Source organism: Kitasatospora sp. NPDC101235, from assembly GCF_044767505.1.
Taxonomy (GTDB): domain Bacteria; phylum Actinomycetota; class Actinomycetes; order Streptomycetales; family Streptomycetaceae; genus Kitasatospora.
On the sequence record NZ_JBIWNZ010000019.1, the window covers coordinates 115,344 to 172,536 of the forward strand.

43 protein-coding genes and 1 pseudogene (2 of these 44 only partly in view) are annotated in these 57,193 nt (G+C 74.8%); 19 read left to right on the forward strand and 25 right to left on the reverse strand.

Annotated elements, in window-relative coordinates:
• From ACIRRH_RS28185 to ACIRRH_RS28205, 5 genes are all read left to right on the forward strand, one after another.
• On the forward strand, positions 1-451 hold the 3' end of the coding sequence (locus tag ACIRRH_RS28185; protein WP_403072990.1) for a MupA/Atu3671 family FMN-dependent luciferase-like monooxygenase. It extends 12,650 nt beyond the left edge of the window; 451 of the gene's 13,101 nt are visible here — the last part of the coding sequence; the start codon falls outside the window, past its left edge; it ends in the stop codon at positions 449-451.
• Entirely contained in the window at positions 448-1,917 is a 1,470-nt protein-coding gene (locus ACIRRH_RS28190; RefSeq protein WP_403072993.1) for a condensation domain-containing protein, read from the forward strand. Before ACIRRH_RS28185 ends, ACIRRH_RS28190 begins: the two co-directional genes overlap by 4 nt.
• 572 nt (positions 1,918-2,489) lie before the next feature.
• Complete coding sequence (locus ACIRRH_RS28195; RefSeq protein ID WP_403072996.1) at positions 2,490-3,020, forward strand: GNAT family N-acetyltransferase; 531 nt, start codon at positions 2,490-2,492, stop codon at positions 3,018-3,020.
• Positions 3,017-3,760: a phosphotransferase family protein gene (locus ACIRRH_RS28200; protein WP_403072999.1), complete on the forward strand. Its 744-nt coding sequence runs from the start codon at positions 3,017-3,019 to the stop codon at positions 3,758-3,760. The genes ACIRRH_RS28195 and ACIRRH_RS28200 overlap by 4 nt, the downstream gene beginning before the upstream one ends.
• A 252-nt stretch (positions 3,761-4,012) precedes the next feature.
• A complete protein-coding gene (locus ACIRRH_RS28205) occupies positions 4,013-7,042 on the forward strand; it encodes an AMP-binding protein (RefSeq protein WP_403073108.1) in 3,030 nt (1,009 codons plus the stop codon).
• Between the two features lie 193 nt (positions 7,043-7,235).
• Here ACIRRH_RS28205 and ACIRRH_RS28210 read toward each other — a convergent pair whose 3' ends face one another.
• From ACIRRH_RS28210 to ACIRRH_RS28230, 5 genes are all read right to left on the reverse strand, one after another.
• The gene (locus ACIRRH_RS28210; protein ID WP_403073002.1) at positions 7,236-10,361 is read right to left on the reverse strand and encodes an amino acid adenylation domain-containing protein; all 3,126 of its coding nucleotides are present in this window, start codon (positions 10,359-10,361) and stop codon (positions 7,236-7,238) included.
• Complete coding sequence (locus ACIRRH_RS28215) at positions 10,358-15,895, reverse strand: amino acid adenylation domain-containing protein (RefSeq protein WP_403073005.1); 5,538 nt, start codon at positions 15,893-15,895, stop codon at positions 10,358-10,360. Before ACIRRH_RS28215 ends, ACIRRH_RS28210 begins: the two co-directional genes overlap by 4 nt.
• Before the next feature lie 55 nt (positions 15,896-15,950).
• The gene (locus ACIRRH_RS28220) at positions 15,951-18,995 is read right to left on the reverse strand and encodes an amino acid adenylation domain-containing protein (RefSeq protein WP_403073008.1); all 3,045 of its coding nucleotides are present in this window, start codon (positions 18,993-18,995) and stop codon (positions 15,951-15,953) included.
• A gap of 460 nt (positions 18,996-19,455) precedes the next feature.
• The gene (locus ACIRRH_RS28225; RefSeq protein ID WP_403073011.1) at positions 19,456-21,366 is read right to left on the reverse strand and encodes a glycoside hydrolase family 5 protein; all 1,911 of its coding nucleotides are present in this window, start codon (positions 21,364-21,366) and stop codon (positions 19,456-19,458) included.
• Positions 21,367-21,501: 135 nt separating this feature from the next.
• The gene (locus ACIRRH_RS28230; protein WP_403073013.1) at positions 21,502-22,053 is read right to left on the reverse strand and encodes a hypothetical protein; all 552 of its coding nucleotides are present in this window, start codon (positions 22,051-22,053) and stop codon (positions 21,502-21,504) included.
• A 200-nt stretch (positions 22,054-22,253) separates the two neighbouring features.
• Between ACIRRH_RS28230 and ACIRRH_RS28235 the strand changes: the two genes are divergently transcribed.
• Complete coding sequence (locus ACIRRH_RS28235) at positions 22,254-23,084, forward strand: respiratory nitrate reductase subunit gamma (RefSeq protein WP_403073016.1); 831 nt, start codon at positions 22,254-22,256, stop codon at positions 23,082-23,084.
• Positions 23,085-23,154: 70 nt separating this feature from the next.
• Here the strand turns inward: ACIRRH_RS28235 and ACIRRH_RS28240 are convergent, their stop codons facing one another.
• Entirely contained in the window at positions 23,155-24,093 is a 939-nt protein-coding gene (locus ACIRRH_RS28240) for a LysR substrate-binding domain-containing protein (RefSeq protein WP_403073019.1), read from the reverse strand.
• A gap of 130 nt (positions 24,094-24,223) precedes the next feature.
• Between ACIRRH_RS28240 and ACIRRH_RS28245 the strand changes: the two genes are divergently transcribed.
• Both ACIRRH_RS28245 and ACIRRH_RS28250 read left to right on the forward strand, forming a co-directional pair.
• The gene (locus tag ACIRRH_RS28245) at positions 24,224-24,949 is read left to right on the forward strand and encodes an SDR family oxidoreductase (protein ID WP_403073021.1); all 726 of its coding nucleotides are present in this window, start codon (positions 24,224-24,226) and stop codon (positions 24,947-24,949) included.
• A 142-nt stretch (positions 24,950-25,091) separates the two neighbouring features.
• Positions 25,092-25,700 (forward strand): ester cyclase, encoded by a 609-nt coding sequence (locus tag ACIRRH_RS28250; protein WP_403073024.1) that lies wholly within the window; start codon positions 25,092-25,094, stop codon positions 25,698-25,700.
• A 177-nt stretch (positions 25,701-25,877) separates the two neighbouring features.
• On the opposite strand, the gene ACIRRH_RS28255 is transcribed toward ACIRRH_RS28250, so the two are convergent.
• Both ACIRRH_RS28255 and ACIRRH_RS28260 read right to left on the reverse strand, forming a co-directional pair.
• A complete protein-coding gene (locus ACIRRH_RS28255) occupies positions 25,878-26,171 on the reverse strand; it encodes a putative quinol monooxygenase (RefSeq protein ID WP_403073026.1) in 294 nt (97 codons plus the stop codon).
• A 21-nt stretch (positions 26,172-26,192) separates the two neighbouring features.
• The gene (locus ACIRRH_RS28260; protein WP_403073029.1) at positions 26,193-27,014 is read right to left on the reverse strand and encodes a helix-turn-helix domain-containing protein; all 822 of its coding nucleotides are present in this window, start codon (positions 27,012-27,014) and stop codon (positions 26,193-26,195) included.
• Between the two features lie 202 nt (positions 27,015-27,216).
• On the opposite strand from ACIRRH_RS28260, the gene ACIRRH_RS28265 reads away from it, so the two are divergent.
• Positions 27,217-27,654, forward strand: coding sequence for a universal stress protein (locus tag ACIRRH_RS28265; RefSeq protein WP_403073032.1), 438 nt, complete (start codon positions 27,217-27,219; stop codon positions 27,652-27,654).
• A gap of 23 nt (positions 27,655-27,677) precedes the next feature.
• Here the strand turns inward: ACIRRH_RS28265 and ACIRRH_RS28270 are convergent, their stop codons facing one another.
• The 6 genes from ACIRRH_RS28270 to ACIRRH_RS28295 form a co-directional block, all read right to left on the reverse strand.
• Positions 27,678-28,178, reverse strand: a complete 501-nt coding sequence (locus tag ACIRRH_RS28270; protein WP_403073110.1) for a hydrogenase maturation protease — start codon at positions 28,176-28,178, stop codon at positions 27,678-27,680.
• A gap of 5 nt (positions 28,179-28,183) precedes the next feature.
• Positions 28,184-29,479, reverse strand: coding sequence for a Ni/Fe hydrogenase subunit alpha (locus tag ACIRRH_RS28275; RefSeq protein WP_403073034.1), 1,296 nt, complete (start codon positions 29,477-29,479; stop codon positions 28,184-28,186).
• Positions 29,476-30,255: an oxidoreductase gene (locus ACIRRH_RS28280; RefSeq protein ID WP_363388267.1), complete on the reverse strand. Its 780-nt coding sequence runs from the start codon at positions 30,253-30,255 to the stop codon at positions 29,476-29,478. Before ACIRRH_RS28280 ends, ACIRRH_RS28275 begins: the two co-directional genes overlap by 4 nt.
• A gap of 5 nt (positions 30,256-30,260) precedes the next feature.
• Entirely contained in the window at positions 30,261-31,070 is an 810-nt protein-coding gene (locus tag ACIRRH_RS28285) for an FAD/NAD(P)-binding protein (protein ID WP_403073037.1), read from the reverse strand.
• Positions 31,067-32,227, reverse strand: a complete 1,161-nt coding sequence (locus ACIRRH_RS28290) for a 4Fe-4S dicluster domain-containing protein (RefSeq protein WP_403073040.1) — start codon at positions 32,225-32,227, stop codon at positions 31,067-31,069. Before ACIRRH_RS28290 ends, ACIRRH_RS28285 begins: the two co-directional genes overlap by 4 nt.
• Before the next feature lie 127 nt (positions 32,228-32,354).
• Complete coding sequence (locus ACIRRH_RS28295) at positions 32,355-33,008, reverse strand: helix-turn-helix domain-containing protein (protein WP_403073043.1); 654 nt, start codon at positions 33,006-33,008, stop codon at positions 32,355-32,357.
• Between the two features lie 285 nt (positions 33,009-33,293).
• Between ACIRRH_RS28295 and ACIRRH_RS28300 the strand changes: the two genes are divergently transcribed.
• Entirely contained in the window at positions 33,294-35,003 is a 1,710-nt protein-coding gene (locus ACIRRH_RS28300; protein WP_403073046.1) for a GAF domain-containing protein, read from the forward strand.
• Between the two features lie 3 nt (positions 35,004-35,006).
• Here ACIRRH_RS28300 and ACIRRH_RS28305 read toward each other — a convergent pair whose 3' ends face one another.
• From ACIRRH_RS28305 to ACIRRH_RS28325, 5 genes are all read right to left on the reverse strand, one after another.
• Positions 35,007-35,987 carry an Acg family FMN-binding oxidoreductase gene (locus ACIRRH_RS28305; protein ID WP_403073048.1) on the reverse strand — a complete coding sequence of 327 codons (981 nt, stop codon included), beginning with the start codon at positions 35,985-35,987 and terminating at the stop codon, positions 35,007-35,009.
• A 22-nt stretch (positions 35,988-36,009) separates the two neighbouring features.
• Positions 36,010-36,165 carry a hypothetical protein gene (locus ACIRRH_RS28310; RefSeq protein ID WP_403073050.1) on the reverse strand — a complete coding sequence of 52 codons (156 nt, stop codon included), beginning with the start codon at positions 36,163-36,165 and terminating at the stop codon, positions 36,010-36,012.
• Between the two features lie 117 nt (positions 36,166-36,282).
• Entirely contained in the window at positions 36,283-36,957 is a 675-nt protein-coding gene (locus tag ACIRRH_RS28315) for a response regulator (RefSeq protein WP_403073053.1), read from the reverse strand.
• A 319-nt stretch (positions 36,958-37,276) separates the two neighbouring features.
• The gene (locus tag ACIRRH_RS28320; protein ID WP_403073055.1) at positions 37,277-37,966 is read right to left on the reverse strand and encodes an HPP family protein; all 690 of its coding nucleotides are present in this window, start codon (positions 37,964-37,966) and stop codon (positions 37,277-37,279) included.
• A gap of 5 nt (positions 37,967-37,971) precedes the next feature.
• Positions 37,972-40,695: a GNAT family N-acetyltransferase gene (locus tag ACIRRH_RS28325; RefSeq protein ID WP_403073058.1), complete on the reverse strand. Its 2,724-nt coding sequence runs from the start codon at positions 40,693-40,695 to the stop codon at positions 37,972-37,974.
• A 230-nt stretch (positions 40,696-40,925) separates the two neighbouring features.
• On the opposite strand from ACIRRH_RS28325, the gene ACIRRH_RS28330 reads away from it, so the two are divergent.
• Positions 40,926-43,289 (forward strand): glycoside hydrolase family 65 protein, encoded by a 2,364-nt coding sequence (locus ACIRRH_RS28330; protein ID WP_403073060.1) that lies wholly within the window; start codon positions 40,926-40,928, stop codon positions 43,287-43,289.
• Between the two features lie 29 nt (positions 43,290-43,318).
• Here ACIRRH_RS28330 and ACIRRH_RS28335 read toward each other — a convergent pair whose 3' ends face one another.
• A complete protein-coding gene (locus tag ACIRRH_RS28335; RefSeq protein ID WP_403073063.1) occupies positions 43,319-43,954 on the reverse strand; it encodes a hypothetical protein in 636 nt (211 codons plus the stop codon).
• A 262-nt stretch (positions 43,955-44,216) separates the two neighbouring features.
• On the opposite strand from ACIRRH_RS28335, the gene ACIRRH_RS28340 reads away from it, so the two are divergent.
• The 5 genes from ACIRRH_RS28340 (at position 44,217) to ACIRRH_RS28360 (ending at position 47,005) form a co-directional block, all read left to right on the forward strand.
• Positions 44,217-44,459: a DUF1918 domain-containing protein gene (locus ACIRRH_RS28340; protein ID WP_403073065.1), complete on the forward strand. Its 243-nt coding sequence runs from the start codon at positions 44,217-44,219 to the stop codon at positions 44,457-44,459.
• Between the two features lie 12 nt (positions 44,460-44,471).
• The gene (locus ACIRRH_RS28345) at positions 44,472-44,696 is read left to right on the forward strand and encodes a hypothetical protein (protein ID WP_403073068.1); all 225 of its coding nucleotides are present in this window, start codon (positions 44,472-44,474) and stop codon (positions 44,694-44,696) included.
• Positions 44,693-45,571: a universal stress protein gene (locus ACIRRH_RS28350; protein ID WP_403073071.1), complete on the forward strand. Its 879-nt coding sequence runs from the start codon at positions 44,693-44,695 to the stop codon at positions 45,569-45,571. Before ACIRRH_RS28345 ends, ACIRRH_RS28350 begins: the two co-directional genes overlap by 4 nt.
• A 132-nt stretch (positions 45,572-45,703) precedes the next feature.
• Entirely contained in the window at positions 45,704-46,237 is a 534-nt protein-coding gene (locus tag ACIRRH_RS28355; protein ID WP_403073111.1) for a flavodoxin family protein, read from the forward strand.
• Between the two features lie 147 nt (positions 46,238-46,384).
• The gene (locus ACIRRH_RS28360; RefSeq protein WP_403073074.1) at positions 46,385-47,005 is read left to right on the forward strand and encodes a hypothetical protein; all 621 of its coding nucleotides are present in this window, start codon (positions 46,385-46,387) and stop codon (positions 47,003-47,005) included.
• Here the strand turns inward: ACIRRH_RS28360 and ACIRRH_RS28365 are convergent.
• Positions 47,002-48,171, reverse strand: a complete 1,170-nt coding sequence (locus ACIRRH_RS28365; protein WP_403073076.1) for an NAD(P) transhydrogenase subunit alpha — start codon at positions 48,169-48,171, stop codon at positions 47,002-47,004. The genes ACIRRH_RS28360 and ACIRRH_RS28365 overlap by 4 nt on opposite strands.
• Before the next feature lie 130 nt (positions 48,172-48,301).
• Here ACIRRH_RS28365 and ACIRRH_RS28370 point away from each other — a divergent pair, with 130 nt between their 5' ends.
• Together ACIRRH_RS28370 and ACIRRH_RS28375 are read left to right on the forward strand one after the other, a co-directional pair.
• Complete coding sequence (locus tag ACIRRH_RS28370) at positions 48,302-51,868, forward strand: hydantoinase B/oxoprolinase family protein (protein ID WP_403073078.1); 3,567 nt, start codon at positions 48,302-48,304, stop codon at positions 51,866-51,868.
• A gap of 816 nt (positions 51,869-52,684) precedes the next feature.
• Entirely contained in the window at positions 52,685-53,725 is a 1,041-nt protein-coding gene (locus tag ACIRRH_RS28375) for a zinc-binding alcohol dehydrogenase family protein (RefSeq protein ID WP_403073081.1), read from the forward strand.
• Between the two features lie 351 nt (positions 53,726-54,076).
• On the opposite strand, the pseudogene ACIRRH_RS28380 reads toward ACIRRH_RS28375, so the two are convergent.
• The 4 genes and pseudogenes from ACIRRH_RS28380 to ACIRRH_RS28395 form a co-directional block, all read right to left on the reverse strand.
• Positions 54,077-54,316, reverse strand: a pseudogene (locus ACIRRH_RS28380) (hypothetical protein); the annotation flags it as partial.
• Between the two features lie 100 nt (positions 54,317-54,416).
• Positions 54,417-55,745 (reverse strand): acyltransferase, encoded by a 1,329-nt coding sequence (locus tag ACIRRH_RS28385; RefSeq protein ID WP_403073084.1) that lies wholly within the window; start codon positions 55,743-55,745, stop codon positions 54,417-54,419.
• A 67-nt stretch (positions 55,746-55,812) separates the two neighbouring features.
• The gene (locus tag ACIRRH_RS28390) at positions 55,813-56,175 is read right to left on the reverse strand and encodes a hypothetical protein (protein WP_403073086.1); all 363 of its coding nucleotides are present in this window, start codon (positions 56,173-56,175) and stop codon (positions 55,813-55,815) included.
• A gap of 192 nt (positions 56,176-56,367) precedes the next feature.
• The gene (locus tag ACIRRH_RS28395; protein WP_043910359.1) at positions 56,368-56,571 is read right to left on the reverse strand and encodes a cold-shock protein; all 204 of its coding nucleotides are present in this window, start codon (positions 56,569-56,571) and stop codon (positions 56,368-56,370) included.
• Positions 56,572-56,910: 339 nt separating this feature from the next.
• Between ACIRRH_RS28395 and ACIRRH_RS28400 the strand changes: the two genes are divergently transcribed.
• A protein-coding gene (locus tag ACIRRH_RS28400) for a hypothetical protein (protein ID WP_403073089.1) crosses the window boundary here: on the forward strand, positions 56,911-57,193 show its 5' portion. It continues 128 nt past the right edge of the window; only the first 283 of its 411 coding nucleotides appear in the window; it begins with the start codon at positions 56,911-56,913; the stop codon falls past the right edge of the window.

A 57,193-nucleotide genomic window follows, 5' to 3' on the forward strand; every position in this document is an offset into this window, starting at 1 on the left:
CGGGTACGTCGGGTGCGCGGCCGCCGACCTGCCCCGGGTCGCCGACCGGCTGGCCGACCTGCTGCCCGACTACATGGTGCCCGGGCTCTGGGCCACCGTCGACACCCTGCCGTTCACCGTGCACGGCAAGCTGGACACCGCCGCGCTGCCGGAGCCGCGACCGCTGGGCGCGGACGAGCCGCAGGCCGCACCGGCCACCGAGCTGGAGCGCACCGTGCAACGCCTCTGGGAGGAGGAGCTCGGCCGCCCCGCCGGGGTGGAGACCTCCTTCTTCGACCTGGGCGGACACTCGCTGGCCGCCACCCGGCTGCTGAACCGGGTCCGCGAGGCGACCGGCCTGCGGATCGGCGTGCTGGACTTCTTCCGCCGCCCGACCATCCGCGCGATGGCCGCCCACCGGCCGGCCGTCGGGCACCAGCCGGCCCCGGCCTTCGAGGAGGGGACGCTGTGAGCACGGCACAGGACGACTGGGCACGGCTGCTGCGCCTGCTCGACGAACGCGAGATCGCACTGCGCACCACCGGCGAGCGGCTCGGCTACCTGGCCCCCGCCGGGGCGATGGACGAGGAGGTCACCGGCCTCGTCCGGGCCCACCGCGACCGGCTGCTGACGATCCTGACCGGCGACGGAACCGCCCTGGCCGCCGCACCCGCCGGGGTGGCGCAGTGGCGGCTGCACAAGGCCCACGGCCTGTCGGCCGATCGGGCGGTGTGGAACATCGTCGAACGTATCGCCCTGCGCGGGCCGCTGGAGCCCGAGCGGCTGGCCGCCGCGCTGACGGCGGTGACCGAGCGGCACGAGAGCCTGCGGACCCGGTTCCTGGAGACCGAGCTCGGCGTACTCCAGCAGGTGCTGCCGAACACCCCACCGGACCTCCCGGTCGAGGACCTGCGCGGGCTCACGCCCGCCGGGAGGGAAGCGGCGCTCGCCGGGGCCCTCGAAGCCGAGATCGGCCGCCCGTTCGACCTGCTCGCACCCCCGCTGCTGCGCGCCCGGCTGCTGCGCCCGGCGGCGGAGGAATGGGTGCTGCTGCTGACCATCCACCACATCGCGGTGGACGGCTGGTCGCTGGCCACCGTGCTGGCCGACCTGGGCGCGCTCTACCGTACGGGCGGGCCGCTGCCGGAGGAGCCCGGCCGGATGACCGACCATGCCTGCTGGGAGCGGACGGTGGTCACCCGGACCGCCATCACGGAGGCCGCCGACCACTGGGCGTCAGCCCTCGGCGGGGCCTCGCTCTCGGTGGACCTGCCCACCGACCGGCCGCGTCCCGAGCAGCGCTCCGGGCGCGGCGAGACGGCAGAGTTCCGGATCCCGGCGACCGTGGCCGACGCGGTCGGGCGGTACGCCGCCTCGCGCTCGACCACAGCCTCCGCCGTCATCGTGGCCGCGTTCGCCCGGCTGCTCGGCTCGCTCAGCGGTGCGCCGGAAACCCTGATCATGCTCTCCAACGCCAACCGCATCCGGCCGGCCGACGAGAAGGTGGTCGGCCTGATCACCAACGGTCTGCCGATCCTGGTGCCCACCCCGGGCGCGGGCGGGTTCGGGGAGCTGGTCGACCACGCGGCCGAAGCGATCGCCTCGGCCCTCGACCGCTGCCACACGCCCTTCGGTCTCTTGGTTGAACCCCTGCGCGAGCGCGGCGTCTCGCTGCCCGCCTCGTTCCCGCAGGTCCTGCTCGCCGTCCAGAGCACCCCGCCCATCGTGCTCGACCTGCCCGGCGTGACCAGCGAGGTCGTGGACGTCCCCGGCCACTCCACCCGCGCCGACTGCTCGTTCTCCGTCACCCCGGACGCCGACGGCTACGCGGGCCAGGTCGAGTACGACGCCGACCTGTTCGACCCGGGCACGATCCGGGGCTGGCTGGACGCCCTGGTGGCCGACCTGGCGAAGCAACTGGCCGTCCCGCTCGCGTGACACCGGACGGGCCCCGGTGGGCGGCATGCCGCCCACCGGGGCCTACAGCGCTGCGCGGATCAACCGCGGCCTACCCAGCGCGACGCGAACGGCCTCGTGGACGACCTTGCTGGCGATGCCCTGCTGGACGGGTTTTCGAGCATGAGCAGCCCCGGGTAGAGGAAGTCACCACCCGGGTCGTTGGAGAGGAGAAGCAGGGATCGGCTGTGGGCGAGGAGAAGGAGCACCTGGAACGGGTCTCCCATCGGTTGGAGAAGGCTGGCGCCCCGGCCGCGGCATGGTCACGCGGAGGCCGGGGCCGTGTGCGACGGCTGAGGTATCAGTACCTCGGGTTCAGTGGCCAGTGCGGTCCGTCGGACTGGTCGAGCCACACGCGCTGCCCGGTGCCGGTGATGGTGAGGCCGTAGCGGTCGCGGGCCGGGCAACCGTTGGCGACGTACAGGCGGTGGGCGGCTTCGAGCTCGGACCACCGGGAGCGTGGCCCCGCCCTTCGGGCACCAGGGCGAGCGCGCCCGGCATCTCGGACCGGAACCCGTTGGGCACGTCAGTCCCACCAGTGTTAAATATGTGACATGTTACAAGGCATTCACATCACCCTCCGGGCCCGTCACGACGCCGACCTCCCGGTGCTCCTGGCCGAGCTGTACGACGACGTGGCGACCCGCTCGCGGGCCGACTCCCGGCCCTGGCGGCCCATCCCGCCGGGCTCGGCGCACTCCCCGTACGTGGTCTCCGGCCCGTCCGACGAGGCCGCGTGCTTCTCCGTGGTCGAGACGGCCACCGGGGAGCTGGCCGGCGAGGCCCTCCTGTGGGGCATCGATGCCCACAACCGCAGCGCCCACGTGGGCCTCGCCCTGCGGCCGGGCCACCGGGGGCGCGGGTTCGCACCGGACGTCCTGCGGGTGCTCTGCCACTACGCCTTCCCGGTGCTCGGCCTGCGCCGCCTGCAACTGGAGACGCTCGCGGACAACACCCCGATGCTCCGGGCCGCCACAGGTGCCGGCTTCACCGTCGAGGGGCGGCTGCGCCAAGCCGCCTGGGCGTACGGGGAGTTCGTGGACCAGGTCGTGCTCGGGCTTCTGGCCGAGGAGTGGCAGCGATGACCGACGGGCCGTCCGGGCTACTACCCCTCCCGCACGGCTACACCAACCGCACCGCCGGCGACGGCACGGTGGTGGTCAACCGCACCGCCGGCGACGGCACGGTGGTGGTGAAGCGCTACCAAGGGCCGGACGCCGAGGAGCGCAGGCAGCGCGAGCACCGGCTGCTGACCCTGCTGCACGGACTGCTGCCGGTTCCCCCGGTGCTCGGCACCGAGCCGGGCGCCGTCACGCTCGGCCACCTGCCCGGCGTGCCTGCGCAGGATCTGCTGGACGCCGGGCACGGCGCGCAGGTCCTGGCCGCCTGCGGGCGGCTGCTGCGGCGGATCCAAGCCGTCGACCCCAGCGTGACCGGGGACGTTCCGGCACCTCCGGGGTCGGTGCTGGTGCACGGGGACTTCGGGCCCAACAACCTGCTGCTGGATCCGGCGACCTTCGCCGTCACCGGCCTGCTGGACTGGGAGTTCGCCCATCCGGGCAAGCCGGTGGAGGACCTGGCCTGGTGCGAGTGGATCGTCCGCACGCACCACCCGGCCCGGGCGGGCGACCTGCACCACCTCTTCGACGCGTACGGGCAGCCGGTGCCGCCCTGGCCGCGGCGCCGGGCCGCGATGTTCGCCCAGTGCGCCCGGTTGGAGGACTTCTGCCGTCGGCGCGACCCGGACGGGCCAGGGGTGCGGCAGTGGCAGGAACGCGGGCGGCTGACGGCGGGCTGGCCGGAGCAGCCGGGACCGCTCTCCTGACCCCGAGCGGGCCGGTCCCCAGGCGGGCTGTTTCCCGACGGCGCCGGGGCGGGGGCGGCGCCTCCGGGCCCACGCGCCAAGGGTCATGACGATATGTGAACGGATCTGGCGCCCGCCTTCACCGTTCCGATACGGTCTGGACCAATCAGCGGCCGATCTTCGTCCGGCATCGGTCCGCCGCGCTCCGAAAGCCTCCCGGGAGTCGTCATCAGCGCCCAGCCCGTCCCCGTTCCGCTCACGCTCCCGGCACTCCTGGACCACCGGGCCGCGCTCCATCCCGATCGCACCGCGCTGCTGGTGCCCGGCGGCGGGAGTCTCACCTACGGCCGCTGGCGCGAGCGGGCGGTGCGGGCCGCGCACGGGCTGGCCCGGGCAGGCGTGCGGCCCGGGGACACGGTGGCGCTGCTGTTCACCAACCGGGAGTGGGACGAGTACGCCGTGGCGTTCCTGGCCGCCCACTACGCGGGCGCGGCCGGACTGGTGATCCGCGAGGACCTGGCCCCGGCCGATGTGGAGCGGCTGGTCGAGGCCGCCGGGGCACGCTGGGCGGTCGCCGGGAACGGCCCCGGCACCACGCTGCCCACCTTCGGGCTCGACGATCTCGACGCCCCGCTCGACGAGCCGCTCGACACTCCGGACGGAAACGGGCCGCCGCACCGGGTCGATCCCGGGGACCTGGCCCAGATCATCGGGACCTCCGGCACCACCGGCACCCCGAAGGGCGTCCGGGCCGCGCACGCGAGCCTGACCGCCGGTCTGGTCCTCGACCCCCGGCCCCGCCCGTACGCGCACTCGCGGCACGCGGTGCACGCCTTCCCGATCGGCACCAACGCCGCCCAGGCGGTGCTGGTGAACGCGCTGACCGCGCAGCCCACGACGATCTGTCTGCCGCGCTTCGACGCGGAGGAATTCGGCCGGGTGGTCGAGGAGTTCGGCGCGGGCACGGTCTTCCTGGTGCCGTCGATGGCGGTGGAACTGCTGAACTCCCGGATAGCCGACCGCCGGGACCTCGGCAGCGTCCTGCTGGTCGGTTCCACCGCCGCCGCGCTCCCGCCGGCCGTCGCCGCCGGGCTGACCGCCGCGCTGCCGAAGGCCGTGGTCGTCAACACCTACACCTCGGCCGAGGCCTCCCCCGCCCAGATCTCCGCGATCGTGGACCCCGGCCGTCCGGGCTCGCTGGGCCGTCCGACCGACCCCGCCGACCTGCGGATCCTGGACGAGGACGGGGAGCCGGCGCCGCCCGGTGGGACCGGCGAGATCTGGCTGCGCCAGCCCGGCCCGCCGCGCGGCTACGCCGGAGCGGACTCCGACACCGTCTTCCGCGACGGCTGGGTGCGCATGGGCGACCTCGGCAGACTGGACGAGGACGGCTTCCTCCACCTGGTCGACCGGGAGAGCGACATCGTCAAGTCCGGTGCGCTGAAGGTCTCGACGCTGCGGATCGAGGCCGTGCTGCACGAGCACCCGCAGGTCGCCGACGCCGCCGCGCTCGGCCTGCCGCATCCGGTGATGGGCCAGATGCCGGTCGCCGCCGTGGTCCCGATGCCGGGCGGAATCGATCCCGACGGGCTGCGGCTCTTCCTGAGCGAGCGGCTCGCCAGGCCCGAACTGCCCGTGCGCATCCTGGTGTTGGACTCCCTGCCGCGCAACCCGAGCGGCAAGGTGGTCAAGCACGAACTGCGGACCGCGTTCGAGGAGCCCGCCCCGGTGACCGGAAGGGCCCCGGAGACGGAGCGGGAGCTCGCCCTGGCCGGCCTGTGGCGGGCGGTGCTGGGACGGCCGGTCCGGGCGGTGGAGGACGAGTTCTTCGCCCTCGGCGGTGACTCCTTCCGTGCCGTCCAGCTGGCCGCCGCGATCTCCGCCGAGTTCGGTGTGGCGGCGCGCACGGCGCTCGTCTTCGAGCGCCCCTCGCTCCGTGCCCAGGCGGCCTGGCTGGAGCGGGCCGAAGCCTCTCCGGCCGTGACGGGTGAGCGGTCCGGGGCCGAGGTGTCCGACTTCCTCCGCTCGCTGCGCGCCCAGCCGCACGACCTGCCGCTCACCTCCCAGCAGGAGAACTTCCTGCGCTGGATGGCCGAGGCCCCGGGCCGCAATGTCGGCTCGGTGGCGGTGATGTTCCGGGTGACGGAGGGCCTGCGGACGGACGTCCTGGCCGAGGCCCTGTACGAGACGATCCGCCGCCACCCCGCGCTGCGGACCGGGTTCGTCCCGGTACCCGGTGCCGAACCGGGGGTGCTGCGGGCCGTCCTGGACGACGACCCGCACGCCGACCTGGTGCTGGTGGAGGCGCCCGGGGCGAGCGACGACGAGGTGTCGGCTCGGCTGGTCGCCGTGCGCGACCGGCTGACGGACGTCGCGACGGCGCCGATGACCAGACTGGCCGTGGTGAGCCGCGGACCGGAGGACCACGTCGTCCTGCTGGCCGTCCACCACCTCGTCAGCGACGGCTGGTCGCTGGGCCTGCTCCTGCGCGACCTGGGGGTGGCCTACTCGGCGCTGTGCCACGGCCGCCGGCCGCCGGCGGCCCGGCCCGGCCCGGAGTACCGCGAGCTGGTGGAGTGGTCGAACGCCCACTGGCCGGTGTCCCGGACGCACTTCGCGGCGGCGCTCGCGGACGCGCCCGCGGCGATCGATCCCTTCCCCGGGCGCCGGCACACCGAGGTGGTGCTGAGCGCCGCCCACGCGTTCACGGTGCCCCCGGAGGCGGCGGACGCGCTGCGGGCCAGGGCGGCGGAGCTGGGGGCCACGCCGTTCCTCGCGGTGGCGGCGGTCTGGAGCGGCCTGCTGGCCGCCCGCAGCGGACAGCCGGACCTCGTCCTCATGACGCCGGTACCCGGCCGGACCCGGCCGGAGGCGGAGCGGGCGGTCGGCTGCTTCGTGCAGTCGCTCCTGGTGCGGGTGGACGTGTCGGGTACGCCGGGGTTCGCGGAACTGCTCGACCGGGTCCGGTCCGCCGCCACCGCCGCGCTCGACCACCAGCTGTACCCGTTCGCGGAGTTCAGCCCGCTGGTGCCGTTCGCGGCCTGGCTGCGGTACGAGAGCTGGAGCGCGCCGGCCCAGCTGCCGGGGGTGGCCTGCGCCGCGTGGGAGCTGCCGCGCAACGCCACCGTGCCGTACCCGCTGCCGGGCGGTGACCGGCACGTCCCGGAGCTCGCGGTCACCGAGCAGCCGGACGGCGCGCTGCGGTGCTGGCTGCGGTACAACGAGCACGCCTTCGAGGCGGGGACGGTGACCGCGCTGGCCGACGACCTCGCCGCCGCGCTGGCCGGAGCGGCCGGCATCTGACACGAGGACAGCGGGGGTGCGGCCGCCACCGGCCGCACCCCCGGATCGCATTCCCGCCCGCCCGGCCGAACCGACCGGCCGAGCCGCGCTGAGCTGAGCTGAGCTGAGCTGATCAGCCCAACCGCCCCGGTCCACCCGCCGGCACGCCCTCGGGGCCCGGCTCCGCCTCGCGCGGAAGCCGGGCCCCGACCGCTCAGCCGGAGAGGCGCCCGGCCGCCTCCTCCTCGGTGAGCGCGTCGATCTCGGCGATCAGCAGCGCCTCGATCCGGGCCGCGAGCGCGGCCGGCGTGCTGCTCTCGAACACGTCGCGGATGGGCATGTCGAGTCCGAGGCCGGCCCGGATCCGCGCGGCGACCCGGGTGACCAGGAGGGAGTCCCCGCCGAGCGCGAGGAAGTCGTCGAACACCCCGACCCGGGGCACTCCGAGGACCTCCTGCCACAGGTCGGTGACCAGCTGCTCGGCGTCGGTGCGCGGCGCGACATAGACCGCCCCGGCGGCCGGCCCGGGGACGGGCAGGGCCGCGAGGTCGGGTTTGCCGTTCGGGGTCAGCGGCAGCCGGGCCAGGGTGAGTACGGTGTCCGGGACCATGTAGGCGGGCAGCCGCAGGGCGAGGTGCTCGCGCAGCTCGGCCGGTCCGGGCTCGGCGCCCGGGCACGGGACGGCGTACGCCAGCAGTCGCCGGCCGTCGCGGACCAGCACGGCGGCCTGCGCGACGGCCGGGTGCGCGGTCAGCGCCGACTCGATCTCCGCGGGCTCGATCCGGTAGCCGCGCAGCTTCAGCTGTGCGTCGCCGCGCCCCAGGAACTCCAGCCGGCCGTCCGCCCGCCACCGTGCGCGGTCCCCGGTGCGGTACATCACGCCGCCGAGGAACGGATCGGGCACGAAGGCGCTCGCGGTCAGGTCGGGCCGGCCCAGGTAGCCCCGGGCCAGGCCGCTGCCGCCGATGTACAGCTCGCCCTCGGCTCCCCGGGGCAGCAGCCCGCCGCACTCGTCCAGCACGTGCAGCCCGACCCCGGGCAGCGGGCGGCCCAGCGAGGGCCGGCGGTCGGTGTCGGCGGCCGTCAGCTCCGCCGCGGTGACGATCACGGTGGCCTCGGTGGGGCCGTAGGTGTTGACCAGCCGGACCGCGTCCCCGTGCCGTCGGCGCCACCGGGCGACCGTGTCTGCGCGCGCCTCGGAGCCGCCGATGACCACCAGGCGCAGTGCCTCCGGCCAGCGGGTCTGCTCGCCGAGGCCGACGAGCTCCTCCCAGTAGGCGGTCGGCAGGTCGAGCACGGTGACGGACCGGCCGGACGGGCCGTCGAGCAGGTCGGGCAGGGTCCGGCCGCCGCCGGGCAGCAGCACGACGCAGGCCCCGGCCGCCAGTGCCGGCCAGAGCTCCTCCACGTGGGTGTCGAACCCGAGCGAGGCGAACTGGACGATCCGGTCGGCCGGGCCCAGCGCGTAGCCGTCCGGGCCCGCCATCCAGTCGACCCGGGCGGCCACCGCTGCGTGGTCGACCGCGACGGCCTTCGGCGTACCGGTGGAGCCGGAGGTGTAGAGGACGTAGGCCAGGCCCTGCGGGTCGGGCGGGGCGAGGTCGGCGGTCCCGGCGCCCGGCAGGTCCGCGCCGGTGAGGGTGAGGACGGCGTCGGCCTCGCGGACCATCAGGGCGCGGCGGTCCTCGGGGTGGGCCGGATCGAGCGGGAGGTAGGCGGCGCCGGCCTTCCAGACCGCCGTCAGGGCGACGACCAGGTCGAAGGAGGGTGCCATCGACACCGCGACCACCCGTCCGGCCACCGGGCCGAGCCGGCGCGCCAGTTCGGTGGACCGCCGGTCGAGTTCGGCGTAGGACAGCGTCCGGCCGTCGCAGTCCACGGCGGGCGCGTCCGGTCGCGCGGCGGCCTGGTCGGCGAACCGCTCCAGCACGGTTCGCACGGTGGCGGGAGCCGCCGGCCCCGCGCCCAGGGCGAGCAGCGCCGCCCGCTCCTGCGCTCCGACGAACCAGTCGCCGTGCAGGGGGAGTTCCGGGTCCTCGACGATCCGCGCGTACAGCTCGCGGCACCGGCCGCCGAGCGCCTCGACGGTCTCCCGGTCGAAGAGCTCGCGGTCGTAGCAGAAGGAGAGCGTGATGCCGCCGTCGGCGGTGCGCCAGCTGTCGAGCAGCAGGTCGGTCTTGGCCTGCTCGAAGCCGGAGTCCATGCTCGTGGTGCGGACGCCCGCGGGCAGCGCGGGCTCGCCGGAGCCGACCGCGAGCTCGTTCTGGCTCTGGTGGACGAAGACGGCCTGGTAGAGCGGTCCGGCTCCGGTGTCCGCGGGCAGGCCGAGGTGGGCGGCGAGCCGCTCGGCCGGGGCGTCGGGGTGGCTCAGGGCGGCGAGCGCGGCGGACCTGGTCCGCTTCAGCACGCCGCGGAAGTCGGGGTCCCCGGTCAGGTCCGACCTGATCACCGCGGTGCGGTTGAAGTAGCCGAGCAGCGCCTCGTGCGCCGCCTCGGTGCGGCCCGCCAGCGGGGTGCCGACCACGAAGTCCCGGCAGCCGGTCCAGCGCGCGAGCACGCACTGGTAGCCGGTGAGCAGCACCATGAACGGGGTGCACCGCTCCTGCCGGGCCAGCCGGTCGACGGCGGCCGTCAGTTCGGGGCCGAGGTCGACGGTGACGAAGCCGGCGGGTCTGGTGGGCTCCGCCGGTCTCGGCCGTTCGAAGGGGAGGCGCAGCGCGCCGGTACCGGCGAGCCGCTCCGCCCAGAACCGGAACGCCTCCTCGCCCGCCTCCCCGCCCGTCCTGGCCTGTTCGGCACGGGCGAAGTCGCCGTACTGCAGCGCGAGTTCCGGCAGGCCGGCGGGTGCCTCACCGATCGCCTCGCGGTAGAGGGCCAGCAGTTCGCGCCACATCGTGCGGAAGGACCAGCCGTCGGCGACGATGTGGTGGACGACGACGCTGACCGCGTGTTCCCGCTCCCCCGCGCTGATCAGGGTGGCGCGCAGGGGCGGCGCGGCGGCGAGGTCGAACGGCGCGTTGACGTACGGGCGGCAGGCGTCGGTGAAGTCCGCCTCGGTGGCGCCCTCGGGCAGTCGGAGGGTGACCAGGTCGACCCCGGCGGGGGGCTGGACCAGTTGGACGGGCTCCGCGGCCTCGGGGCCGTCGTACACGAAGCGGGTGCGGAGGATCTCGTGCCGCTCGGTCAGCCGGCCGAGGGCGGTGCGCAGGGCCTGCTCGTCGATCGGGCCGGTCCAGCGCCGGTTGAGGTACATGTTGAAACCGGCGTCGTCCGGGTGGAGCTGCTGGAGGAACCAGAGCCGGCGCTGTTCGGCGGTCAGTGGGTGGGTGGTGGTGGTCACCGGACGGTCACCTCGGTCTCGGAGCGGTGCGGGAGGGTGGGCGCGGCGGTACCGGCGGCCCGGTCCTGGATGGCCTTCAGGCCGACCAGGTCGTCGGGCTCGGCGTCGGGGACGTCCCGGTCGAAGTGGCGCAGCACCGGGACGGCCAGGCAGACCAGTGCGAGGGCGGCCATGGCGAGGCCGAACAACAGGTAGAGCAGTCCGATGCCGCGGCCGTCGCCGGTGCCGATGAGCCGGCCGACGGTGGAGGCGAGGGCGCCGCCGCGGTCCATCAGCGGCTGGAGGAGTCCGGGACCGAAGGGGGCGACCACGGCGAACCCGACCGGCAGGGTCGACCAGGCGACCATGGTGTTGACCGCGATCACCCGGCCGTGGAAGCGCAGCGGCACCTTGGTCTGCACGATGGTCGCGTAGGAGCCGTTGAGCAGGGCGAGCGCGAAGGTCATGCCGAACGCGCCGAGGGCGACCGTCCAGATCGACGGGCGCAGCCCGGTGAGCAGGCAGGCCCCGGCGACCGCCAGGGTGGCGAGCAGCACCCCGCGCAGCTTCCGGCGGCGCGGTCCGCCCCAGGCCACCAGGGTGATCCCGCCGAGCACGGCGCCGAGGCCGGCCGCCGTGGACACCCAGCCGGCCGCCGAGAGCGGGGCGAAGGAGAGCACGAGCGGGGTGGTGAGCAGGAACAGCGGGGAGAGGAAGACGTTCAGGACCGCGAAGTACAGCAGCATCGCCCGGAAGTGGCTGCTGCCGAGGGCCCGTCGGAAGCCTTCGCGGATCTCGGCGGGAATGCTCTCCCGCCGGGTGGAGCCCATCACGTCCGGGAACCGCACGGCCAGGGTGACGGCGATGGCGACCGCGTAGCCGGCCACGTCGAGGGCGAGGATGCCGCCGAGCCCGATGGCGGCGAGCAGGCCCACGGCGAACAGCGGGACGAGGAACTGGGCGAGGCCGAAGGCCATCTGGACCACGCCGTTGGCGCGGCCGAGGTAGCGCTTGGGGACGAGCTGCGGCACGGCCGCGTTCCAGGCGAGCCGTTGGAAGGAGAGGGCGGCGGACAGCACGGCGACGAGCGCGTAGGCGTGCCAGACCTCCAGGCCGCCGGTGGCGTACAGCAGGAGCAGGACGGCCTGGGTGAGACCGGCGGCGACGTCGCCGAGGAGCATGGTCCGGCGCCGGTCGCCCCGGTCGACGATCGCGCCGGCGACCGGGGCGGCGAGGATGCCGGGCACCAGGCCGCAGGCGGCCAGCAGCCCGAACTGGGCGAGGGAGCCGGTGCGCAGGTAGATCCAGACCGGGAGGGCGAACTCGGTGAGCGCCGATCCGATCATCGACACCTGCTGCCCGGAGGCGACGGTGAGGAAGCGGCGCATGGTCGGACGGACCGGTGCCTGCGCGTCCTCCGTGACCGGCCGTTCGGCGTCCCGGGAGAGCCCGGCCAACCACCAGGTGGCGCCGTCCGTCCTGCGGTGGCGGTCCTCCTCCCCCGCGGCGATCGAGCGATGGACGCCGGTGACGATGGCCGCGAGTTCGGCGGCCCGGTACTTGAGGTAGAAGTGGCCGGCCTCGTCGAGGACCACCACGGCGGTGGTGTCGGCGATCCGGTGCCACTCGCGGAAGCGTTCCTGGTAGAACTCGGTGGCCGGGTCGCGGTCGCCGCAGACCGCGATCACGGGGGCCTTGATCCGTCCGCCCTCGGTTCCGAACATCCGGGTGAAGTACCGTTCGACGTCCTTGGTGCCGGTGCGGCGGTTGCGGACGATCAGCCGCAGCTGCTCCGGGTCCAGGTCGTCGGTGTCCATCCCGGCGGCGGCCAGACCGTTGATCATGTCCTGGTCGCTGCGCATCCGGTCGAGGAGCTCCGCCCACCGTTCCCCGACCGCCGCGCCGCGTCCCTTGGGGCGGGCGAAGGGGAAGATGCCGCCGAGGTGGACGGCGTCGATCTCCCGGCCGGCGGCCTCGACCCGGCGGGCGATCTCGACGGCGAGGCGCACGCCGACCCCGCAGTGCCCGTACAGCACGATCCGGCCCTCGACGCCCTCGACGATCTCGCGCGCGCACCGGTCGGCGACCTCGTCGACGTCCATCGGCTCCTCGCCGAGTTCGTGTCCGGGGACGGCGATGGAGTGCAGCGCCCAGTCCTCGGGCAGGGCGTCGGCGAGCGGTTTGTAGATCAGCGCGCTGCCGCCGCCGTAGGGGGCGCAGACCACGCTCGCGGTGGTGCGGCGGCGTTCGGGGGTGAGCCGGTGCAGCAGCCCCCGCGGCCCCCGGTCGGCGCCCGGGTCGGCGACGAGCCCGGCGAGCTGCCGGACGGTCGGGAAGCGGAAGAGGTCCATCACGCCGACCGGGGTCGGCAGGTCGGGGAAGGCGCGGCGCAGCCGGGCGACGACCTGGGTGGCGAGCAGCGAGTGCCCGCCGATCTCGAAGAAGTCGTCCAGGGCGCCGACCTTCGCGACGTCGAGCACCTCGGCCCAGATCGCGGCGATCAGCGTCTCGGTCTCGCCCTCGGGTTCGACGTGTCCGCCGGCCGGGGCGGCGTCCTCGGGTTCGGGCAGCGCCTTGCGGTCGACCTTGCCGTGGGCGAGCAGCGGCAGGCGGTCCAGGACGACGAACCGGGCGGGGACCATGTAGTCCGGCAGGACCTCGCCGAGCGTCACCCGCAGCTCGACCGCGGCGGGGACGGCTGCGTCGGCCGCGCGTTCGAGGTAGGCGACGAGGTTCTGCCGGATCCCCTCGCCCCGGACGGTCACGAAGGCCTGGGTGACGCCGGGCAGCGCGGTGAGCGCGGCCTCGATCTCGCCGGGCTCGACCCGGTAGCCGCGGACCTTGATCTGGTCGTCGGCGCGGCCCAGGTACTCCAGGCGCCCGTCGGCGGTCCAGCGGGCCAGGTCGCCGGTGCGGTACATCCGGCCGCCGGTGAACGGGTCCTCGACGAAACGTTCCGCCGTCAGCTCGGGGCGGCCCAGGTAGCCTCGGGCCAGCCGGTGTCCGCCGAGGTACAGCTCCCCGGTCACGCCGGGCGGCACCGGCCGCCGGGCGCCGTCCAGGACGTAGCAGCGCGCGCCGGCGAGCGGGGTGCCGATCGGGGTGCTCCCCGGGCCGTGCTCCCCCGGCAGGACCTCGTGGACGGTGACGCCGACCGTCGCCTCGGTCGGGCCGTAGTGGTTGAACACCGCGCAGCCGCCCCGGCCGGCCAGGTCGGCGGCCCAGGCCCAGGACGAGGCCTCCCCGCCGAGCACCAGGGCACGGCGCGGCAGCAGGCGTTCGAGCGGGGCGTCGGCGGACAGCGCGGCCAGGTGGGAGGGCGTCATCTTGAGGTAGTCGAGGGCCGAGGCCTCGATGTGGTCGGCGAGTTCGGCGCCGGCGATGCGGCGCGGCAGCAGGTGCACCTGGCCGCCGGTGGTGAGCGCCAGGTAGAGCATCGTGATGCTGAAGTCGAAGGACAGGGACTGCAGCAGCCCGTAGCGGGCGCAGGGCTCGATCCGCAGCCTCTCCCGCACGCCGGCCAGGTAGTTGAGGATCTCGCGGTGCTGTACCGCGACGCCCTTGGGCTGCCCGGTGGAGCCGGAGGTGTAGATGACGTACGCGAGGTCGTCCGGTCCGGACGCCTCCGCGAGTGGCGCGTCCTGCGGCGTCCCGTCCGGCGCTTCGTCCGAGGAGGCGTCGGCGCGGTCCACCAGCAGTTCCGCGCCCCCGTAGGCGGGGAACCGCTCCCGCAGCTCCGAGTCCGTCACCAGCACGCGCACGTCCGCGTCGGCCACCAGGTGGGAGAGCCGCGCGGGCGGCTGCTCCGGGTCCAGCGGCAGGTAGCAGCCGCCGGCCTTCAGCACGGCGACCAGGGCGACCGCCAGGTCCGGGGACTGCTCCAGGCACACCGCCACCCGGTCGTCCCGGCCGACGCCCAGCGCCCGCAACCGCCGGGCCAGGACGGTCGCCCGCGCGTCGAGTTCGCGGTGGGTGACGGTGGCGTCCTCGAAGACCAGCGCGGGGCGGTCGACCGCCTGCCGGGCCGCCGCCGCGAGCAGCGCGGTCAGCGTTCCGGGGCCGTCCTCGGGGAGCTCCGGGCCGGCCGCCCACCCTTCGACCAGGTCACGGCGCTCGGTGCCGGTCGTCACCGGCAGGTCCTCGACGGCCCGGTCCGGATCGGCCGTCGCCGCCGTCATCAGGACCTCGAAGCGCTCGGTGAGGCGGCGCACGGTGTCGGCGTCGAAGAGGTCGGTCCGGTAGGTGATCAGGCCGAAGAGCCCGCCGTCCTTCTTCTCCCTCAGGTAGAACGCGAGGTCGGAGTGGCTCGTGGTGGCGGCGTGCCCGAATCCCTCCGCGGTGGCGGCGGGTGCGGTGGGGGCCGTGCGGTCGCCGTAGTTCTGGAACGCGAAGGTCACCTGGAACACCGCCGAGCGGCTGACGTCCCGCTCGATGTCCAGGTCGGCGACCATCTGCTCGAAGGGCACCTCCTGGTGGGTGTAGGCGTTCAGCGTGGTCTCCCGCACCCGGCCGACCAGCTGTCCGAAGGTGAGTCCCTCCTCCAGCCGGGCGCGGATCGGCAGCATGTTGACGAAGGCGCCGACCACCGCCTCCAGTTCCCGGTGGAGCCGTCCGGCCACGGCCGAGCCGATCGCGAAGTCGCGCTGGCCGGTGTGCCGGCCGAGCAGCACCTGGAGCCCGGCCATCAGCACCATGTACGTCGACGCCCCACGGGCGCGGGCGCACTCGGCGACGGCGCGGGCGAGTTCCGGGCTCCAGTGCAGTTCCACGGCGGCGCCGTCGAAGGTGAGCAGCGGCGGCCTGGGGCGGTCGACGGGCAGTTCCAGGGCGGGGACGTCGGCGAGTTCGGTGCGCCAGTAGTCCCGGGAGGCAGCCAGGGCGCCGCTGTCCAGCCGGTCCCGCTGCCAGCGCGCGTAGTCCCCGAACTGCACCGGGACGGGCGGGAGTTCGTTCTGCGCGCCGTGGGCGTACCGGGCGTAGAGCAGGTCCAGTTCCCGGTTGAGGATGTCGATCGACCAGCCGTCGCTGACGATGTGGTGCATGACCAGGGCGAGGACGTGGTCCTCGTCGGAGAGCCGGACCAGCAGGGCCCTCAGCAGCGGCCCGCTCGCGAGGTCGAAGGGTCTCGCGACCAGCGCCCCGATCTCCTCCGCGGCTCTTCGGCCGGGGTCGGGATCGCCGGAGGCGTCCACGAACGCGGCGGCGAAGGGGCCCGGTTCGGCGACCAGGACCTCGGCCCTGCCGTCCTCCGTGACCGGGAAGGTCATCCGCAGGCCCTCGTGCCGCGCCACCAGGGCGGCCAGGGCGGTGTCCAGCGCCGAGCGGTCCAGCGGCCCGCGCAGCCGCCGGGCCGGGGCGAGCGTGTACGCGGTCCCGCCGGGCGAGAACTGGTCCATGAACCAGAGCCGTTCCTGTCCGCTGGACAGGGGCGGCGCGCCGCCCTCCGGGCGGGGCTCGACCACCCGCACCGGGGCCGCGGCGCCGCGCAGGCGCTGGGCGAGGAGGGATCGTTTGGTGGCGGACCAGTCTGCGGGCAGGTCCTGGGTGTCGGTCATCGGCAGTCCGTTCGGGCGTGGAGCGGGGAGGACGCGAAGGGGCGGTCGGCGGCGGTCAACGCCGCTCTCGCACGACGGCGGCCAGCGCGGCCGGGGTGGAGGCGTCGAAGAACAGGTCGAAGGCGAGCTCGACCCCGAAGGAGGCGCGGATCCGGGCGGTGATCTGGATGATCGTCAGCGAGTGTCCGCCGTGGTCGAAGAGGTCGTCCTCGGGACCGAGGCCGGACACGCCCAGGACCTCCTCCCAGATCGCCAGGATGCCCGCCGTGACGTCGTCGGCCTCCGCCGGCCCCGCGGCCTGAGCGCGCGGCGGGGCGGGCAGGGCGCGCCGGTCGAGCTTGCCGCTCGGGGTGAGCGGCAGCCGGTCGAGGGTGACGAACTGCCGGGGCACCATGACTGCGGGGAGGGTGCGCAGCAGGTGGTCCCGCAGGTCCGCGTCGGACAGCGGCGCGCTGCCGGGCGCGGGCACCCGGTAGCCGACGAGGGCGGGCTCCCCCTCGGTCTGCTCGCGGACGGCGACGGCCGCCGCGGCGACGGCCGGGTGGTCGAGCAGCGCGGCCTCGATCTCGCCGAGTTCGATCCGGTGGCCGCGGACCTTCACCTGGTCGTCGATCCGGCCGTGGAACTCCAGTTCGCCGTCCTGCGTCCATGCCACGAGGTCGCCGGTGCGGTACATCCGGCCGCCGGCGAACGGGTCCTCGACGAAACGTTCCGCCGTCAGCTCGGGGCGCCCCCGGTAGCCCTCGGCGAGGCCGTCGCCGCCCAGGTGGAGCTCGCCGGGGATCCCGACCGGCACCGGGAGGCCGTTCGCGTCCAGGACGTACGCCCTGGTGTTGGCGACCGGTCGGCCGATCACCACGGCGTCCGGTCCTGCCAGGACGTCGGCGCAGGTGGCGTAGATGGTCGCCTCGGTCGGGCCGTAGCCGTTGATCAGCCGGCCGAGGGCGGCCCGGAGCTCGCGGGCCAGCGGGAACGGCAGCGCCTCCCCGCCCACGATCCCGGTCAGCCCGGCCGGCAAGGGTCCGGCGCTGAGCAGTACGCGCCAGCCCGAGGGGGTCGCCTGCAGATGGGTCACGCCCTCCCGTCGGATCAGCCCGACGGTGCCGGGCGCGTCCAGGGCGGCGCCGTCCGGTGCGAGGACCAGTCGGCCGCCGGTGGTCAGCGGCAGCAGGATCTCCAGCCCGGATATGTCGAAGGAGAGCGACGTCAGGCCGAGCCAGACGTCCTGCGGTCCCGAGCCCAGCCGGTCCGCGAACGAGGTCAGGAGGTTCACCAGGGCCCGGTGCCCGATCTCCACGCCCTTGGACCGCCCGGTCGAGCCGGAGGTGTACAGCACGTAGGCGAGGTCGCCGTGCGGGGCCGGCGCGGCCTGCGTGGGCCTCGGTTCCGTGCGGCCGCTCCCGAGGCGCAGGACGGCCGGTGCCGCCGCCACCACGTCGGGCGCGGGCTCCCGGTCGGCGACCAGCAGGGCGGCGCCCGAGTCGGCGAGCAGGAACGCGAGCCGCTCGGCGGGGTGGCCCGGGTCGAGCGGCAGGTAGCCGGCCCCGGCGGCGTGCACCGCGAGCAGGACGGCGGGCAGGTCGGCGGAGCGCTCCAGGTGCAGGGCGACGACGTCACCGCGGCGGACCCCGGCCCCGCCCAGGACGGCGGCCAGTTCGTCGATCCGCTCCACCAGCGTGCGGTAGGTCAGCCGCTCGGTGCCCGCGCTGACGGCGACGGCGTCCGGCGTCTCGGCGGCCCGCTCCCGCACCAGGTCCAGGGCGGTGCGCTCGTGCGGGTAGGCGCGGGTGGTGGCGTTCCACTCCTCGGTCACCAGGTGCCGCTCGGCCTCGCCCAGCAGCGGCAGGGCGCCCAGCGGAGTCTCGGGCGCGGCCGTCGCGGCCTCCAGCAGGGCCGTGTAGTGCCCGGCGATCCGCTCCGCGGCGTCCGGGGACAGGACCGCCGGAGCGTACTGGAGCGAGAACGCGAGCCCGTCGGCGGTGTCGACCGCCTGGAGGTGCAGGGTGTTGCGGGCGGCGCCGTTGAACAGCGCACGGTCCACCCGGACGGTGCTTCCCGGGAACACCGGGTCCGCGTCCCTGCCGCGCCGGTAGCCGAACGACACGGGGGCCAGCCCGGCGCGCGGTGTGAGACCGCCGACCGCCTCGCCGAAGGGCACCGAGCGGAACGGGTACCCGTCACGGGCCTCGGCCCGGACGGCCTGGGCGTATGCGGCGAAGGGCGTTCGGGCGGTCGCCCCGGCCGGAGCGTGCACCGGCAGCTCGTTGACGAACAGCCCGATCTCCCCGGCCTGTTCGGCCGTCCGGACGGACAGCGGCACGGAGACCGGGACGGCCTCGCCGCCGTAGCGGAGCAGCAGTGCGTGCAGTGCGGCGAGCAGGAACTCGAAGACGGTGACGCCGCAGCGCTCCGCGGCCTCGGCCAGTTCCGCCCGGCCCGGCGCGTCCGTCCGCCACCCGTCGCACGCTCCGGACGCCGGGGCCGTGACGGCACGCGGCAGTCCCGGGAGGACGGGCTCGGTCGCCGCGGCCCACCGCGGGCCGTACCGGTCCGCCGCCCGGCGGACGAGGTCGGGGTCGGGCGGGGCGAGGGGCACGGACGGGCTCCGGTCGGCGGCCGGAGCGGCCTCGCCCAGGGCCTGCGCGTAGGCCGCGGCGAGTTCCGCCACCAGGACGTCCTTCGACTCCCCGTCGAAGACAGCGTGGTGGACGACGGCCAGCAGCTCCGCCGCCTCGCCTCGGCCGCGGTGGAGGGTGAACCGCGCCAACGGGCCCGCCTGGAGGTCGAACGGGCGTGCCGCGTCCTCGGCCAGCCGCTTCTCCCGGCTCCGCGCGCAGTCCTCGGAGGCGTCGACCACGTCGAGGACCGGAGCGGTGCCGGCCTCCAGTACGAGGCTCCCCTCGCGTTCCACGAACACCTGGGACAGGGCGGGGTGACGTGTCGCCACCGTCGAGACGGCCCGGGAGAGAGCCTCGGCGTCGACCCGGTCGAAGGAGAGCAGGACGGGCATGTGGAACACCCCGTGCACCTGGCCGAGGCGCTCGGTGAACCAGATGCCCCGCTGGAAGGGCGACGCGTGCAGGGGAGGGGTGTGTGGCATGTGCGGCTCGATTCAGCAGTCGGTGAATGGCGCGTTCCCCGTGGCCGGGCGCCGACGTGGCCGGCACCGCGGACTTCTCTCGCGACCCGGCCGCCGGGTGGCGTCCGACCGGCCCCCGCCGGCCGACGGGCCGCTCCGGCCTCGACCCTCCCGGCCCGCAGATCCCCCCTGCGCACAACCGGGTCGGAGCCGGTCCTCTCCCCCGGTGAAAGACCGATCTTGGTCCAGACCTGCCGAGAGGTTGGCAGAGAAGCCCAGCGCCGTCAAGGGTCGTCCACCCTGCCGACAAAGGCGTCATGAACGCGTTCAACCTGCGGGAATGCCCTCCCGGCGCGGCTTTCTGATCGTTCGTCATCGTCTCAACGGCCGCCGACTGCGCCGTCAGGCACCGGCGGGACCGGCCCCCGGTGCCACCCCGACGCGTCGACGGGGCGCCGTAGCGCCCCGGGCCGACGCCGGATCAGGCGAGCGGGCGGCAGAGCAGGGCGGCCGGGGCCCCGTACTGGAGGCGCTGCCAGGTGGACGCGACGCCGGCCAGGTACTCGCCGTCCGCGCACTGGCCCTTGTAGCGGCCCGGTGCCCAGTCGCTCGCCACCGAGCCGCCGGTGGCGGGCCGGTTGTCGCCCCGGTCGAACCAGAGGGTGCGGCCGTTCAGCGGCAGCGGGGCGGCTGCGGGTGCGCACAGCAGCGCGGCCATGCCGTTGTTGTGCACGCTGTAGCCGACCGCGAAGGTGCGGTCGGGGCACTGGAGCTTGTCGTAGCCGTACGCCCAGTCGCCCCCGGTGACATGGCGCTCGTCGGTGACGGTGATCCAGTCGCCGCTGCCGGCGGCCGGCTCGCCCGCGTCGGTGCACAGGGCCCGGCTGTCACCACGGGCGAGGGCGGTCAGGCGCTGGCCGTCCGGGCAGTTGCCCTTGCGGTTGCCGGTGCTCCAGTCCGCACGTGCGAGCATCTGCCGGGAGAGGTTCTGGTCGGCGTGGTCGAGGTCGAGCATGTTCCAGCGGCTCACCGCGGGCACCGGGCCGCTCGCCCCCGGCGCGGCGACCAGCCTCGTCCAGTCGGCGGCCCGCCAGTCGCCGGAGTCGGTGAGGCCGGTACGCCTGCCGTCGGGGCCGTAGGAGAGCAGCGCCCAGGTGTCCAGCGGCCGGCCGGCGGAGTCGGCCCATCCGACCAGCGGCCAGACGGCGAAGTCGGTGTCGTTGCGTACCAGGATGTCGGTGAAGGAGTGCAGCCAGGCCTGCTCCTTGGCGTCGGTCGAGCCGCGGCCGCCCGCACCGAACTCGCTGATCCACACCGGGGCGGTGAAGTGCTGCCCGGCCCTCGTGACGAACAGGGCCTCGTCGTCCACCACCTGGGCGAGCTGCTCGGGGGTGAAGTCCTGGTAGCGCGGGTCGTTCGTCGATCCCGGGCCGCTGCCCGCGCCGGTGTTGGCCGGGCCGGTGTAGGCGTAGAAGTGCGCGGAGTAGACCAGCTTGCCGGAGTCGATCAGGGTGTTGGAGAGGTTGCGCACCGGGGTGAGCATCGGGCGGCCGTGGCTGAACCCCGCGGCGGGGATGCCGTACCAGTTGATGCCCTCCATGACGACCAGCATGTCCGGGTCGGCCTGGAGGATGCGGTTGCCCGCCTCCTCGAAGGCGGCGTACTCGTCGTGGCTGTCGCCCCAGCCCCAGTTGGGATCGTCCCAGACGTCCCGGCGGACCTCGTTGCGCAGGTCTGCGCCGACCACCCGCTTGTCGTCCTTGTAGCGGTTCACCATGAACAGCCAGTCGTCCACCCACTGGGCGGTCAACTGGCCGCTGTTCCAGCGCTCGTTGCCGTCCAGGCCGCAGCAGAACCGGTAGCTGGTGGTGTGGTTGTTGAGGATCACCGCGAAGCCGTCGGCGGTGAGCGCGGCCACCACGGCGTCGAAGACCTGGAGCGGGGTGCGGCCGCGCAGCTGCGGGTTGGCGGCGACGGCGGAGTCCGGGACGGGCGCGGTGTCGTGGATCACCGCGTTGGCGAACGGCAGCCGGATGCTGTTGATGCCGAGCCCGTGGAAGTCGGCCAGCAGCCGGGCCACCGGCACCCGGTCCAGGCCCAGCGGGATGTTGTGCGACACCTGTCCGGCCTGGTTGTTCGCCGGATCGTCGACGTTCCCGCTGCCCTGCCAGGTACCCTGCGCGCCGGCCCAGTTGGCGGACTTCAGCTTGAAGCGCTCGCCGTTGGCGTCCACCACGTAGCGCCCGCGGGTGCTCAGCGGCCCGGTCCAGGAGACGGCCGGCCGGACCCCGGTACCGTCGTCCGGCGCCGCGACCCCGGGGCCCGCCGCCAGGACGGCGAGCACCGGCAGGGCCGCGGCCAGGGCGAGCAGGCGCGCCGCAAGACTCTTCATGATCGTCCCCGCTGTGGTGAGGTGGCTCGGGCCGTGACCGGGCGCACCGGCGCCGTCGACGGGGACCGACGATATGACGGAACCTCAGGCGCGGGAAGGGTGTGTGCCGTCCTCCGGGGGAAATCCGGGTGAACGTCAGCGGACGCGCCGTAGGAGGCGGCGCACCCGGGGCCATCGCGAGGCGGCGACCAGGAAGCCGACCGCTGTCAGCAGCCAGGCACCCGCCGCGATCCACAGCAGCACCCGGCCGAACGGGCGCAGCCAGTCCACCTTCGTCGCCGTCGCGGCGATCAGGGTGGCGACGGCCGTCATGCCGAGCGGGAAGACGGTGGCCCAGCGACGGACGTCGTAGGCCGGGCGCGGGCTGCGCAACTCCGCCGCCAGGAGGACGGCGTAGCCGGTGAGCGCCAGGCCGAGCAGCACCCAGGTGGTGATGCGCAGGACGCCGTGGAGGCCGGGCGTCCAGTCCGGCAGGGCGGTGAGTTTGCCGGCGGCGAGGGCCGAGATGGACAGCGCCCCGGCAATCACCCACTGGTCGCCGGTCAGGGCGAAGGCCGCGGCGAGCAGCACCCAGAGGCCGGCGGCCAGGGCCAGCAGGAGGTACGAGAGCACCTCCTGCCCGGTGAGGTGAAGGCCGACGGAGACGATTCCGGTCGCTATCACCGCCGACCCGGCCGCGGGCGGCACGGCGATCCACCACCCGTTCGGGGCGTCCGGCCGCGCGGCCCGGGGGGCTGGTCGCAGAGTTCATGTGCCCATTCGAGCGGAACTCCCGGTGGGGAATCCAGGGCCGCCACGCCGGTGCCGCCGTTGTGGCGATCCGTCCCGTTCGTCCGCATACCTTGGTCCCCGGTCGATCCGCGGTCAGCAGTGGTCAGGAGTACGTCATGGCTGAGTCGACGTCGGAACCCGGCGAGCTCCTGTTGTGGGCCGGGCGGTTCTTCCACCCGGGGAAGGCCTCTGCCGACCTGCACCGGGTCGTGGTCGAGGGCGGACGGGAGGGCGACGTCTTCTACCGCGACCGGTGGAGCCACGACAAGGTCGTGCACTCCACCCACGGCGTCAACTGCACCGGTTCGTGCCGCTGGAAGGTGTACGTCAAGGACGGCATCATCACCTGGGAGACCCAGGCTACGGACTACCCGTCGGTGGGGCCGGACCGCCCGGAGTACGAGCCGCGCGGCTGTCCGCGCGGGGCGGCGTTCTCCTGGTACACCTACTCGCCGACCCGGGTGCGCTACCCGTACGTCCGCGGTGTGCTGCTGGAGCTGTTCCGTGAGGCGAAGGCCCGGCTCGGGGACCCGGTGCTGGCCTGGGCGGACCTCCAGGCCGATCCGGAGCGCCGCCGCCGCTACCAGCGGGCGCGCGGCAAGGGCGGCCTGGTGCGGGCGGGTTGGGACGAGGCGGTGGAACGCCGTGCCCACCGCCGTGCCGTGGTCCGCCAGGCCGCCGCGCTCTGCCTGGTCCACCCGGACGCCGAGCTGTACCGGCGGCTGCCGCTGCTGCGCGGGCTGTGGGCCACCGTCCCCGCCACCTACCAGGCCCACGCCGTGCTCGGCATGCTGGTGATCGCCGTCGTCCCGTACACCCGGCTGGTGCACATGTTCAGCGCGCCGTGGTTCTACCTGTTCCGCCCGCACCTCGTCTACCGCAGTAGGCCCGCCGGGCAGCGGGCCGAACGCCCGCCGCGCCGCGGCTGGGAGAGCATCGACACCTGACCGGGCGTCCGGCGGCCCCGACCGGCCCCTTCCTCCACGCCGCTTCGCGCAGCAGCCGCAGGCCGTGGCCTCATCCGGGCGTCCCATCGGGCGCGCCGGGAGCCGGCCGCCGTGAGACGGCGGGGTTGACCCGGGCCTGTCGGGCCAGGAGATCGGCGAAGGCCACGGTGAGCGGGTCGGGACGGGTGCGGGTGTAGGCGGTGAGGGTGCGCAGGATCGGGGGGTCCGGGCGCAGCAGGGCGCCCTCGAAGTGCGCCGGGACGATGTCGGCGGGCACCAGGGCGGGGCCGAGCCCGGCCGCGGCCAACAGCGGCGCGGCCGAGGTCTGTTCGGCGCGGATCGCCGCCCGGGGGTGGAAGCCCGCCCGGGCGCAGACCTGGTCGAGCAGGTCGGCGAGGCCGTTGTCGGGGGCGTAGTGGACCCAGTCGCGGTCGGCGAGTTCGGCCAGGGCGACCGTGCCGGCGGGGCGGTCGGCCAGCGGGTCCTCGGCGGGCAGGACGATCGTGAACTCCTCGACGCCCAGCTCCCGGATCGGCCCCTCCCAGCCGGTCGGCGCGGGGCCGATGGCGAGGTCGGCGCGGCCCGCGGCCATGGCGTCCTGGAGCCGGTCGGTGTGGGAGTACTCGCGCAGCCGGATCCGGACTCCGGGGTGCCGGCGGTGCCAGTCCCGCAGCACGGGCGGCAGGATGCCGAGACTGACCGAGTAGACGACGGCGACCTCCAGTTCGCCCTCCTCCAGCCCGGCCGTGCGACGGGCCGCCGCGTGCAGGCGCTCGGCCTCGGCCAACGCGGCACGGGCGTGCGGCAGGACCGCCCGGCCCATCGGGGTGAGCCGTACCGAGCGCGGCAGGCGCTCCAGCAGCGGGCCGCCGAGCGCACCCTCCAGGGCCCTGATCTGGTGGGAGAGCGCGGGCTGGGTGACGTGCAGGTGCTCGGCCGCACGGGTGAACGATCCGGTGTCGACCACGGTGGCCAGGTATTCGAGTTGCCTGAGGGTCGGCGCTGCCATGAACAGATGTTATCGCTGAGGTAGAAAACAAGCCTTGGACTCATCAGTGCTGGTCGGGAGAGGGTCGTGGTGTGGCCGCCGCGGGACGCAGCGGGCGGCCGATTCCCTGATGATTCGAAGGAGGTCCGCCATGTCCGACACCACCTCCCTCCGGGGGCAGCGGCTCGTCGTGGTCGGCGCGGGTTCGCGCACCGGCCGGGCCCTCGCCAAGGCCGCCTCGGCGGCCGGCGCCTCCCTGGTGCTGGCCGGCCCGGACCCGCGCAAGCTGGAATGGACGGCCGGGGAGCTGTCCGGGCCGTCCGAGGTGATCGCCCTGGACATCGCCGACGAGCGGTCGATCGCCGACTTCGCCGCCCGGGCCGGCCGCTTCGACCACCTGGTCTCGACCGCCGCGATGCCGGCCAACGGCCCGCTGCGGGAGCTCGAAGCGGCCGATGTGCAGCGGGCGTTCGCGGCGAAGGTGATCGGTCCGCTGCTGCTGGCCAAGCACCTGGCCGGGCAGGTCTCCGAGAGCGGCTCGTTCACCTTCTTCTCCGGCGTGGCGGCGTGGCGTCCGGCGCCCGCGCGCACGGTGATGGCCACCACCAACGGTGCGCTGGCCTTCCTGGTCCAGGCGCTGGCGGTGGAGATCGCGCCGGTCCGGGTCAACGCGGTCTCCCCCGGCATCGTCGACACCGGCTCCTGGGACGGCCTGGGCGCCGACAAGGAGGCGTTCCTGCGCGGGGTGGCCGAGCGCAACCCGGCCCGCCGCGTCGGCACCCCGGAGGACCTGGTCAAGGCCGTGCTCTACGCCATCGACAACCCGTACGTCACGGGCACGGTGCTGCACGTCGACGGCGGCGGCCGGCTCGCCTGACCTCCGGCCCGTGGGCCGCGGCGCCGCCCCGCCGCGGCCGACCCGGCGCCCCCTCTCCGGCCGGCCGGAACGACCGACCGGCCGTCCACCCCCGCACGCCCGCACCCGCGGGCGTGTCCACCCGATCCTAGGAGCTGTCCCCATGCGTTCGCGCACCCTGACCCGTACCGCCGCCGCCATCGCGACGGTGGCCGCCCTGGCGGCCGGCACCGTGGCGGCCGCGCCCGCCCACGACAGCGGCCGCCACGACTCCGCGCGCGACTGGCCGCAGCGCCTGGTCGACCGTTCGCCCGGCCTCGTCCAGCCGAAGGCCCTCACCGTGGACCGTTCGATCGGTGCCCGGCGCGCCGTCCAGGAGGTCCACCTGGCGCAGCAGTTGTACACCTTCTGGAACACCGGGCAGCAGCAGTACCTTGACGCGGCGATCAGCCCGCAGTTCCGGGACAACACGCTGCCGCCGGGCCGTCCGCAGGGCCCCGCCGGGCCGGTCTTCGCCTCGCGGAACTTCCGTGCCGCGGTGCCGGACCTGACCTGCGAGTTGTCCGACGTCCTGATCGCCGGCGACAGGATCACCGCCCGGCTGGTCTTCCGCGGCCACTTCACCGGCACCTTCGACGGTGTGCGCGGCCAGGGCCAGAGCATCGAGTTCAACGCCATCGACATCCAGCACGTCGGCACCGACCGGATCACCGAGGACTGGCACATCGAGGACAACGCGACCCTGATGGCCCAGATGGGCGTCCACTCCTGACACACCCGGACGCGGCCCGGGGGCGGGTGCCTCGCGAACGGCACCCGGAGGGCCGGGCCCGCGTCCGCTCCCCGGGAACAGCACTGCCGGACGCCGGCGCGACGCCCGAAGCCACGATGGTCCCCCGGCGGCCGACCCCGTGCTCCAGCGAGGGCAGCGCGCCACAGGCTCCGGGGATCACCGGGCGAAGGCGGTCACCACCTCGGAGAACTCGACCTGCGGTTCGCCCGCCAGGAGTTCCGGGAAGCGCGCCAGCAGGCCGGTCACGTGGGAGGAGGCGAAGTGGGCCTCACGCGCCCGGCGGTCGGCGTACCGCTCCGCGACCAGGAACCGGCCGCCCTCCTGGCGGCCCACCGTGTAGCCGAGTGCCCCCGGCTCCGCCCGGGTGCGCTCCGCGACTTCGCGCAGGGCTTCCGCGAGGGCCTCCTCCCGTCCGGGCCTGGCCTGCAGGATCGCCACCACCATGGTCATCGCACTGCCCCTTTCCCTCGGTCAGGGCCCAGCCTGGCGGGGAGCAAGCAACCGCTCATAGTAGAAATGCGACAGGCCCTGCCCCAGCAGCGCCGTCGGGGGCCGGCCGGTGAAGCGCCGGAACTCCCGGACGAAGTGGGCCTGGTCGTAGTAGCCCGCCTCCATCGCGCCCGGCAGGTAGCGGCGTTCGTCGGACAGCAGCAACGCGCGGGTGAGCTTCTGGAAGCGGGCCACGCGCTGGAACGCCTTCGGGCCGGTGCCCACCGCCGCCGGGAACGCCCGCTGCAACCGGCGGGAGCTGACGCCGAGCCGCTCGGCCAGGGTGTCCACCCGTACGTCCCCCGGGCGCCGGTAGACGAGCCGCACCGCGGCGTCCAGCCACGGGTCGGGCCGGTGGTGGCCGGCGAGCAGTTCGGCGAGCACCCGGTCGAGGACCGCCGCCTGCTCCGCCGGACCGGGGGCCAGCCGCACCTCCTCGGCCATCCGCCGCGCCACCGGCCCCCACACGTCGGTGGCGCCCACCACCCGGTCGGCCACCTCGTCGACCCCCGCCGCCAGGAAGTGCCGCAGGGCGCCGGCCCGGAAGCGTACGGCCACGAAGCCGGCCGCCTCCCGCGCCACCGGTGACCAGCGGGCCTCGCGGAGGCAGACCAGGTGCGCGGCGGGCAGCGGCGTCGGCCCGGCCTCGCCGTGCAGGTGGACCTCGCCGGCCCAGTGGATCCACAGCTCGGCGCCCGTTCCGGGCAGCAGCCGGGGAAGCTCGCCGGGGCCTGCCCGGTACCACCAGTAGCGGTCGATCCAGGGCCGCAGCGCCGGCTGCGGCAACGCGTGTTCGACTCGCATCGTTCCCCCCACCCCGTGACGGCCGTGCCCCGGCTGTGGGCGCCCGCGTCCTGCGACCGTACCCGCCGGGCGGGCGGGTGCGTACGGCCGCCGGCTTCGGCCACCCGGCGGGCGGCCGTCACCCGGGTGCCGGGCCGTGGTGGCGGCACCGCCCGGCGGCCAGCACCGTGGTCGGGGAGCGACGATCCACAGGACGGTGCAGATGAACGCGAACGACTCCCTGCCCCGCGTCGTGGTCGGCGTCGACGGCTCGCCGTCGTCGTACGCCGCACTGCGCTGGGCGGCCCGGCACGCCACGCTGATCGGCGGGGTGGTGGACGCGGTCGGCGCATGGGAACCGCCGAGCCACTTCGGCTGGTCGGCGCCGGTGGTCGACAGCACCTTCGACCGGGAGCTGGCCGAGCGGCGTTTCGCCGACGAACTGCACACGGTGCTCGGCGAGGACTGCCGGACGGAAGTCCGCCAGACGATGGTCATGGGCGACCCCTCCGACGTCCTCCTGGAGGCGTCCCGGGGCGCCGAGCTGCTGGTGGTCGGCAGCCACGGCCACGGCGGCTTCACCCGCTCCCTGCTCGGCTCCGTGAGCACGCGCTGTGCGCAGCACGCGGCCTGCCCGGTCGTCATCGTCCGGGCCCAGTGACGGAAGGAAGTGGGACACCCGGATCACGGCCGGGGCCCGTGCTCCCGGTACGCGTCCACCGCCCGGCGGACCTCCGCGACGACGCCGGGCAGGGCGCCGGTGACGGCCGGGCTCAGACCCTCGCCGATCGAGAAGTCGGCGCCCTCCACCGCGATGATCCGCAGTTCGCGCGGCAGCCGGCCCAGGGCGGCGGCCAGCGCGATACCGTGCCCGAGGCCGAGGCCGTGGGTGCCCACCGCCGCCTCCTCGTCCACGAGGGGGTCGGCGAGCAGGTGGTCGGCGTCGACGGTCACCGAGTGGATCCTGCCCGGCTCGCCGGGGTGGCCGTGCACCGCGTCGACGACGACGGCCAGGTCAGCGCCCTCCCACAGCCCCATCAGCCGGGTGGGCTCGCCGTCGCACAGGGTGAGCCGGTCGGCAGCCAGGCCCGCGGTCGCGAGTTCGGCGAGGACGGCCACCGCGGCGCCGTCGTCGTGGCGGTACTCGTTGCCGACGCCGATGACGACGACCCGCCCGCTGTCCATGTCCGTCAACTCCGCTCCACGGTGAGGGTGAGGAAGTGCGCCGCGCAGGAGATGCACGGGTCGTAGCTGCGGATCGCCTGCTCGCACTGCCGGGTCAGCTCGGTGTCGTCCAGGTGCAGTCGAGGCCGGATGAACGCCCGGAGGTCGGCTTCGATCGCGGTCTGGTTCTGTGCGGTGGGCGGGACGATGACGGCCAGCCGGACGAGCCCCGCCTCGTCGATGTCGTACCGGTGGTAGAGCAGCCCTCGGGGCGCCTCGGTCGCGCCGTACCCGGAGCCCGCCCGGGGTGGGACCGGAACGGCCGCAGCGGGCGGCGGTGCGTACTGCTCGATGATCCGCTGCGCCTCGGTGACGGCCCACAGCACCTCGACCGCGCGGATCACGATGGTGCGGAAGGGGTTGTCGCAGTGCGGGCCGAGCCCGGCCTCGGCGGCCAGGTCGCGGATTCCGGCGGGCAGGCGTCCGCTGCCGAGGTTCCAGCGGGCGAGCGGCCCGGTGAGGTGGGGCCGGCCGTCGAGCGTGGCGTGCAGGGCGGTGGAGTGCCGCACCTGGTGCTCGCGGACGTGCTGTTCGAACTCCGCCACGCCGAACGGGCCGGCGAGGGCGCCGGTGGGCGTCCCGGAGTCGATGGCGTAGCCGTCCGGGTCGCTGAGCGCGAGCAGCTCGTTCCGGACCGTCAGCGGCGGGAAGTCGAACCCGGCCACCCAGCCGAGGGTGTCCTCGGCGTCGACCCGCGCCTGGCGCAGGACCGCTGACAGGTGGTCGAGTTCGGCGCGCGTCGGGAGCCGGTGGAAGCCGCCGAGCCGGACGTTGACCGGGTGGATCGCCCGCCCGCCGAGGACCTCGACGATCTCGTTGCCGGCCTTCTTCAGCCGCAGGCCGCGTTGCAGCAGCGCAGGATCGCTGCGGGCCAGCGCGAGCGCGTCGGGCAGGCCCAGGAAGTCGGGGGCGTGCAGCAGGTGGATGTGCAGGGCGTGGCTCTCGATCCACTCCCCGCAGTACAAGAGCCTGCGCAGCCTTGCGAGTTGGCCGCCCACCTCGACCCCGCAGGCGTCCTCCACGGCGCGGCAGGCGGTCATCTGGTACGCCACCGGGCAGATCCCGCAGATGCGCGAGGTGAGGTCGGGCGGCTCGGTGTACCGGCGGCCGCGGAGCAGCGCCTCGAAGTAGCGCGGGGGTTCGTAGATCGCCAGCCGGACGCTCTCCACCTCGTCGCCGCGGACCGAGACGTGCAACGCGCCCTCGCCCTCGACGCGGGCCAACGCACCGACAGTCAGCAGACGTTGGGTACGGTGGGTCATCCGGTGTCCTCCGTCGCCTGTCGGGCCGCTTCCGCGAAGCCGGGGGCCTCGGCGTTGAAGGTACGGTAGAGCCGGGCGGCGTCCGCCTCCGCCACGCCGTCGCGCCGCAGCAGCGGCAGCAGGGCGTGGGTGTTCGGTGTCTCCATGGGCCCGAAGCAGCCGTAGCAGCCGCGCCCGTACGCCGGGCACAGCGCTCCGCAGCCGGCCTGGGTGACCGGGCCCAGGCACGGGGTGCCGTGGGCGACGGTGACGCAGGTGGTGCCGCGCAGCTTGCACTCGAAGCAGACGCTGTGGGTGGGGACGTCGGGCTTGCGGTCGGCCAGGTAGGCGGTGACGACCTCCAGCAGTTGACGCTTGTCGATCGGGCAGCCGCGCAGTTCCAGGTCGACCGGCACGTGGGCGGAGACCGGGGTGGAGTCTTCGAGGCTGTCGACGTACTCGGGGCGGGCGTAGACGACGGCCTGGTACTCGGGCAGGCTCACCAGGTTGCGCAGCGCCTGGACACCGCCGGCGGTGGCGCAGGCGCCGATGGTCACCAGGTACCGGGACTGCTCGCGCACCCGCCGGATGCGTTCCAGGTCCGCGGCGGTGGCGATGGAGCCCTCGACCAGGGAGAGGTCGTAGGGCGGCGGCAGCTCACGGCTGGAGGCCTCCAGGAAGTACCCGATCTCGATCCTCCCGGCGAGTGCGAGGAGTTCGTCCTCGCAGTCGAGGAGGGTGAGCTGGCAGCCGTCGCAGGAGGAGAACTTCCACACCGCCAGGCGCGGGGTGCCCATGGTGCTCACCTCTCCGGCGTGGCCAGCAGGCCCTCGGCGTGGTCCCAGCCGAAGACCGGACCGTCCCGGCAGACGAGGACGGGGCCGAGCTGGCAGTGGCCGCACCAGACCGTGGCGCAGCGCATGTCGCGTTCCAGCGAGACCCGGATCCGGTCGGCGGGGATGCCCCGGCGCAACAGCTCCCGGGCGGTGGCGCGCATCATCACCTCCGGGCCGCAGAGGTAGGCCGCGCAGCGCTCGGGCCGGAGCGCGACGCGGTCGAGCAGGCCGGTGACCAGGCCGGTTCCACCGCGCCAGCCGGGCTCGGGGCGGTCCACGGTGACCAGGACGTCCACGGCCGAGCGCCAGCGCGGCAGGTCGTCGAGGAACAGTTGCTCACCCGGGTTGCGGAATCCGGTGAGCACCGAGACCCTGCCGAGCTGCCCGGCCCGGGCGACGGTCTCCTCGATCAGCGGGCGCAGCGGGGCGAGCCCGATGCCGCCGGACACGACCAGCACGTCGCTGTCCGGCGGCGGACTCCCCCAGACCCTGCCGTACGGACCGCGGGCACCGATCCAGTCACCTGCTTCCGCCCGGCAGAGTGCCTCGCTGACCTTGCCGACCGCGCGCACGGTGTGGCTCAGCACGGCGCCGTCGATCCGGCTGGTGGACAGCGGGATCTCACTGGTACCGAAGGCGTACAGCATCGCGTACTGCCCGGGGCGGAGCGGGCGCAGGGGTTCGGCGGCCGGTACCAGGTCGAGGGTGGCGGTGTCGGCGGTCTCGCGGTGGCGGGCCCGTACCCGGTACGGAACGGGGGTGGTCGCGTGCGTCATGGTGCTCCCTCGGTGGTCGCTCCCCCGGTCGTCGCCGCCTCGGCCCGTAGGGCGGCGACCTCCTCGGTCAGGTCGATCCCGACCGGGCACCAGGCGATGCAGCGCCCGCAGCCGACGCACCCGGAGGAGCCGAACTGGTCGTGCCAGGTGCCGAGTTTGTGAGTGAGCCACTGGCGGTAGCGGCTGCGGGCGGAGGCGCGGACCGGGCCGGTGCCGTGCACGTAGGAGAAGTCGAGGTCGAAGCAGGAGTCCCAGCGCCGCCACCGCTCGGCGTGGTCGCCGGTGAGGTCGGTGACCTCCTCGGTGGTGGTGCAGAAACAGGTGGGGCAGACCATGGTGCAGTTGCCGCAGGTCAGGCAGCGGTTCGCGACCTGGTCCCAGCGCTCGGCCGTCATCGTCCCGGCCATCAGCGCGCGCAGGTCGGTGGGATCCATGCTCCGGCCCATCCGTCCGGCAGCCTCGGCGACGGCGGCCCGGGCGTGCTCGCCGTCGGTGGGGTGGCCGGGCAGCCCCGCCAGGACCTCCTCGCCGTCCGCGCTGCCGGCCCGGACCACGTAGCGCGGACCGCCCGCCTCGACGGTCTCGGTGAGCGCCAGGTCGTACGACGACCCCTCCGGCAGCCCTGGGCCGGTGCCCATCGAGACGCAGAAGCAGACCGCACTGGGCTCGGTGCACTCGGCCACGACGATGAAGGCGGAGGCACGCCGCGGCGCGTACACCGGGTCGGCGTACGCGCCGCCCGTCAGCACCCGGTCCTGGACGGCGATCGCGCGCAGGTCGCAGGGGCGCACGCCGAGGAAGGCGTAGCGGGGCGGCGGGTCGTCCTCCTCCCGGACCGTGACCGTCCCGTCCTCGGACCGGTCGGCCTGCCAGAGCCGGGCCCGGGGCGGGTGCAGGAAGGTCTTCCAGGACTGCGGCCCGGCGGAGTGGGCGAACGCCGCCCGGTCGTTGCGCCGGCGCAGCCGGTAGGTGCCGGCGTCGGCCTCGACGCCCCAGCCGTACGGCAGCTCGCCGGCCGAGGCCAGTTCGGCGAGAACGATCGCGCCGTCCCGCACGGTGGGCCCGATCACGGTGAAGCCCCGCTGCCGCAGGGCCGCGACCAGCTCGGCGAGACCACGTTCGTCCAGTTCCACGAGCGGTGCTGCCGTGGTGTCCATCGGCCCTACCTCCGGTTCACCGTCGGTGCCGGCCCGGCGCGCGCTTTCCGTCATCCCACTGTCCGCCGGTCCCCGCGTTCGTGCACGGGGTCTGCCGTCCCCGCCGACGGCCGACGGCCGGCAGCGCTCACCCTCCGTCGATGCGGCGTCCGGTGATGCCGGCCGGGCGGATACGCACCCACAGGGGACGGGATCCACCGGCCCACGGGGTGGAGCCCGGGAGGGTGGAGAGGTGCTGCTCCTCGTCCGGGGTGCCGGCGTGATGGGCCTCGCCGAGGACGAGGACGCTCCAGCCCTGGCGGCGGTGTTCGTCGATGCGGTCGACCTCGAAGGAGACGGGTGAGCCCTCGTCGGGGGCGGCGGCGTCTCCGGGGGCCGTGCGGTAGGCGATCGTCCGGTCGTCCACCACGTAGTTGACCGGGAGCACGACGGGCGCCGACGAGCCGGGCAGGCCCACCCGGCCGATGCCGTGGGTGCCGAGCAGTTCCCAGCACTGCGGCTCGGTGAGACACAGGAGCCGGGCGTGCGGGCCGGCCTCGGTCTGCCCCGGTGGGGCGTCCTCGCGTCGGCCGGACAGCAGCTCCGGCCAGGTCAGTCCGAGCACGGCGGCGATCCGGACGAACCCCGGCGGGTCGAACTCCGGCCCGGAGCACAGGACCTGCCGCAGGTAGGCGGGCGACATGGCGGCCCGGTGGGCCAGCATCCCTTCGGTCAGGCCGAGTTGCTCGCGCCGTCGGACGATCCGGTGGGTGATGTCGGCCGGATCGGGATGGATGGTCATGGTGGCTGCTCCTCCGAGTCCCGGAGGGTCGGATCGGGGACATCGCGCCAGGTGCGGCGGCCGGGTCCGTGGCAGGTGAGCGCCCTCATGCCGCGATCACTCCTCTCGGAGGGCGGAGCCGGGGCGGTTCCGCCCGCACCTCCAGCGTTCCCCCCGGACACGCCCCTCGCCAGGGGGCCGCTGGGGTGCTCCCGGTGGGCCGATGGACCCCCTTGCGTCCGCCGGGTCGTGGCCTGCGCGCCTACGCTGGTCAGGGGGCATCGGGGGCGAGCCAGGGAGGACCCCTTGGGCAGCGCATCGGAGAGTTCCGCCCCCGTGCCCGACCTGCGGCTGGACGAACTCCTGGCGGAGCTCCAGGCCCGGCTGGACGCCGCCCGTGGCACCCGGGACCGGGTGCACAGCCTGCTGGAGGCGGTGCTGGCGGTCGGCCGCGACCTGGAACTGACCCAGGCGCTCCAGCACATCGTGGAGGCCGCGGTCACCCTGGTGGACGCCGAGTACGGCGCGCTCGGCGTGATCGGCGAGGACCAGCGGCTGTCCCAGTTCATCCCGGTCGGCGTCACGGACGAGCAGGTCAAGCTGATCGGCGACCTGCCCTCCGGGCACGGCATCCTCGGCGAGCTGATCCGCCACCCCGAACCGCTGCGGCTCGGCCGGCTCTCCGACCATCCGGCCTCCTACGGCTTCCCGGCCAACCATCCCCCGATGCGCAGCTTCCTGGGGGTGCCGATCCGGATCCGGGACAAGGTGTTCGGCAACCTCTACCTGACCGAGAAACGCGGCGGAGGCGACTTCGACGCGGAGGACGAGTCGGTGCTCGCCACCCTCGCCGTGGCCGCCGGGGTGGCGATCGACAACGCCCGCCTCTACGCGCGGGCCCGCCAGCGGCAGCGCTGGCTGGAGGCGAGCGCCGAGGTGACCAGCAGCCTGCTGTCCGGCAGCGGCGAGCAGGAGGTGCTGGACCTGCTGGTGGCCCGGGCGAGCGGGATCGCCGGCGCGGACCTCGCCGTCGTCGCCGTGCCACTGCCGGGGACCGGCGAGCTCGAGGTGCGGATCGCGGTCGGCCTCGGCGAGGAGGAGCACCGTGGCCTGGTCCTGCCGGTCGAGGGCTCGTTCATGGGTGCGGCCTTCCGCACCGGCGGGCTCGTGGTGAGCCCCGACGTCCGGAGGGACCCCCGGATCACGGCGGGGCCGCCGCGCTGGAAAGGTCTCGGCCCGGCGGTCGCGGTGCCCGTCGGCACCGCCGAGCGCGGCATCCGGGGCGTGCTGCTGCTGGCCCGGTCGGCCGGTGCGCCGCTGTTCGAGGAGGACGGGTCCAGTCCTCTGCTCGGCTTCGCGGGCCAGGCGGCGGTGGCGATGGAACTCGCCGAGCGCCGCCGCGACTCCGAGCAGGTCGCGCTGCTGCGGGAGCGCGACCGGATCGCCCGTGACCTGCACGACCTGGCCATCCAGCGGCTCTTCGCCACCGGCATGACCCTCCAGGGAGCCACCCGTTTCATCGAGCACCCCGAGGCGACGGACCGCGTCCTGCGGGCGATCGACGACCTGGACGAGACTGCCAGGACCATCCGCGCGACCATCTTCGGCCTGCGCCTGCGCGAGCGCGGCCCGGCGGCGGGCGGCCTGCGCGCCCGGATCGTCGGGGTGGTCGAACGGGCCGCCCGTGCACTCGGCTTCGCCCCGGCTCTGCGGATGACCGGCCTGCTGGACGTCACGGTGCCCGCCGAGGTCGCGGACGCGGCGGTCGCCGTCCTGGAGGAGTCCCTGTCCAACGCCGCCCGCCACGCCAGGGCCCACACGGTCACGGCCACCGTCACCGCCGAGACCGACCTGACCCTCACCGTCACCGACGACGGGGTCGGCCTCCCCGAGGGCGGCCATCGCAGCGGACTCGCCAACCTCGCCGACCGGGCCGCCGCCCTGGGCGGCACCTTCACCGCCGGCCGGCGCCCCGGGGGCGGCACCGAGCTGGTCTGGCGGGTGCCCCTGGAGTAGGCGTCAGCCGTCGTCCAGTACCTCGCCGGGTGCCAGGCGGGGCGTCCGGGCGCCCTCGGGGCCGTAACCGAGGCGGATCAGCATCTGGACGTGGCCGGGGCGCTGGTGCGGGTCGCGTGCCTCCCAGCGCAGGTAGGGCCACTCCATGGCCTGGTGCAGCAGGGAGGCGCGCACGCCGTGGACGGTGGCGGCGAGCAGGACGTGTTCCAGCGCGAGGCCGGCGCGCAGCCAGTCCTCGGGGGTGTCGTGGTCGGTGGTGAGGACGGCGATGCGGGGCTCGCGCTCGAAGAGGGCCGGAGCCCGGTGCTCGGCCGCGCGGATGGCGGAGAAGTCGCGCATCGGCAGGCGGCCGGCCAGGTCCTGGGGGCCGAGCGCGCGGGCCGGGATGCCGTACGGCGGTGCGTCGCCGGTGCGGATCCAGCTGCGGCTCTCGGCGCGCTGGGCCTCGTCGGTGGTGCTGCGGCGCTCGGCCTCGGCGGTGAGGTGGAGCAGCCGGGCGGTCTCCGCGTGGTCGGGCAGGTGGAGCGCGGCGTCCTCCGCGCGGGCGGCGTCGGCCAGTTCGTCGAGGACGGCCCGCGGGACCGGCACGTCGGTGAACGGCGTGCGGATGGAGTGCCGGCGCCAGATCGCCTCGTAGAGCTTCTCCGTACCGGGGGCCGGCGCGGGGGCCTGGGTGTCGAGCCGGACCGCGGCGAACAGGTCGGGCTCGGCCGGGTCGGGCAGCAGGCGGACGTCGGGCGCCCAGCCGAGGTGGCGGGCCGCGACCCTCAGGTTGAGGACGGCCGCGCCGACGGAGATGTGCAGGGCCTGCCCCTGGGGGTCGGCGGCCGTCACGGCCCGGCTGCGGTCGGCCCGGACCTCCAGGGTCGAGGTGTCCGGCTGGAGACGGAAGCGCCAGGGCTGGCTGTTGTGGATCGAGGGTGCCGCGACCGCCGCGGAGACGAGCTTCTCCAGCGTGGGCGCGTCGAGGGCGAGGGTGGGCATGGCCGCCTCCCGGGGTTCGTCGTCAGCCGGAGTCTGCCGGGCCGTGCGGGGCCGTCCGGCCGAGGTACCGGACCAGGGCGATCACACCGAGGACCGCCAGTGCCCAGAGGAGCAGCGTGCCCACGGTCATCAGACCGATGCCCCAGCCGTTCATGCCCCCGTCGTTCCAGTACGTCATCGCCGTCTCCTCGGGCCGTGACGGGAGGGTGGATCACCTCCACGGTGCGGCCTGGGCGCGGTGTGCCGCTTGGGCCGTTCGGCTCCTTCTGCGGGCCCGCCCGGCCCCCGCCGGGGCTCAGTGCGGGCGCTGGTGGTGCTGTTCGGGGTCGGCGTGGGCGGCGATGACGGCGGCCTGGAGGCGGCGTTCGACGCCCAGTTTGGCGAGCAGGCGCGACACGTGGTTCTTCACGGTCTTCTCGGCGAGGTAGAGCTCCTGGCCGATCTGGCGGTTCGTCCTGCCCTCCCCCACCAGGGCGAGGATCTCCCGCTCGCGCGGGGTGAGCCCGGCGAGCGCGGCGTCGGTCTCGCTCTGCTCGTGGTGGCGCAGGCTCTCCATCAGCTTGCGGGTGGTGGCCGGATCGAGCATCGACTGGCCGGAGGCCACCGTGCGGACCGCGCCGACCAGTTCGGCACCCTTGACCTGCTTGAGGACGTAGCCGGCCGCACCGGCCATGATCGCGTCGAGCAGGGCGTCGTCGTCGTCGAAGGAGGTCAGCATCAGGCAGGCCAGCCCGGGCATCCGGTCGCGCAGTTCCCGGCAGACGGTCACTCCGTCTCCGTCCGGGAGCCGTACGTCGAGCACCGCGACGTCCGGGCGCAGCGCGGGCACCCGGGCGAGCGCCTGGGCGCAGGTGCCCGCCTCGCCGACGACCTCGATGTCGGGTTCGCTCTCCAGGAGGTCGCGGACGCCCCGGCGGACCACCTCGTGGTCGTCCAGCAGGAACACCCGTACGGGCTGGGGCGTGTCCATGGCCTGCTCCCTGGGGCGCGCGGGGCGTTGACACCACCGATTCTCCGTGCCCGCCCCTCTCCACGCAGCGCGTCAGCCGCGCGGCGCGACGGCGACCGGGTACCAGGCACCGCGGAGCACCGCCCGGGCGACCGGGCCCGGACGGTGCCCGCGGCGGCCGAGCACGAGCCCCCCACCCTGCGGCCGGCCCCGCCGCCGAGCGCGGTCCACCGCGTCCACGGCGGGCCCGAGGCAGGCCCCCGCGCGACCGGATCGACCGCGAACTCGGCTTGGCGGCCGTGATCCCCCGCTCGGGCGAGCGGGTCCTGCTCCGGTGGCCTCAGACGGTCGGCACCGGCCCGGTGTCGTCGAGGTCCCAGGTGAGGTGGTCGGTCAGGGCGGTGAGGCCGTCGAGCTGGGCGAGTCGGAGGCAGAGGGCGGCGGCGTCACGGCGGGTGCGGGTGCGGCCGGTGACCGAGACCAGGCCGCGTTCGCAGCGGACGTGGAGCGAGCCGGGGACGACGCCGCTGCCGGGGGTGAGGGCGAGGGCGAGGGCCTCGGAGCGGATGGCCTCGTCCTCGCGGCGCAGGGCGTCGAGCAGGTCGTGCGAGGTGAGCAGGCCGACGAGGCGGCCTTCGGCGTCCACCACGGGCAGGTGGTGCAGTCCTTCGCGGGTCAGCAGGGCGAGGGCGTCGGAGAGGGGCGTCGCCTCGGTTACGGTGACCGCCGGGGCGGCCATCAGGTCCCGGGCGAGCAGCTCCTGCTGCGGGTCCTCCTCCGCATAGGCGGTGAGGAGGTCGGAGACGGTGACCACCCCGATGACGGTGCCGTCCGGGGAGACCACGGGCACGATGCCGCGTCGGGAGGCGCCCAGCACGGCTGTGACGGTGGCGAAGTCGGTGCCGGAGGTGACGGCGATGCCGGGGTGGCTCATGCAGTCGCCGACCCGGGTCGGGCCGCCGGCCGGCCGCGCGGGGCCGCACGACGGGAAGGTGTCGGCCGCCGTGCCGTCGAGGATGCTGTGATTCACGGGGCTCACTCCCCTTCGGCGGCCGCTGGGCGGCGCAGCCGCCGCAGGTAGGGGTCGAAGGACGGGCGGCGTTCCAGCCGTACCCGGGCGTCCACGCAGACCGCACCGTCGGGGCGCAGGATGACGGGGTTGAGGTCGGCCTCGACGAGCTCCGGGAAGTCGTCGGCCAGGCGGGAGAGCCGGGCCAGTACGGACCGGAGCGCCGCGAGCTCCACGGCGGGCGCCCCGGCGCTGCCCGACAGCAGTGGCGCGCTGCGGAGTTCGGCGACCATGGTGGTCAGATCGCGCTCGCTCAGCGGGGCGAGCCGGGCCGACCGGTCGGCCAGCACGTCGGCGGCCGTGCCGCCCGCCCCGACCACCACGAGCGGCCCGAAGACCCGGTCCTGGACGACACCCACGAGCAGCTCGACACCCGGCTCCGCCATCGGCTGGACCACCGCGCCGACCAGCTCGGCACCGAACCCGTCCGTGAACTCCCGGTAGGCGGAGCGCACTTCGGCCTCGGTGCCGAGGCCCGTACGGACGGCGCCCAGCACGCTCTTGTGCACCTGCCCGGGCCAGTAGGCCTTCAGCGCCACCTTCCGCTCGTGCCCGAGGAGGCGCAGCCCGTTCGCGGCGGCGACCGCCGCCTCCTCGTCGCGGGCCCACACCGAGCTGGTCAGCGGCAGCCCGTAGGCCTCCAGCAGGTCGGCGGTGGACAGCGGGTCGAGCCAGCCTCCGTCGGGGTGGGCGGTGAGGTGGCCGTCGATCAGGCTGCGCGCGGTGCGACGGTCGCAGTCCGGCGCGCCGGCGGGGACGGAGGGGGCCTCGGCGAGCCGGCGGGCGCGGTCCCGGGCGTGGGCGAGTGCGCGGGCGGCGGCGAGGGTGTCGGAGTAGGCGGGCAGCACACCGCCGTCCGCGCAGGTGCGGTAGCGCACGGGCACCTGCTGGTCGAGCAGCACGGCGGCGATGGGCACGCGGCGCCGGGCCGGGCCCTCCAGCAGGGCGCGCACCGGGTCCTGGGCGGGGGTGGTTCCCAGCGCCGTCGGCACCAGGCACACCAGGATCGCGTCGACGGCCTCCTCGCGTTCCAACGCCCGGAGGAAGAGGGTGAGTTCGGTCGGCCCCACCGCCGCCGTGGTGTCCACCGGGTTGCGGACGGACGCGCCGGGCGGCAGCAGCTTGCCGAGTTCCGCCGGGAGTTCCGGCAGTTCCAGTCCGGCCTCGGCGCAGGCGTCGGCGGCGAGGACACCGATGCCGCCGGCGTTGGACACCACGGCGACCGCGCCTCGCGGGCCGGGCAGCGGCTGGGCGTGCAACAGGGCGGCGGCCTCGACGAGTTCGTCGATGCTGCGGGTGGCCGTGATGCCCGCCTGCCGGAACAGCGCCTCCCGGGTGACGGTGGGGGTGGCGGCGGCCGCGGTGTGCGAGGCGGCGCCCCGGCGGCCGGCTGTCGAGCGGCCGGCGTCGACGGTGAGCACCGGGATGCTCCTGGTCACCCGGCGTGCGGTGCGGGCGAAGGCGCGCGGGTTGCCGAAGGACTCCAGGTGGAGCAGCGCGAGGTCGGTCCGGTCGTCCGCCTCCCACCACTGGAGCAGGTCGTTGCCGCTGACGTCGTACTTGTCGCCGAGCGAGACGAAGCTCGACACCCCGATGCCCAGCCAGGCCAGCCGCGACAGCAGCGCGATCCCCACCCCGCCGCTCTGTACCGCCACCCCGGCGGTGCCGGGCCGGGGGAAGGCGCCGCCGAACTCGGCGTCCAGCCGGACGGCCGGATCGGTCTGTGCCGTGCCGAGGCTGTTCGGCCCGACCACGCGCATGCTGTGCCGACGGCAGGCCCGCATCAGCCGGCGGGCCTCCTGTGCGCCGAGCCCGGAGGAAAGCACCACCAGTGCCCGCACTCCGGCGGTGCCGCACTCCTCGGCCACTGCGGGGACGGCGCCGGCGGGCACGGCCAGCACGGCGAGGTCCGGTACGGCGGGCAGCGCGGAGACGGACGGGTAGGCGGGCGCGCCGCCGATCTCGTCGGCGTGCGGGTTGACCGCCCAGAGCGGACCGGCGAAGCCGCCCTGCCGGATCTTCGTCAGGACGGTCCGTCCGACCGAGCCCTCCCGCCGGGACGCCCCGACCACCGCGACCGAGGCCGGGCGCAGCAGTGCGGCGAGGCTGGCCACGTCGGCGCGCCGCCCGCGTTCGTCCACCGCCGAGCGGTAGCGCTCGTCGCCCTCGTCCAGGGGCACCCGGACCCTGACCTCGCCGTGGGCGTAGCGGCGCTCGACGGGCAGGCCGAGGTCGGCGAAGACCTGGTGGACGGCGTGGTTGCCGCCCAGGGTGTCGGCTTCGAAGAACCGGATGCCGGCGGCCCGGCCGGCGTGCACGAGGTGTTCCAGCAGCAGGGTGGCGACGCCCCGGTGGTGCCAGTGGTCGGCCACCGCGAGGGCCAGTTCGGCCGTTTCCGGCGGCTCGTCCAGCAGCTCGCAGTCCGCCTCGCCGATCAGCTCCTCCCCCGCCCACGCGCCGAGCACCAGAAGACCGGTGCGCGGCGGACCGCACAGCCGGTCGGCGGCCTGCTGCGGCGCGTTGCGGCTGACCCCGAAGAACCGCATCCGACGGCTCTCCTCGGACATCCCGGCGGCGTGCAGGTCGAGCACCGCGCGGTGGTCGTCCGGCCCGATCGGCCGGAGCTCCACGGTCGTGCCGTCGGCCAGCAGGGCCTCGGCGGTGGCGAGCGGCGGGTGGACGGTCGACATGGCGCACCTCCTGTCTCCGTCTCCAGCGTCCGTGCCCGCCCGGAGCGGTGGAAGGGCCGACCGGCCCCGCCCGGTCCGGCGGACGGCGCTGTGGCGGCCGGGCGGACGCCCTGCGGCGGCCCTGCGGACCGCGGTGAGGCGGCCCGGCGCCGCCGTGCGCAGACTGGAGGCAGACCGCTCGGCACGGAGGTCACGTCGTGGCAGCAGACCCACCCGCGGGGTATCCCGACATGCCCGACCCGTGGACCCTCCGCTACCAGGGCTTCGACCCGGCCGAGGAAGGACTGCGGGAGGTGCTGTGCGCGGTCGGCAACGGCTACCTGGTCAGCCGGGGCGCCGCACCGGAGTCCGTCGCCGACGGGGTGCACTACCCGGGGACGTACCTGGCCGGCTGCTACGACCGCGCGGAGTCGACGGTCGCGGGGCGCGCGGTCACCAACGAGGACCTGGTCAACTGCCCGAACTGGCTGCCGCTGACCTTCCGCCCGGCCGGCGGCGCGTGGTTCTCCGGACCGCCCGCCGAGCAGACGCTGGAACTGGACCTGCGCCGGGGGCTGCTGACCCGCACCGCCCTCGTGGTCGACGGGCAGGGGCGGCGGACCCGGCTGGCGCAGCGCCGGCTCGCCAGCCAGGCCCGGCCGCACCTGCTCGCGCTGGAGAGCACCTTCACCCCGGAGAACTGGTCCGGCTCGTTGGAGGTCCGCTCCGGGCTGGACGGCCGCGTCGCCAACACCGGGGTCGCCCGCTACCGGGGACTGGCCGAGCGCCACCTCGTCCCGGCCGGTCAGGGGGCGGACGGGACCGGACTGCTCCGGCTCGAAGCCGACGCGGTCAACTCGCCCCTGCGGATCGCGCTCTGCGCCCGCACCGCCACCGACCGGGAGCACACGGCGAGGACCGAGTGCCGCGAGGGCTGGGTGGCCCGCGTCCTCACCCTGGAGGCCGCGGCGGGCCGGCCCGTCACGGTGACGAAGACCGTCGCCGTGCACACGTCCCGCGACCGGGCGGTCGAGACCCCGCTGCTCGCCTCCCGGCTGCTCGCCGCCGAGGCCGGGGACTTCGACCGGCTGCTCGCCGAACACGCTCTGCGCTGGGCGGAGTTGTGGCGCCGCTGCCGGATCGAGGCCGAGTTCGATGGGGTCGGCCCGCTGCACCTGAACCTGTTCCACCTGCTCCAGAGCCACTCCGAGCACTCCGTCGACCTGGATGTCGGCATCCCGGCCCGGGGGCTGCACGGGGAGGCCTACCGGGGACACGTCTTCTGGGACGAGCTGTTCGTCCTGCGGCTGCTCAACCTCCGCTTCCCGGAGCTGGCCCGCGCCGTACTCCGCTACCGCCACCGCCGCCTGGACGCCGCCCGCCGCCAGGCCCGGGCACTCGGGCTGCACGGTGCGGCCTACCCGTGGCAGAGCGCCCAGGACGGCCGCGAGGAGTCCCAGCAGCTGCACCTCAACCCGCTGTCCGGCCGCTGGCTGCCCGACCACAGCCACCTCCAGCGGCACGTCGGCTCGGCCGTCGCGTACAACATCTGGCAGTACTACCAGTCCACCGGGGACCGGGAGTTCCTCGCCACCGCCGGCGCCGAGATGCTCCTGGAGATCGCCCGGTTCTGGTCCTCCGCGGCTGTCCACGACCCGGCCCGCGGACGCTGGTCCATCCGCGGGGTGCTGGGCCCCGACGAGTACCACGACGGCTACCCCGGGCAGACCCGGCCGGGGCTGGACGACAACGCGTACACCAACGTGCTGGCGTCCTGGGTGCTGGCCCGCGCCCAGGACGCCCTGGACGTCCTGCCCGGCTACCGCCGCGACGAGCTGCGCGAGCGCCTGGCGCTCGACACCGGGGAGCTGGACCGCTGGCAGGAGGTCGGCCGGCACCTGCACGTCCCGTTCCACGACGGCGTCCTGAGCCAGTTCGACGGCTACGAACGCCTCGCCGAACTCGACTGGCCGGGCTACCGGCGCCGCTACCCGGACCTGCGCCGGCTCGACCGGATCCTGGAGGCCGAGGGCGACACCGTCAACCGCTACAAGGCGTCCAAGCAGGCCGACGCGCTGATGCTCTGGTTCCTGTTCTCCGCCCGGGAGGTCCGCGACCTGCTGCGCCGCCTCGGCCACCCGGCCGGCCACGAGCTGCTGCGCCGGACCACCGACTACTACCTGCGGCGCACCGTCCACGGCTCGACGCTCAGCTCGGTGGTGCACGCCTGGGTGCTCACCCGCTGCGACCGCCGCGCCTCCTGGCACCACTTCCGCGACGCCCTGGTGGCCGACCTCCGGGACAGCCAGCACGGCACCACGGCCGAGGGCGTCCACCTGGGCGCCATGGCGGGCGCGGTGGACCTGCTGCAGCGCTGCTACACCGGCCTGGAGGTCCGCGAGGACGCCCTCTGGCTGGACCCGCACCTGCCGTCCGCCCTCGGCCGGCTGGAGCTGGACCTGCGCTACCGGGGCCACTGGGGCCTCACCGTCGCCGTCGACCGCCGCACCGTCACGGTCAGCCTGCACCGGGACCGCCAGGAGCCGGTCCGCATCCGCCTGCGCGGCACCGCGGCGACGATCCGGCCCGGCGAGAGCCGGTGCTTCCACCTCTGAACGCCAGGCCCTCACCGGTGTCCGGAGCCTCAGCGGCACCCGGGCCCTTGCCGGCGCCCGGACCAGCGCGGCTCCACCTGCTCCCAGGCGCACTCCCAGCTCCGCTCGGCCCACCGGTCCAGCCGGCGGCGCCGTAGCGCGAACCAGCCCTCCGTACCGAACCCGAGCACGAGGACCACGCCGAGGCCGACCAGGACGGCGTCGGCGACGACCAGTTCGTTCGACTTGGGCGCACCGGCCGGCTGCCCGGCGTCGTCCAGCCTGGCCGAAACGGCCGTCCCGGTGACGGTGCCGTCCGGTACCGGGACGTAGCCGAGCCCTGGCCCCACCGGGTACGTCCACCGCGCCGGGGCGCGCTCGCCCACGCTGCCCGCCCGGGGGTCGTCCGACTGCGCCGGGCCCGTGGTCACGGCGGTGACGACGTGCCGATGGCGGGCGACCTCCTGCGCGTCCTGTGTCTCCGCGCGGTACGTCAGCACGGCCGCGACCGCCGCCAGGACGAAGCCGGCGAGCACCATCAGGACCGTCCCGGCCACCAGGCGGCTGTACGCGCGGTCGAGCGGACGGCAGAGCGGGTTGTGGTCCCGGCCGGTGGCGCGGCGGACGTGCCCGCGCAGGGACGTGTGCGAGGCGATGTGCCTGTGCGTGGTGACTGCGGCGGACACGGTGCGCCTCCTCGGTGCCGGGACAAGCTCCTGCTCGCACGGACCAGTCTTCCGAGCCGACAGCAGTCCTCCGAGGGTCTGACGGCCCCGGTCCCGGGCCCTCCGGGCCTCGATCCGCGGGTCGCTCGTCCCGGGCCGGGCCGGCCGGGCCCGGTGCCGGGGGCCGTCCGGCCCCTGCCGGAGCCCGCGTTCGGTGGTGCCATGGAAGTACGGACGGCCGGGGCCTTGCCTCCCGGTCCCGCACCGAGCCAGGGAGGACGGCATGAAAGCCGCCGTCGGAGACCACATCATCGTCCAGGGCACCCGACCGGGTGCGGCCCGCAGGGACGGCGAGATCGTCGGCCTGCACCACCCTGACGGCAGCCCGCCGTACGACGTGCGCTGGTCGGACGACGACCGGGTCACCGAGTACTTCCCCGGGCCGGACGCCCGGATCCACCACTTCGGCCACGATCCCTCGGCCCCGCGGCCCGTCCCGCCCAACCCGCACCTCTTCGCCGACTGACGGGCCGCCCCCGTGACCGTCCCCACCGACGCCTCACCCCGTGGGCCGACCGGCACCGAGGCCGCGCGGCTGCCCGCCGAACGCGGCCGCAGCGAGGCCGCCGCCGACCGGCGGGTGCCGCGGTGGGCCCGGGTCGCCGCCCAGCTGCGCGACCCCCTGATCACGGTGCTGCCCACGGCCGTCCCGGCGGACGCCCGCGGGCCGCTCCGGCCGGCGAACCAAGGAGGACCGCCATGACATCCGCGAGTTCCGACGACCCCGGCCGTCCCGTCGTGCTCGGCGTCGACGCCCACGACACCGGCTCGATGCCCACCGTCTGGGCCGCCGACGAGGCCGCCCGCAGGGGTCTGCCGCTGCGGCTGGTGCACGCCGTCCCGTCGCTGTACCGCGAGTTCCGGCCCTCCGACGAGGGCCACTACCACAAGATGCTGCGCGAGCGGGCCGACCAGGCGCTCGACCGGGCCGCGGCCACGGCCCGGGAGCGCCACCCCGAACTGAGCGTGGCCACCTTCGTGGCGGAGGACGTCCCGGCGCCCGCGCTGTGCCGGGAGTCCCGCCGCGCCACGCTCGTCGTCCTCGGCTCCCGACGGCTGAGCCGGGCCGCGGAGGCACTGAGCGCCTACTCGGTGATCGTCCCGGTCAGCGCCCAGGCACACTGTCCGGTGGTCGTGGTCCGCGATCCCGAGCACACCACCCAGGACCCGCCGTACGTCGTGCTCGGCGTGGACGGCAGCCCGTCCTCCGAGCCCGCCGTCGACTTCGCCTTCGCGTTCGCGGACGAGCGCCGGGCCGCGCTGCGCGTCGTGTGGGCCTGGCAGCGCCCACTGGTCGGCAACCTGGACGAGCCCGCCACCGAGCAGCTGCTGCGCCGGATGCTCTTCGAGTCCACCACGGGCCGCCACGAACACCACCCCGACGTGACCGTGACCCACGAACTCGTGCACGGCCACCCGGTCGAGGAGCTGGCCCGGGCCGCCGAGCACGCCCTCGCCGTGGTCGTCGGCCGCCGCGGCAACGGCGGCTTCACCGGCATGCGCCTCGGCTCCGTACCCCACGGCCTGCTGCGCCGTGCCCACTGCCCGATCGTGACGGTGCCCGCTCACCCGCAGTGAACCGACCGCCCCGGCGCGACCGGCCGCGGCGCACCGGCGGACGTACCCGTCCGGCGCCCCGGTCCGGGCCGAACGGCCCACCTCCGCACGGGAGTTCCGGGGCGATCCTGGAGGAGACGAAAGGTGGAGACCATGCACACCGTGATCGTGTACGAGAGCATGTACGGCAACACCCGGGAGATCGCCGAGGCGATCGCCGAAGGCGTCCACGACGCCGACCCCGGTGCGTCCGTCGACTGCCTCCCGGTGGCCGAGGCCGATGCGGAGGTCACCCGGTCCGCGGACCTGCTGGTGGTCGGCGGACCGACCCACATGCGCGGCATGTCCTCCGGGCTCAGCCGCCGGATGGCCGCCGCGGCCGAGGGCCACAAGGAGGGCCGCGAGGAGGCCGCCGCCAAAGCGCGGGAGACCGCCCAGGGTCCGGGCCTGCGGGCCTGGTTCCACGACCTTCCGACGACCGGGGCCGCCACCTACGCCGCCGCGTTCGACACCCGGGTCGACATACCCCGGGCCGGCGGCGCGGCCGACGGCATCGCCCACCGGCTCTCCCGCCATCACTACGACGTGGTCGCCGAACCCGAGGGCTTCATCGTGGAGGACACCGACGGACCGCTGCGCGCCGGCGAACTCGACCGCGCCCGTGCCTGGGGCGCGCGCCTGGTCTGATCCCGTTCGAAGCCCCGGCCCTTCGCCGCCGCGGGGAGCCGGAGCGGTCCGTCACCCGTCGTGCACGGCCGGGGTCCACCATGGCGAGGCGTCTGCGCCGGATCGGGGCGAGACTGGTCCGGGGGCCGGAGGACAGGAGTGACCGCGATGTCTGACGGCGCAGGCCACGGGTACCGCGCCCTGATCGGCGAGCTGGCCGCCCTGGTACGGCTGGCGGACACCGCGCTGGGCGGCGCGACGGCCGTGCTGACGGACCCGGCCGACAGCGGGGACGGGATCCCGGCCGCGGAGAAGGCCCTGGAGGAACTGCTGACCCGGATCGAGGAGGACGCGGCCGCGCCGCCCGCCGGCCGGGCCGGGGTCGTCGTCGGTGTCCACGTCGGGTGCGAGGTGGAGGCCCTCGGACGGCTGGTGCAGCGGCTCCTGGAGGCCGCCTGGGCCCGCCAGGAGCGGGAGCCGCTCGACGAACGCCTGCGGGCCCCGCTGCGCGGGCTCGCGGACGCGGCGCTGGACCTGGTCGCCCGCTCCGCCGACGTCCTGGAGTCGGGGGCGCCCGAGGGTGTCGCGGACGTGCTGACGGGGCTCCACGAGGTCGGACAGCGCCAGCGGCTGCTGTACGAACTGCTGCTCCGCGAGCGGGGGACGGATCCGGTGGACGTCACCGACCTCGTGCTGCTGTCGTGCTGCTACCAGCAGTGTGCCGACCGGGCCGGGGCGATCGCCCGGCACGCCGTGCAGTTCTCGCACGCCGACGGCGGCGGTCACTAGGGCAGGCCGGCGGCGGCGGTCGCCTCCATCAGCAGCCGGCCGGTGGGTTCGTGCCGTACGGCGCCCCGGTCGGTCACCAGCATCGGGCCGAGGACCGGGTCCCCCGCGAACGGCCCGCCCCGCAGCAGACGATCGAGCAGCGCCAGCACGTTGTGGGCGTACGCCCGCGAGGCGGTCCCCGGAACCCGCGCCGCGAGTTCCCCCGCGGCGATCACCGTGGCCCCGCCGCCGTCGCCTCCGTCGCCGTCCGGCGTCGCGGTCCCCGGCAGGGCGCCCTCGACGTTGCCGCCCTCCGAACCGCCCGCCAGGTCCACCAGCACCGTGCCGGGGCGCAGCCGCGCCGTCGTCGCCACGTGCAGCAGGACAGGCGGCAGCCGGCCCGGCGTGGCGAGGGCCGTCACCACGATGTCGTACCGCACGGCGGCCTCGGCCAGCCCCGCCGCCCAGGCCGGGCGCTCCCGGTCCAGGGCCTCCCACAGCTCCCGGTCGTCCGCCACCGGGCGCAGCCCGGGCAGGTCCAGCAGTTCGGCTCCCAGGGCGGCGACCGCGGCCCGCTCGCGGTGGCGCGGTTCGACCGCGTGGACCGGAGCGCCGAACCGACGGGCGGTGTCGATCGCCTGGAGGCCCGCCGGCCCGGCGCCGACCACGAGCACCCGGACCGGATCGAACGGTCCGTCCGTGGTGCCCCACGGGGGCAGGCAGCGGTCCAGGCGCTCGGCGGCGAGCAGCACCGCCCGGTACCCCGCCACCCTGGCCTGGGAGGCCTCGGCGTCGAGCGGGTACGCGGCGGGCAGGTCGGGCGCCAGGTCGAGGCCGATCGCCGTCACGCCCCGGTCCGCCCACTGCCGTACCAGGTACGGGATCCGCTGGGGCCGCAGCAGCGCGGCCAGCACCTGGCCCGGGCGCAGCTCGCGCACCGGATCGACGTTCGGCGGATGGATGCCGATCAGCACGTCGGCGCGGCACAGCAGCTCCGCCCGCCCGGTCACGGAGGCGCCCGCGGCGCGGTAGTCCGCGTCGTGGTGGCCGGCGGGCACGCCGGCGCCGGGCTCCATCAGGACCGTCACGCCCAGCCGGCCCACGGCCGGGACCAGGTCCGGCACCAGGGCCACCCGACGCTCGGCGGGGACGGTCTCCCGCAGCACCCCCACCGTCGCGGCCGTCATCGCTGCCTCCACAGGGTCGGCCTCCAGGCCCAGTATGTCCCGTTTGCCCCGCCAGTTCGCCCGGTCGGATACTCGTGCGCAGGGCTGCTCGCGCACGGAACGCCACGCGGCACGGCGGAGGGAGCCGGTCATGGCAGCCAGGGGCTGGCAGTTCTGGGTGGACCGGGGCGGGACCTTCACCGACGTGGTCGCACTGGCCCCGGACGGCCGGCTGCTCACCCACAAGCTGCTCTCGCACGACCCGGCCCGCTACCGCGACCCGGCCGTGGCCGGGATCCGGGCCCTGCTGCCGCCCGACGCGGACCTCGAAACGGACGTCGACTCGGTCCGGATGGGCACCACGGTGGCCACCAACGCCCTGCTGGAGCGCACCGGCGAGCCGACCGTCCTGGTCGTCACGCGCGGCTTCGCGGACGCGCTGCGGATCGGCTACCAGAACCGGCCGCAGATCTTCGCCCGCGAGATCGTGCTGCCCGAACCGCTGTACACCCGGGTGGTCGAGGTGGACGAGCGGATCACCGCCGACGGCGAGGTGCTGCGCCCACCCGACCTCGACCGGCTCGCCGCCGACCTGCGCGGCTGCCTGCGCGACGGCATCCGCTCGGTCGCGGTGGTCTGCCTGCACAGCTACCTGCATCCTGCCCACGAGCGGGAGATCGGGCAGCTCGCCGGGCGGCTCGGCTTCGACCAGGTGTCGCTGTCGAGCGAGGCGAGCCCGCTGATGAAGCTGGTACCGCGCGGGGACACCGCCGTGGTGGACGCCTACCTCGACCCCGGGCTGCGCCGCTACGTCCGGCAGGTGACGTCCCGGCTCGCCGGTGTCCGGCTGATGTTCATGCAGTCCAACGGCGGGCTCGCCGAGGCCGGGCACTTCCGGGGCAAGGACGCCATCCTCTCCGGCCCGGCCGGCGGCATCGTCGGCATGGTGCGGATGTCCGCGCTGGCCGGCCACGAGCGGGTGATCGGCTTCGACATGGGCGGCACCTCCACGGACGTCTCGCACTTCGCGGGCGAGTACGAGCGGGTGGTCACCACCCAGGTCGCCGGGGTACGGCTTCGGGCACCGATGCTGGCCATCCACACCGTCGCGGCGGGCGGCGGCTCGGTGCTGCGCTTCGACGGCGAACGCCTGCGCGTCGGACCGGACTCGGCCGGCGCAGACCCGGGACCGGCCTGCTACCGGAACGGCGGGCCGCTGACCGTCACCGACGCCAACCTGCTGCTCGGCCGCATCCAGGCCCGGCACTTCCCGCAGGTCTTCGGGCCGGACGGCGACCAGCCGCTCGACACCGAACAGACCCGGCGCCGCTTCACCGAGCTCTCCGCAAAGATCGGCGACCTCTCGGTCGAGGAGGCGGCCGAGGGCTTCCTGCGGATCGCGGTGGGCAACATCGCCAACGCGATCAAGCGGATCTCCGTCCAGCAGGGCCACGACGTCACCCGCTACGCCCTGACCACCTTCGGCGGCGCGGGCGGCCAGGTCGCCTGCCCGGTGGCTGAGGCGCTGGGCATCCGCACCGTCCTCGTCCCGCCGATGGCCGGAGTGCTGTCCGCGCTCGGCATCGGCCTGGCCGACACCACCGTCCTGCGCGAGCAGGCCGTCGAACGGCCCGTGGCGGAAGAGGAGATGGGCGCCGTACGGGCTCTCGCCGACGAACTGGCGCAGGCGGCCACGGGTGAGCTGCTCGACCAGGGAATCCCGCCGGAACGGATCGACGTGGCCCATCGGGCCCGGCTGCGCTACCAGGGCACCGACACCACGATCGGCGTCCCGTTGGGCGAACCGGCCGACATGCGGGCCGAGTTCGAGGAGCGACACCGGTCCACCTACTCCTTCCTGATGGACCGCCCGCTGGTGATCGAGGCCCTCGCGGTCGAGGGCACCGGCCTCACCGAGCAGCCGGAGCTCGACACCCTCTCCCCCGTGGCCACCACGGCCGGGCCCGTCACCGTCCGGCTGTACACCGGCGGCACGTGGCACCGGGTCCCGCTGCTGGAACGCGAGTCGATGCGCGCGGACGACACCGTCACCGGCCCCGCCGTGATCGCCGAGGCCAACGCCACCACGGTGGTGGACACCGGCTGGAAGGCCAGCGTCACAGCCGCCGGACACCTGCTCGTCGAACAGGCCGGAGCCACCGCCGAGGAGGCCGTCCCGACCACTGCCGACCCGGTCCTGCTGGAGATCTTCAACAACCTCTTCATGGCGATCGCCCAGCAGATGGGCGCCCGGCTGGAGTCCACCGCCCAGTCGGTCAACATCAAGGAGCGGCTCGACTTCTCCTGCGCGCTCTTCGACCCGGACGGCAACCTCGTCGCCAACGCCCCCCACATCCCCGTCCACCTCGGCTCGATGGGCACCACCGTCAAGGAGGTGCTGCACCGGCGTGGTCGGCAGCTGCGCCCGGGCGACGCCTACGCCGTCAACGACCCGTACCACGGCGGCACCCACCTGCCCGACATCACCGTGGTGACCCCGGTCTTCGACCCGGACGGCAACGAGGTCCTGTTCTTCGTCGCCTCCCGCGGCCACCACGCCGAGATCGGAGGCACCTCCCCCGGCTCGATGCCCGCCGACAGCCGCGAGATCCACGAGGAGGGTGTGCTCTTCGACAACTGGCCGCTGGTGGCGGACGGACGGCTGCGCGAGGAGGAGACCGTCCGGCTGCTCACCGAAGCGCCGTACCCGTCCCGCGACCCCGACACCAACCTCGCCGACCTGCGCGCCCAGATCGCCGCCAACCGCAAGGGCGTCGACGAGGTCAACGCGATGATCGAGCACTTCGGCCTCGACGTCGTCCAGGCCTACATGCGGCACGTCCAGGACAACGCCGAGCAGGCGGTGCGCCGCGCCGTCGACGGCCTGAGCGACGGCTCCTACCGCTACGAGACCGACTCCGGCGCCGTGATCGCCGTCTCCGTGCGGGTGGACCGCCGGGACCGCAGCGCCACCATCGACTTCACCGGCACCTCGGCGCAGCTCGACAGCAACCTCAACGCCCCCTCCGCCGTCGTCACCGCCGCGGTCCTGTACGTCTTCCGTACCCTCGTCTCCGACGACATCCCGCTCAACGACGGCTGCCTGCGCCCGCTGCGGATCGTCGTGCCGCCCGGTTCGATGCTCGCCCCGCAGTACCCCGCCGCCGTCGCCGCGGGCAACGTCGAGACCTCGCAGGCCATCGTCGGCGCGCTCTACGCCGCGCTCGGCGTGCAGGCGGAGGGGTCCGGAACGATGAACAACCTGAGCTTCGGCAACGCGGAGCACCAGTACTACGAGACCATCGCCTCGGGCTCCGGCGCCGGCCCGGGCTACGACGGCGCGGACGCCGTCCAGACCCACATGACCAACTCCCTCCTCACCGACCCCGAGGTCCTGGAGTGGCGTCTGCCGGTCCTCGTCGAGGAGTTCGCCGTCCGCCCGGACAGCGGCGGCACCGGGCGCCACCACGGTGGCAACGGCGTCCTGCGGCGGCTGCGCTTCCGCGAGCCGATGACCGTCAGCCTGCTCACCGGTCACCGCCGCGTGCCCCCGTACGGCCTGGCCGGCGGCTCCCCGGGCGCGTGCGGCGCCAACCGGGTCCTGCGCACCGACGGGACCGCCGAGGACCTGCCCGGGTGCGGCAGCGCCGAGGTCGCGGCCGGCGACGCCCTGGAGATCCGCACGCCGGGCGGGGGCGGCTACGGAGAGAGCCGGTGACCTGACTCGGATGGTCGACCCGGTCGTCGCCTCAACCACGGGTGATGAGGCTGTCGTTGAAGAACGGCACGGCCTCCTGGAGGCACGCTCGACGCACCCGGGAGGCTCGGTCAGTACGGCAGTGGGCGCCCCGAGGGGGTGCGCAGGTCCAACGGCGGCTGCGGGCGCCGCGGCCCCGAAGGACGTTTGACCACCCTGATCACGGCCATCTCCCTCACCTCCTCGATCACGGAACTTGACAGGACGTCTTCCCGCACAGCGCCGTTCTACTCCCCTGTCCGGCCGCCGTTTCCCGGCAGCGCCCGGAGGTCGCGGCGCCAGGCCAGGGCCCGATGGCCCACGACTCCGGCGCGTCGTGGGCCACTTGAGGCGCCGGAGGAGAGCACCGGTCGTTCGGCCCGTCAGGGAAGGTGGGCGTTGAACACGGGATTCAGCTCGCTTCCGCCCTGGTGACAACCCGCCAGCTTCCCCTTTCTTGCCCGGGGTTCGGACGAACTGCGCCGTGCGGTTGTCCGCCGCCGTACGTCCGCGCCTTCGCCCCCGAATCCGCCCGCACCGGCACGGCTGGAGCGCCCGCCGGCTGGCACACGCCCTCGGCATCGGGGAACACACGGCCGCCGGGATCGTCGCGCACGCCCGGAGGCAGCCATGCGCCGTGTCCTCCGCTTCGCCGACCTCGGCCGGGAGGGCGTCGGCCTGGTCGGTGGCCTGGAGCCGCTCATGAAGCGGGCGGTGTCGGCCGCGGAGCAGGAGACTTGATCCCGGGCGATCCCGGCCCCGACGGCCAGGAGCACGGTGGACAGGCAGGAGGCCGCGATGACCACGACGGAACCCCTACCGACGGAGACCTGGGCCTGGGTGGTGGACCGCCCCGGGCCGGTCGACGGGCCACGACCGGGCCCGCTGATGTGGGAGCGGCGGGCCCTGGAGGCTCCCGGGCCCCGGGAGATCCTGGTCGAGGTGGAGGCCTGCGGGGTGTGCCGCACCGACCTGCACCTCGCGGAGGGCGACCTCTCCCCCAGGGTGGCGCGGTGCACGCCCGGACACGAGGTGGTCGGGCACGTCCTGGCCGCCGGGGCCGAGGTCGAGGAGTTCACCGTCGGGGACCGGGCCGGGGTCGCCTGGCTGGCCCGGACCTGCGGCAGCTGCGGGTACTGCCGCAGCGGGCGGGAGAACCTCTGCCCCGAGTCGCGCTACACCGGCTGGGACCGGCACGGCGGCTACGCCGGCCACCTGACCGCGGACGCCCGCTTCGCCTACCGGCTGCCCGAAGGCCCGCCCGCCGAGGAACTGGCCCCACTGCTGTGCGCCGGGATCATCGGCTACCGCGCCCTCGAACGCGCCGAACTGCCGACGGGCGGGCTGCTGGGCATCTACGGCTTCGGCGCCTCCGCGCACCTGACCGCCCAGCTCGCCCTCGCCCGAGGCGCGAGCGTGGCCGTGTTCACCCGGGCCGCGGCGGCCCGGCGGCTGGCGCTGGACCTGGGTGCCACGTTCGCCGGCGATTCATACGACCCACCACCGGAACCGCTGGACGCCGCCATCCTCTTCGCCCCGGTCGGCGAACTGGTGCCGGTCGCCCTCGCGGCCCTCGACCGCGGCGGCACGCTCGCCGTGGCCGGCATCCACCTCACCGACATCCCGGCGCTGAACTACCAGCGGCACCTCTTCCAGGAGCGCACGCTGCGCAGCGTCACCGCCAACACGCGGGCCGACGGACGCGCCTACCTCGCGGAGGCCGCCCGCACCCGCCCGTCGGTCCACGTCAGCCGCTACCCCCCTCGCCGGGCGGACGCTGCGCTCGCGGACCTCGCCGCGGACCGGGTGACGGGCGTCGCGGTGCTCGTCCCGGAGTAGTGCCGCCCCACCCGTCCGGGCTCCCGGCCTGCGGCCCGGGGTCGCAGGCCCTGCCCCGCCCGCTCGGTCGCAACCGGCGATGCGGTCGGAGCGGGTGGCAGCCCCCGGACGGTCCCGCCGATGGGGCCCAGCCGATGGGGCCCCGTGGTGGGCCGAGCGGCCCTGCCACCCCGCCCGTGGCAGCGGTCTGCTGGGAACACAGGCCCGCTCCACCGCCCCGGGCCCTGACGAGCGGAGGCACCGTCCGTGCTGACCGACGAATCCCGCACCGGCACCCAGCAGCTGCCGCACACCGCCTGCGGGCGGACCGCCGTCCACGACGGGCAGGCGGCGGACGCCGGTGCCGCGGAACGTGCGGTAGGCGGTGTCCAGGTCGTCGTCGGCGTCCACGGTGACGATCGGGGCGGCAGCCGCCCGGTCGGCATGCTCACCGTCGACGACCTGCTGCGCGACGTCGTCCAGCGGCTCCTCGACCTGCTGGTGCCGGTCTCCCGCAGTGCCCTGCGGGAGCCCGCCACCTGACCGCAGGACCGGGACACCCGGGGCAGCCGATCCCCCGTGCTCCTCGACTCGACCGGCAGGCCCGGTCACGGCTCCACGGCGAGAACCGGCTCGTGGTCATCCCGGGTGCCACCCACCCGTTCGAGGACCGGGGCACTCGAAGAGGCCGCCGACTCGGTCGCGCGGTGGTTCACGGCCCATCTCGCCCCGGCGTCGGACCTCGCGCCCCGGGCCCGGCGCACCGAGGCCGACCCCGCCGAGAGCGCCGGCGGCGGGAGAACAGCACCAGCAGGAACCCGCCGACGTACAGCGCGAGGACGGCCCCGGCGGGCTGCCCGGCCGGGGCGAGGCCGTTGACGGCCAGTCGGGCCAGCGCGGGCAGAACCGCGGCCAGACCACAGACGAGCAGAGCGGCCGACATCCGCCCGCCGTCTCCCGGGCCGGCGGCGAGGCGGCGCAGCGGCCGCTGCGCCCGTTGCACGGCCAGGACCAGTGGGACGAGCAGCAGGGCCAGGACGGTGACCCAGAGCGGGCGCAGCACCCACCACTGCCGGGCGCCGATGGCGGGCTGGGGCGCGATCCCGGGCGGGTAGAACATGATCGCGACGATCACCACCGGAATGGGGTGCCACAGGTAGACCGTCATCACCGCCCGGTTGAGGCGGGCGAGCCGGTCCTGCCGCTCCGCTGTGGCGAGCAGACGCCGCCCGGCCGGTTCCGCCGCCAGGAGGAGGCCGCACTGGGTCGCGGCGAAGGCGAGCAGGGCGATGGACGGCGGCGTGGTGTTGCCGGCGCGGCTGCCGGTACCGATCATGTCCACCGGGAACGGTCCCCAGGCCAGCAGGCCCGCGAGGAGGACCGCACCGGCCGCAGCCAACACGACCGGACGCCGGCCGCAGGTGAGTCGACCGTCGTGCCAGGCGAATCCCCACTGGTGCATGGAGCCCCACACCAACAGGTAGTTGGCGAAGCCGACCACCGGCAGTCCCGGGCCCAGGACCGCCAGATCCACGGCCGCAGCGGCGATCGCCATCACGAAGGGCACCCGCAGGCCCCATCGGTGATGCGCGGCGAGGAGCACGGGAGTGAGGGCGATCAGCAGCAGGTAGACCGGCAGGAACCACAGGTGCAGGGCGATGTACCAGCCGGTCTGCGCGAGTTCGCCCGCGCCCGCGCCGCTTGCCCGGGCCACGGTGACGCCGAGGAAGGCCGCGGCCACGTACACCGTGGTGGGCCAGAGCAGCCGCAGGCCACGTCGGCGCACCCAGCTCGCCCAGTCCCCTTGACGTCGGCGGTGCTCGGTCCAGGAGGCCGCGTTGGCGAAGCCGCCGACCAGGAAGACGGCCGGCATCACCTGGAAGAGCAGTGTGAGCCAGCGTCCCCAGGCCACGTACTGCAGCGCGTCCTGGCCCGCGAGCTGCCCGTTCCGGTAGGTAAGGTTCGTCAGCAGCCAGTGGCCCAGAACGACCGTGCCGATCGCCCCCACGCGCAGGAGGTCCGCGTAGCGGTTGCGTTCCACGGTTCGACTCCCGGCGGTTGTTCGGGCTCCTCCGCGTGGGGCCGGGTCCCGGGAGCGGACGGAGCCGTCATCCCGTGTCTCGGCGGCCCTTCCGGGCCGCGTCGGCAGTCGTCGCTGCGGTCCCCGGGCCGGTGGTGTCAGCAGGCGAGCCGCTCCCGGCGAGGCTGGTGACGGCGGTGTCACAGACCGGGCAGGCGTGCCGGTGCCAGCGCGGCGGGCACCAGGGGTCACCCGGTGCGACGGGGTGGGGTGAGTCGGGTTGCATGTCGCGGGTCGACAGCCCGCAGAGGGTGAGCTGTGCCGGGGTGGGTGTGCCGGCGGCGACGTGGACCCGGACGACGGGTGCCTTCAGCGTGGCGGGCTGTTTGTCGGCTGTGAGGATCCGTATGTTCATCGGTCCGTCCAGCTCCAGCAGTGCGATGAGATCCATACCCCCACCGTGGCCTGCCCGGGCACCCTGTGCATCCGGTCGTCGGCGCGCGGGTGTACTCGGCAGGTGTCGGGGACGGGCCCTGCGAACCTCCGGGTGCGGCCATCGTGGAGGGTGCGGCTCGCTACTGGCGGAGACGGGAGGGCGCCACGCACGCGGATCCGTGCGGGGCGCCCTCTCGTGTGCAGGAGGTCAGGCGGGGCGGATGTGCTCCGCCTGCGGGCCCTTCTGGCCCTGCACGACGTCGAAGGTCACCCTCTGGCCCTCCTGGAGTTCACGGAATCCCTGGGCGTCGATGTTCGAGTAGTGGGCGAACACGTCAGGGCCGCCGCCGTCCTGCTCGATGAAACCGAAGCCCTTCTCGGCGTTGAACCACTTCACGGTACCGGTAGCCATGTGCTTCTCCTTCGTGGGGACTGATCGGGTCCCACGGGTGCGGGCCCGGAGGTGATCGCCTTGGTCCGGAGAGGCATTGACCAGCAAAAACGCCCACGGCATGTAACCGCGGGCGAGAACTTCGGAACCACGACTGCTTGATCAGAACGTTACACCGCCGGAGATCCGGCGGCCAGGGAACCGAGCCGGACACGACGTGCCATGGCTGTCGCGCCCACAGGCGCCTGGGTCGACGCCGAGCCGCCGGCGGCGGACAGGGGCGGGACACCCGCACCGAACGGATGCGGGAGTCCCGGCACTGGCAGACCCTTGGAGGAGAACCGACTCCGGAGGAGAGCGATGACCGGTGCCAGTGCCTCACGGGAACCGAGCGCCATGGTGCACATGTCGATCTCCGGTGCGCCATCCGTGGCGAACGTGGTCGCCGATACGGTGGGGCAGTCGTTCAGGCTGATCGCTGTCCCCGGTCCTGGCACCGCGAGGGACTACGTCTCACTCGCCGACCAGGTGGTCCACACCCGCTGGCAGGTGGACACGTCGGCGCCGATCACGGAGGCCCCCGCACAACCGGTCGCCCACGCAGACGTCGGTGCCGACTCGGTGAAAGTGGAGCTCGACGGCA

Excerpts from the sequence above, each read along its gene's own strand:
- ACIRRH_RS28195 (WP_403072996.1), top strand. The coding sequence starts at position 2,490 with ATGTTACAAGGCATTCACATCACCCTCCGGGCCCGTCACGACGCCGAC.
- ACIRRH_RS28200 (WP_403072999.1), top strand. The coding sequence starts at position 3,017 with ATGACCGACGGGCCGTCCGGGCTACTACCCCTCCCGCACGGCTACACC.
- ACIRRH_RS28215 (WP_403073005.1), bottom strand. The coding sequence starts at position 15,895 with ATGACCGACACCCAGGACCTGCCCGCAGACTGGTCCGCCACCAAACGA.
- ACIRRH_RS28220 (WP_403073008.1), bottom strand. The coding sequence starts at position 18,995 with ATGCCACACACCCCTCCCCTGCACGCGTCGCCCTTCCAGCGGGGCATC.
- ACIRRH_RS28225 (WP_403073011.1), bottom strand. The coding sequence starts at position 21,366 with ATGAAGAGTCTTGCGGCGCGCCTGCTCGCCCTGGCCGCGGCCCTGCCG.
- ACIRRH_RS28235 (WP_403073016.1), top strand. The coding sequence starts at position 22,254 with ATGGCTGAGTCGACGTCGGAACCCGGCGAGCTCCTGTTGTGGGCCGGG.
- ACIRRH_RS28240 (WP_403073019.1), bottom strand. The coding sequence starts at position 24,093 with ATGGCAGCGCCGACCCTCAGGCAACTCGAATACCTGGCCACCGTGGTC.
- ACIRRH_RS28245 (WP_403073021.1), top strand. The coding sequence starts at position 24,224 with ATGTCCGACACCACCTCCCTCCGGGGGCAGCGGCTCGTCGTGGTCGGC.
- ACIRRH_RS28250 (WP_403073024.1), top strand. The coding sequence starts at position 25,092 with ATGCGTTCGCGCACCCTGACCCGTACCGCCGCCGCCATCGCGACGGTG.
- ACIRRH_RS28255 (WP_403073026.1), bottom strand. The coding sequence starts at position 26,171 with ATGACCATGGTGGTGGCGATCCTGCAGGCCAGGCCCGGACGGGAGGAG.
- ACIRRH_RS28260 (WP_403073029.1), bottom strand. The coding sequence starts at position 27,014 with ATGCGAGTCGAACACGCGTTGCCGCAGCCGGCGCTGCGGCCCTGGATC.
- ACIRRH_RS28265 (WP_403073032.1), top strand. The coding sequence starts at position 27,217 with ATGAACGCGAACGACTCCCTGCCCCGCGTCGTGGTCGGCGTCGACGGC.
- ACIRRH_RS28270 (WP_403073110.1), bottom strand. The coding sequence starts at position 28,178 with ATGGACAGCGGGCGGGTCGTCGTCATCGGCGTCGGCAACGAGTACCGC.
- ACIRRH_RS28275 (WP_403073034.1), bottom strand. The coding sequence starts at position 29,479 with ATGACCCACCGTACCCAACGTCTGCTGACTGTCGGTGCGTTGGCCCGC.
- ACIRRH_RS28280 (WP_363388267.1), bottom strand. The coding sequence starts at position 30,255 with ATGGGCACCCCGCGCCTGGCGGTGTGGAAGTTCTCCTCCTGCGACGGC.
- ACIRRH_RS28285 (WP_403073037.1), bottom strand. The coding sequence starts at position 31,070 with ATGACGCACGCGACCACCCCCGTTCCGTACCGGGTACGGGCCCGCCAC.
- ACIRRH_RS28290 (WP_403073040.1), bottom strand. The coding sequence starts at position 32,227 with ATGGACACCACGGCAGCACCGCTCGTGGAACTGGACGAACGTGGTCTC.
- ACIRRH_RS28295 (WP_403073043.1), bottom strand. The coding sequence starts at position 33,008 with ATGACCATCCATCCCGATCCGGCCGACATCACCCACCGGATCGTCCGA.
- ACIRRH_RS28305 (WP_403073048.1), bottom strand. The coding sequence starts at position 35,987 with ATGCCCACCCTCGCCCTCGACGCGCCCACGCTGGAGAAGCTCGTCTCC.
- ACIRRH_RS28310 (WP_403073050.1), bottom strand. The coding sequence starts at position 36,165 with ATGACGTACTGGAACGACGGGGGCATGAACGGCTGGGGCATCGGTCTG.
- ACIRRH_RS28315 (WP_403073053.1), bottom strand. The coding sequence starts at position 36,957 with ATGGACACGCCCCAGCCCGTACGGGTGTTCCTGCTGGACGACCACGAG.
- ACIRRH_RS28325 (WP_403073058.1), bottom strand. The coding sequence starts at position 40,695 with ATGTCGACCGTCCACCCGCCGCTCGCCACCGCCGAGGCCCTGCTGGCC.
- ACIRRH_RS28330 (WP_403073060.1), top strand. The coding sequence starts at position 40,926 with ATGCCCGACCCGTGGACCCTCCGCTACCAGGGCTTCGACCCGGCCGAG.
- ACIRRH_RS28340 (WP_403073065.1), top strand. The coding sequence starts at position 44,217 with ATGAAAGCCGCCGTCGGAGACCACATCATCGTCCAGGGCACCCGACCG.
- ACIRRH_RS28350 (WP_403073071.1), top strand. The coding sequence starts at position 44,693 with ATGACATCCGCGAGTTCCGACGACCCCGGCCGTCCCGTCGTGCTCGGC.
- ACIRRH_RS28355 (WP_403073111.1), top strand. The coding sequence starts at position 45,704 with ATGCACACCGTGATCGTGTACGAGAGCATGTACGGCAACACCCGGGAG.
- ACIRRH_RS28360 (WP_403073074.1), top strand. The coding sequence starts at position 46,385 with ATGTCTGACGGCGCAGGCCACGGGTACCGCGCCCTGATCGGCGAGCTG.
- ACIRRH_RS28365 (WP_403073076.1), bottom strand. The coding sequence starts at position 48,171 with ATGACGGCCGCGACGGTGGGGGTGCTGCGGGAGACCGTCCCCGCCGAG.
- ACIRRH_RS28370 (WP_403073078.1), top strand. The coding sequence starts at position 48,302 with ATGGCAGCCAGGGGCTGGCAGTTCTGGGTGGACCGGGGCGGGACCTTC.
- ACIRRH_RS28375 (WP_403073081.1), top strand. The coding sequence starts at position 52,685 with ATGACCACGACGGAACCCCTACCGACGGAGACCTGGGCCTGGGTGGTG.
- ACIRRH_RS28390 (WP_403073086.1), bottom strand. The coding sequence starts at position 56,175 with ATGGATCTCATCGCACTGCTGGAGCTGGACGGACCGATGAACATACGG.
- ACIRRH_RS28395 (WP_043910359.1), bottom strand. The coding sequence starts at position 56,571 with ATGGCTACCGGTACCGTGAAGTGGTTCAACGCCGAGAAGGGCTTCGGT.